The 57,671-nt window shown below is 37.9% G+C and carries 43 protein-coding genes, 2 tRNA genes, 2 rRNA genes and 9 pseudogenes (1 of these 56 running past the window's edge); 21 read left to right on the forward strand and 35 right to left on the reverse strand.

Annotation, left to right across the window (positions count from 1 at the left end; all coding sequences use genetic code 11):
* Window positions 1-206 precede the first annotated feature (206 nt).
* From AAEU33_RS00005 to AAEU33_RS00060, 12 genes are all read right to left on the reverse strand, one after another.
* A 23S ribosomal RNA gene (locus AAEU33_RS00005) occupies window positions 207-2,926 on the reverse strand.
* A 154-nt stretch (window positions 2,927-3,080) separates the two neighbouring features.
* A tRNA-Ala gene (locus AAEU33_RS00010) sits at window positions 3,081-3,157 on the reverse strand.
* A gap of 85 nt (window positions 3,158-3,242) precedes the next feature.
* Window positions 3,243-3,316: transfer RNA gene (locus AAEU33_RS00015), tRNA-Ile, on the reverse strand.
* Window positions 3,317-3,529: 213 nt separating this feature from the next.
* Window positions 3,530-5,029, reverse strand: a 16S ribosomal RNA gene (locus AAEU33_RS00020).
* The 16S and 23S rRNA genes sit together here with 2 tRNA genes alongside, the layout of an rRNA operon.
* Before the next feature lie 638 nt (window positions 5,030-5,667).
* Complete coding sequence (locus AAEU33_RS00025) at window positions 5,668-6,348, reverse strand: metallophosphoesterase (RefSeq protein WP_345990301.1); 681 nt, start codon at window positions 6,346-6,348, stop codon at window positions 5,668-5,670.
* Between the two features lie 41 nt (window positions 6,349-6,389).
* The gene (locus tag AAEU33_RS00030; protein ID WP_345990303.1) at window positions 6,390-6,518 is read right to left on the reverse strand and encodes a hypothetical protein; all 129 of its coding nucleotides are present in this window, start codon (window positions 6,516-6,518) and stop codon (window positions 6,390-6,392) included.
* A gap of 270 nt (window positions 6,519-6,788) precedes the next feature.
* Window positions 6,789-6,995, reverse strand: a complete 207-nt coding sequence (locus AAEU33_RS00035) for a hypothetical protein (RefSeq protein WP_345990305.1) — start codon at window positions 6,993-6,995, stop codon at window positions 6,789-6,791.
* Window positions 6,973-7,419, reverse strand: a complete 447-nt coding sequence (locus tag AAEU33_RS00040) for an insulinase family protein (protein ID WP_345990307.1) — start codon at window positions 7,417-7,419, stop codon at window positions 6,973-6,975. The genes AAEU33_RS00035 and AAEU33_RS00040 overlap by 23 nt, the downstream gene beginning before the upstream one ends.
* A complete protein-coding gene (locus AAEU33_RS00045) occupies window positions 7,416-7,928 on the reverse strand; it encodes a hypothetical protein (protein WP_345990309.1) in 513 nt (170 codons plus the stop codon). Before AAEU33_RS00045 ends, AAEU33_RS00040 begins: the two co-directional genes overlap by 4 nt.
* 318 nt (window positions 7,929-8,246) lie before the next feature.
* Window positions 8,247-9,008 (reverse strand): insulinase family protein, encoded by a 762-nt coding sequence (locus AAEU33_RS00050; protein ID WP_345990311.1) that lies wholly within the window; start codon window positions 9,006-9,008, stop codon window positions 8,247-8,249.
* Between the two features lie 118 nt (window positions 9,009-9,126).
* The gene (locus AAEU33_RS00055) at window positions 9,127-9,528 is read right to left on the reverse strand and encodes an insulinase family protein (protein ID WP_345990313.1); all 402 of its coding nucleotides are present in this window, start codon (window positions 9,526-9,528) and stop codon (window positions 9,127-9,129) included.
* Window positions 9,515-9,664, reverse strand: a complete 150-nt coding sequence (locus tag AAEU33_RS00060; RefSeq protein ID WP_345990315.1) for a hypothetical protein — start codon at window positions 9,662-9,664, stop codon at window positions 9,515-9,517. The genes AAEU33_RS00055 and AAEU33_RS00060 overlap by 14 nt, the downstream gene beginning before the upstream one ends.
* A gap of 270 nt (window positions 9,665-9,934) precedes the next feature.
* Here AAEU33_RS00060 and AAEU33_RS00065 point away from each other — a divergent pair.
* The 14 genes and pseudogenes from AAEU33_RS00065 (at window position 9,935) to AAEU33_RS00130 (ending at window position 27,609) form a co-directional block, all read left to right on the forward strand.
* Window positions 9,935-11,255: pseudogene (locus tag AAEU33_RS00065) on the forward strand (sigma-54 dependent transcriptional regulator).
* Between the two features lie 440 nt (window positions 11,256-11,695).
* Window positions 11,696-13,386, forward strand: a pseudogene (kdpA, locus tag AAEU33_RS00070) (potassium-transporting ATPase subunit KdpA).
* A gap of 178 nt (window positions 13,387-13,564) precedes the next feature.
* Window positions 13,565-15,603 (forward strand): annotated as a pseudogene (gene kdpB, locus AAEU33_RS00075) (potassium-transporting ATPase subunit KdpB).
* A gap of 61 nt (window positions 15,604-15,664) precedes the next feature.
* Window positions 15,665-16,167: pseudogene (locus AAEU33_RS00080) on the forward strand (potassium-transporting ATPase subunit C).
* Window positions 16,168-17,022: 855 nt separating this feature from the next.
* Complete coding sequence (locus AAEU33_RS00085) at window positions 17,023-17,769, forward strand: outer membrane beta-barrel protein (protein WP_345990317.1); 747 nt, start codon at window positions 17,023-17,025, stop codon at window positions 17,767-17,769.
* Between the two features lie 26 nt (window positions 17,770-17,795).
* Window positions 17,796-18,880: pseudogene (locus AAEU33_RS00090) on the forward strand (porin).
* A gap of 56 nt (window positions 18,881-18,936) precedes the next feature.
* A pseudogene (locus tag AAEU33_RS00095) lies at window positions 18,937-20,044 on the forward strand (sensor protein KdpD).
* Between the two features lie 5 nt (window positions 20,045-20,049).
* On the forward strand, window positions 20,050-21,765 hold the full coding sequence (locus AAEU33_RS00100) for an ATP-binding protein (protein WP_345990319.1): 1,716 nt from the start codon (window positions 20,050-20,052) through the stop codon (window positions 21,763-21,765).
* 636 nt (window positions 21,766-22,401) lie between these two features.
* Window positions 22,402-22,800, forward strand: coding sequence for a DUF6597 domain-containing transcriptional factor (locus AAEU33_RS00105; RefSeq protein WP_345990246.1), 399 nt, complete (start codon window positions 22,402-22,404; stop codon window positions 22,798-22,800).
* 83 nt (window positions 22,801-22,883) lie between these two features.
* Entirely contained in the window at window positions 22,884-23,162 is a 279-nt protein-coding gene (locus AAEU33_RS00110; RefSeq protein ID WP_345990248.1) for a hypothetical protein, read from the forward strand.
* Window positions 23,163-23,186: 24 nt separating this feature from the next.
* Entirely contained in the window at window positions 23,187-24,335 is a 1,149-nt protein-coding gene (locus tag AAEU33_RS00115; RefSeq protein ID WP_345990321.1) for an NAD(P)/FAD-dependent oxidoreductase, read from the forward strand.
* A gap of 147 nt (window positions 24,336-24,482) precedes the next feature.
* Window positions 24,483-25,791: pseudogene (locus AAEU33_RS00120) on the forward strand (DUF389 domain-containing protein).
* A 961-nt stretch (window positions 25,792-26,752) separates the two neighbouring features.
* Window positions 26,753-27,310 carry a YdeI/OmpD-associated family protein gene (locus AAEU33_RS00125; RefSeq protein ID WP_345990257.1) on the forward strand — a complete coding sequence of 186 codons (558 nt, stop codon included), beginning with the start codon at window positions 26,753-26,755 and terminating at the stop codon, window positions 27,308-27,310.
* 2 nt (window positions 27,311-27,312) lie between these two features.
* Window positions 27,313-27,609 carry a hypothetical protein gene (locus AAEU33_RS00130; RefSeq protein WP_345990323.1) on the forward strand — a complete coding sequence of 99 codons (297 nt, stop codon included), beginning with the start codon at window positions 27,313-27,315 and terminating at the stop codon, window positions 27,607-27,609.
* A 39-nt stretch (window positions 27,610-27,648) separates the two neighbouring features.
* Here the strand turns inward: AAEU33_RS00130 and AAEU33_RS00135 are convergent, their stop codons facing one another.
* Window positions 27,649-27,825, reverse strand: a complete 177-nt coding sequence (locus tag AAEU33_RS00135; RefSeq protein ID WP_345990325.1) for a hypothetical protein — start codon at window positions 27,823-27,825, stop codon at window positions 27,649-27,651.
* A gap of 170 nt (window positions 27,826-27,995) precedes the next feature.
* On the opposite strand from AAEU33_RS00135, the gene AAEU33_RS00140 reads away from it, so the two are divergent.
* Complete coding sequence (locus AAEU33_RS00140; RefSeq protein WP_172284130.1) at window positions 27,996-28,343, forward strand: hypothetical protein; 348 nt, start codon at window positions 27,996-27,998, stop codon at window positions 28,341-28,343.
* 11 nt (window positions 28,344-28,354) lie between these two features.
* A complete protein-coding gene (locus AAEU33_RS00145; RefSeq protein ID WP_345990327.1) occupies window positions 28,355-28,984 on the forward strand; it encodes a hypothetical protein in 630 nt (209 codons plus the stop codon).
* A gap of 54 nt (window positions 28,985-29,038) precedes the next feature.
* Here AAEU33_RS00145 and AAEU33_RS00150 read toward each other — a convergent pair whose 3' ends face one another.
* From AAEU33_RS00150 to AAEU33_RS00160, 3 genes are all read right to left on the reverse strand, one after another.
* Entirely contained in the window at window positions 29,039-29,602 is a 564-nt protein-coding gene (locus tag AAEU33_RS00150) for an isochorismatase family cysteine hydrolase (RefSeq protein ID WP_345990263.1), read from the reverse strand.
* 125 nt (window positions 29,603-29,727) lie between these two features.
* The gene (locus tag AAEU33_RS00155; RefSeq protein ID WP_345990329.1) at window positions 29,728-30,876 is read right to left on the reverse strand and encodes an MFS transporter; all 1,149 of its coding nucleotides are present in this window, start codon (window positions 30,874-30,876) and stop codon (window positions 29,728-29,730) included.
* A gap of 90 nt (window positions 30,877-30,966) precedes the next feature.
* Entirely contained in the window at window positions 30,967-31,581 is a 615-nt protein-coding gene (locus AAEU33_RS00160) for a TetR/AcrR family transcriptional regulator (protein WP_345990331.1), read from the reverse strand.
* Between the two features lie 540 nt (window positions 31,582-32,121).
* Here AAEU33_RS00160 and AAEU33_RS00165 point away from each other — a divergent pair.
* The 3 genes and pseudogenes from AAEU33_RS00165 to AAEU33_RS00175 all read left to right on the forward strand — a co-directional run bounded on the left by AAEU33_RS00165 (window position 32,122) and on the right by AAEU33_RS00175 (window position 33,427).
* Complete coding sequence (locus tag AAEU33_RS00165) at window positions 32,122-32,418, forward strand: hypothetical protein (protein WP_345990275.1); 297 nt, start codon at window positions 32,122-32,124, stop codon at window positions 32,416-32,418.
* A gap of 38 nt (window positions 32,419-32,456) precedes the next feature.
* A pseudogene (locus AAEU33_RS00170) lies at window positions 32,457-33,091 on the forward strand (LysE family translocator).
* Between the two features lie 159 nt (window positions 33,092-33,250).
* Window positions 33,251-33,427 (forward strand): hypothetical protein, encoded by a 177-nt coding sequence (locus tag AAEU33_RS00175; protein WP_345990333.1) that lies wholly within the window; start codon window positions 33,251-33,253, stop codon window positions 33,425-33,427.
* Here AAEU33_RS00175 and AAEU33_RS00180 read toward each other — a convergent pair.
* Window positions 33,414-33,704, reverse strand: a complete 291-nt coding sequence (locus AAEU33_RS00180; RefSeq protein WP_345990335.1) for a hypothetical protein — start codon at window positions 33,702-33,704, stop codon at window positions 33,414-33,416. The two genes, AAEU33_RS00175 and AAEU33_RS00180, sit on opposite strands and share 14 nt — an antisense overlap.
* A gap of 159 nt (window positions 33,705-33,863) precedes the next feature.
* Between AAEU33_RS00180 and AAEU33_RS00185 the strand changes: the two genes are divergently transcribed.
* Both AAEU33_RS00185 and AAEU33_RS00190 read left to right on the forward strand, forming a co-directional pair.
* On the forward strand, window positions 33,864-34,283 hold the full coding sequence (locus tag AAEU33_RS00185) for a hypothetical protein (RefSeq protein WP_345990279.1): 420 nt from the start codon (window positions 33,864-33,866) through the stop codon (window positions 34,281-34,283).
* A gap of 227 nt (window positions 34,284-34,510) precedes the next feature.
* Complete coding sequence (locus AAEU33_RS00190; protein WP_345990337.1) at window positions 34,511-34,906, forward strand: hypothetical protein; 396 nt, start codon at window positions 34,511-34,513, stop codon at window positions 34,904-34,906.
* A gap of 291 nt (window positions 34,907-35,197) precedes the next feature.
* Here AAEU33_RS00190 and AAEU33_RS00195 read toward each other — a convergent pair whose 3' ends face one another.
* From AAEU33_RS00195 to AAEU33_RS00280, 18 genes and pseudogenes are all read right to left on the reverse strand, one after another.
* A complete protein-coding gene (locus AAEU33_RS00195; RefSeq protein WP_345990339.1) occupies window positions 35,198-35,989 on the reverse strand; it encodes a hypothetical protein in 792 nt (263 codons plus the stop codon).
* A 2-nt stretch (window positions 35,990-35,991) separates the two neighbouring features.
* Window positions 35,992-38,808 (reverse strand): annotated as a pseudogene (gene polA / locus AAEU33_RS00200) (DNA polymerase I).
* Between the two features lie 83 nt (window positions 38,809-38,891).
* The gene (locus tag AAEU33_RS00205) at window positions 38,892-39,425 is read right to left on the reverse strand and encodes a hypothetical protein (RefSeq protein ID WP_345990341.1); all 534 of its coding nucleotides are present in this window, start codon (window positions 39,423-39,425) and stop codon (window positions 38,892-38,894) included.
* Window positions 39,426-39,434: 9 nt separating this feature from the next.
* Window positions 39,435-41,087: a hypothetical protein gene (locus AAEU33_RS00210; protein ID WP_345990343.1), complete on the reverse strand. Its 1,653-nt coding sequence runs from the start codon at window positions 41,085-41,087 to the stop codon at window positions 39,435-39,437.
* A 48-nt stretch (window positions 41,088-41,135) separates the two neighbouring features.
* Window positions 41,136-41,531 (reverse strand): hypothetical protein, encoded by a 396-nt coding sequence (locus tag AAEU33_RS00215; protein ID WP_306614297.1) that lies wholly within the window; start codon window positions 41,529-41,531, stop codon window positions 41,136-41,138.
* Between the two features lie 169 nt (window positions 41,532-41,700).
* The gene (locus tag AAEU33_RS00220; protein ID WP_345990345.1) at window positions 41,701-41,997 is read right to left on the reverse strand and encodes an Imm70 family immunity protein; all 297 of its coding nucleotides are present in this window, start codon (window positions 41,995-41,997) and stop codon (window positions 41,701-41,703) included.
* A 25-nt stretch (window positions 41,998-42,022) separates the two neighbouring features.
* Window positions 42,023-43,579, reverse strand: a complete 1,557-nt coding sequence (locus tag AAEU33_RS00225) for a hypothetical protein (protein WP_345990347.1) — start codon at window positions 43,577-43,579, stop codon at window positions 42,023-42,025.
* A 1-nt stretch (window position 43,580) separates the two neighbouring features.
* Window positions 43,581-43,838 (reverse strand): hypothetical protein, encoded by a 258-nt coding sequence (locus tag AAEU33_RS00230; protein WP_172284107.1) that lies wholly within the window; start codon window positions 43,836-43,838, stop codon window positions 43,581-43,583.
* Window positions 43,813-44,703, reverse strand: coding sequence for a hypothetical protein (locus AAEU33_RS00235; protein ID WP_345990349.1), 891 nt, complete (start codon window positions 44,701-44,703; stop codon window positions 43,813-43,815). The genes AAEU33_RS00230 and AAEU33_RS00235 overlap by 26 nt, the downstream gene beginning before the upstream one ends.
* Window positions 44,704-44,711: 8 nt before the next feature.
* A complete protein-coding gene (locus AAEU33_RS00240) occupies window positions 44,712-46,877 on the reverse strand; it encodes a phage baseplate assembly protein V (protein ID WP_345990351.1) in 2,166 nt (721 codons plus the stop codon).
* Window positions 46,878-47,125: 248 nt separating this feature from the next.
* A complete protein-coding gene (gene tssD, locus AAEU33_RS00245; RefSeq protein ID WP_172284101.1) occupies window positions 47,126-47,539 on the reverse strand; it encodes a type VI secretion system tube protein TssD in 414 nt (137 codons plus the stop codon).
* Window positions 47,540-47,865: 326 nt separating this feature from the next.
* A complete protein-coding gene (locus AAEU33_RS00250; RefSeq protein ID WP_345990353.1) occupies window positions 47,866-50,199 on the reverse strand; it encodes a TonB-dependent receptor in 2,334 nt (777 codons plus the stop codon).
* Window positions 50,200-50,323: 124 nt separating this feature from the next.
* Window positions 50,324-51,319, reverse strand: a complete 996-nt coding sequence (locus AAEU33_RS00255; RefSeq protein WP_228457051.1) for a DUF2931 family protein — start codon at window positions 51,317-51,319, stop codon at window positions 50,324-50,326.
* 73 nt (window positions 51,320-51,392) lie between these two features.
* Window positions 51,393-52,361 (reverse strand): hypothetical protein, encoded by a 969-nt coding sequence (locus AAEU33_RS00260; RefSeq protein ID WP_345990355.1) that lies wholly within the window; start codon window positions 52,359-52,361, stop codon window positions 51,393-51,395.
* On the reverse strand, window positions 52,354-54,033 hold the full coding sequence (locus AAEU33_RS00265) for a DUF2235 domain-containing protein (RefSeq protein WP_345990357.1): 1,680 nt from the start codon (window positions 54,031-54,033) through the stop codon (window positions 52,354-52,356). Before AAEU33_RS00265 ends, AAEU33_RS00260 begins: the two co-directional genes overlap by 8 nt.
* A 2-nt stretch (window positions 54,034-54,035) precedes the next feature.
* Entirely contained in the window at window positions 54,036-55,973 is a 1,938-nt protein-coding gene (locus AAEU33_RS00270; RefSeq protein ID WP_345990359.1) for a phage baseplate assembly protein V, read from the reverse strand.
* A 51-nt stretch (window positions 55,974-56,024) separates the two neighbouring features.
* On the reverse strand, window positions 56,025-56,873 hold the full coding sequence (locus AAEU33_RS00275) for a lytic transglycosylase domain-containing protein (protein WP_345990361.1): 849 nt from the start codon (window positions 56,871-56,873) through the stop codon (window positions 56,025-56,027).
* A gap of 60 nt (window positions 56,874-56,933) precedes the next feature.
* Window positions 56,934-57,671: the 3' portion of an ATP-dependent Clp protease ATP-binding subunit gene (locus AAEU33_RS00280; protein ID WP_345990363.1), read on the reverse strand. It continues 1,758 nt past the right edge of the window; only the last 738 of its 2,496 coding nucleotides appear in the window; its start codon lies off the right edge, out of view; it ends in the stop codon at window positions 56,934-56,936.

Below are 57,671 nucleotides of genomic sequence, written 5' to 3' on the forward strand. Positions count from 1 at the left end.
AGGTATATAGAGATATCAGAGGATAAATTTCAGATTTCAGACCTGTTATAAAGTCTCTTATCTGATGTCTTTATCCTGACATCTGTTTTATCAGTAATTCATCAAAGGCAAAACCAGTATTGCACTTATAAGGCCTGAGCTATGATTGATGGTTGATAAATGATGATTGATAATCATTCATCGCTTGTGTACTATCATTCATAATGAGCTATAAATCTACGGGTAATTAGTATACTCGGCTATGCTGTTACCAACACCTTATATGGCCTATCAACGTGGTCATCTCCACGACCCTTAAAAGATATCTCATCTTGAGGCAGGTTCGCACTTATATGCTTTCAGTGCTTATCTCTTCCAAACATGGCTACTCAGCGGTGCACCTGGCGGTACAGCGATACACCAGAGGTTTGTTCAATTCGGTCCTCTCGTACTAGAATCAAGCCCTCTCAAACATCTAACGCCACGCAATGAATGAAGACCGAACTGTCTCACGACGTTCTGAACCCAGCTCGCGTGCCACTTTAATGGGCGAACAGCCCAGCAGGACCTTCTCAACCCCAGGATGTGACGAGCCGACATCGAGGTGCGAACCTCCCCGTCGATGTGAGCTCTTGGGGGGCTTCAGCCTGTTATCCACGGAGTACACCTTTTATCCTATGAGCGATGGCCCTTCCAACGGAACCACCGGATCACTATGTCCTGCTTTCGCACCTGATCGACTTGTAGGTCTCCCAGTCAAGCACCCTTATGCCATTACACTCTACGCACGGTTGCCGACGTGCTGAGGTACCTTTGAAAACCTCCGTTACTCTTTTTGGAGGCGACCACCAAGTCAAACTACCCACCACGCAATGTCCTTCCTAAAGGAAGTTAGGCTCAAGTAAGTAAAGGTGGTATTTCAACGTTGACTCCACAAACACTAGCGTGCCTGCTTCATAGTCTCCCACCTATCCTACACATTACTCTCAAAGTCAATACGAAGTTATAGTAAAGGTTCACAGGGTCTTTTCGTCCCATTGCGGGTAATCGGCATCTTCACCGATACTACAATTTCACCGAGCTCGTGGCTGAGACAGTGCCCAGATCGTTACACCATTCGTGCAGGTCGGAACTTACCCGACAAGGAATTTCGCTACCTTAGGACCGTTATAGTTACGGCCGCCGTTTACTGGGGCTTCAGTCAAACGCTTCGCTTACGCTAACGCCCTTCCTTAACCTTCCAGCACCGGGCAGGTGTCAGACCCTATACAGCATCTTTCGATTTAGCAGAGTCCTGTGTTTTTGATAAACAGTCGCCTGGGCCTCTTCACTGCGGCCACCATTGCTGATGGCGTCTCTTCTTCCGAAGTTACGAGACTATTTTGCCTAGTTCCTTAGCCACGACTCACTCGAGCACCTTAGGATTCTCTCCTCGACTACCTGTGTCGGTTTTGGTAGGTTGCTTCACTTCGGCTTTTCTTGGAAGCACTTTCCCTGCAGCAGCTTCGCCCGAAGGCTAGGCCTTGACTATTCCGTCAGTCTCCAGCAGGTACGGCACTCCGTCCCCTTTTTAGTGTGAGCAAGTATGGGAATATTAACCCATTGTCCATCCACTACCCCTTTCGGGTTCGCGTTAGGTCCCGACTAACCCTCAGCTGATTAGCATGGCTGAGGAAACCTTAGTCTTTCGGTGGGGGGTTTCTCGCCCCTTTATCGTTACTTATGCCTACATTTTCTTTTCTGTCCGCTCCACAATACCTCACGATACTGCCGGCGCAAACAGAATGCTCCCCTACCAGATGTACATTGTACAAATCCATAACTTCGGTAATATGTTTATGCCCGATTATTATCCATGCCGGACCGCTCGACTAGTGAGCTGTTACGCACTCTTTAAATGAATGGCTGCTTCAAGCCAACATCCTAGCTGTCAATGCAGTCCAACCGCGTTGCTTCAACTTAACATATATTTGGGGACCTTAGCTGTTGGTCTGGGTTCTTTCCCTCTCGTGGACCTTAGCACCCGTACCCTCACTGCTGATCAACATTTATTGGCATTCGGAGTTTGTCAGGAATTGGTAGGCGGTGAAACCCCGCATCCAATCAGTAGCTCTACCTCTAATAAACTTATAATCAACGCTGCACCTAAATGCATTTCGGGAGTACGAGCTATCTCCAGTTTGATTGGCCTTTCACCCCTACCCACAGGTCATCCGAAGACTTTTCAACGTCAACCGGTTCGGTCCTCCACTCTGTGTTACCAGAGCTTCAACCTGCCCATGGGTAGATCACAAGGTTTCGCGTCTAATCCTACTAACTATACGCCCTATTCAGACTCGCTTTCGCTCCGGCTCCGGACCTGAAGTCCTTAACCTCGCTAGTAAAATTAACTCGTAGGCTCATTATGCAAAAGGCACGCCGTCACCCAACTTGTGGGCTCCGACCGCTTGTAGGCGTACGGTTTCGGGTTCTATTTCACCCTTCTATTCGAAGTGCTTTTCACCTTTCCTTCACAGTACTTGTTCACTATCGGTCTTTCAGGAGTATTTGTGCCTTGGAGGATGGTCCCCCCATATTCAGACAGGATTTCACGTGTCCCGCCCTACTCATTTATCATCTATATATACCTTTCGAATACCGGGCTATCACCGTCTATGGCCGCACTTTCAGTACGTTCTTCTAAATATATAAAGACTTTGGGCTAATCCGCTTTCGCTCGCCACTACTTACGGAATCTCTTCGATTTCTTTTCCTCCAGGTACTTAGATGTTTCAGTTCTCCGGGTTTGCTCCTCTTACGAGGTAATACATCTTCAATGTATTGGGTTGCCCCATTCGGACATCTGCGGATCAATTCGTGTGTGCCAATCCCGCAGCTTTCGCAGCTTACCACGTCCTTCGTCGCCTCTGAAAGCCTAGGCATCCGCCATGCCCTTAACGATTTCTTTCCTATTTTTAGGTTACTCAAGCACTTATAAGTGCTCGGTTTTCTCTTTGTGATGTCTTTACCGTTAATGTCAATGATCGTATTTCTACTTCTGATCTAATTCGCAAATATTGTTTTTGGCTCTATCTGCTTTTTTAAAATTAAACCATCTATGATGGTGGAGAATAAGGGAGTCGAACCCTTGACCTCCTGCGTGCAAGGCAGGCGCTCTAGCCAGCTGAGCTAATTCCCCTCTAGTAGACTTCAGATATCAGATCCTAGATCTCAGACTTAATGTCTCATGTCTTATATCTGATGTCTTCCCGTCTTATAATTAGTAGTCTCGGGCAGGCTCGAACTGCCGACCTCTACATTATCAGTGTAGCGCTCTAACCAGCTGAGCTACGAGACTTTGTTTTAGATGTTAGATTTTAGATATCAGATGTTAGACTAATCTCTAACTTCTAATTTCTAACTTCTTTTCTAAATCTCTTCCCTTTACTAATTTCTAGTGGGTGTTGTATTTTTTTTATATATCAACCAAATAAAAAACTAAAGCTTCTCTTAAGTAAGTACATGATACATTTAAGTACCGTTATTTTGTTTAACGTTCTTCAACGCTCTAAAATGAGATGTTCCATACCTTCCGGTACGGCTACCTTGTTACGACTTAGCCCTAGTTACCTGTTTTACCCTAGGCAGCTCCTGTTACGGTCACCGACTTCAGGTACCCCAGACTTCCATGGCTTGACGGGCGGTGTGTACAAGGCCCGGGAACGTATTCACCGCGCCATGGCTGATGCGCGATTACTAGCGATTCCAGCTTCATAGAGTCGAGTTGCAGACTCCAATCCGAACTGAGACCAGCTTTCGAATTAGCATCCAGTCGCCTGGTAGCAGCCCTCTGTACTGGCCATTGTATTACGTGTGTGGCCCAAGGCGTAAGGGCCGTGATGATTTGACGTCATCCCCACCTTCCTCTCTACTTGCGTAGGCAGTCTCACTAGAGTCCCCAACTGAATGATGGCAACTAGTGACAGGGGTTGCGCTCGTTGCAGGACTTAACCTAACACCTCACGGCACGAGCTGACGACAACCACGCAGCACCTTGAAAAATGTCCGAAAAGCCATTTCTATTCTTTCTAAACCTGTCATTTCCCATTTAAGCCTTGGTAAGGTTCCTCGCGTATCATCGAATTAAACCACATAATCCACCGCTTGTGCGGGCCCCCGTCAATTCCTTTGAGTTTCAAACTTGCGTTCGTACTCCCAGGTGGCTAACTTATCACTTTCGCTTAGTCTCTGAATCCGAAAACCCAAAACGAGTTAGCATCGTTTACGGCGTGGACTACCAGGTATCTAATCCTGTTCGCTCCCCACGCTTTCGTCCATCAGCGTCAGTTAAGGCATGGTAACCTGCCTTCGCAATTGGTGTTCTAAGTAATATCTATGCATTTCACCGCTACCTACTTATTCCAGCTACCTCTACCTTACTCAAGACCCGCAGTATCAATGGCAGTTTCATGAAGGCTATGAGATTTCACCACTGACTTACGAGTCCGCCTACGGACCCTTTAAACCAATAAATCCGGATAACGCTTGCACCCTCCGTATTACCGCGGCTGCTGGCACGGAGTTAGCCGTGCTTATTCGTATAGTACCTTCAGCTACCCTCACGAGGTAGGTTTATCCCTATACAAAAGAAGTTTACAACCCATAGGGCCGTCATCCTTCACGCGGGATGGCTGGATCAGGCTCTCACCCATTGTCCAATATTCCTCACTGCCTCCCGTAGGAGTCTGGTCCGTGTCTCAGTACCAGTGTGGGGATCACCCTCTCAGGCCCCTAAAGATCATTGACTTGGTGAGCCGTTACCTCACCAACTATCTAATCTTGCGCGTGCCCATCTCTATCCACCGGAGTTTTCAATATCTAATGATGCCATCAAATATATTATGGGGTATTAATCTTCCTTTCGAAAGGCTATCCCCTGATAAAGGTAGGTTGCACACGTGTTCCGCACCCGTGTGCCGCTCTCTAGATCCCGAAAGATCTATACCGCTCGGCTTGTACGTGTTAGGCCTCCCGAGCGTTCATCCTGAGCCAGGATCAAACTCTCCATTGTATGTTTGTCTGACTCACTCAAAGTTTTGACGCTTTAGTTTTTCCTTACTTGGTTGTTATATTGTATTTCAATGATCTCTCTTCTTCCGCTTTTCTCTAAAGCTTTTTTTCTGTCGTTATTGCTTTAGATTTGCGAGTGCAAAAGTAATTAATGTTTTTGAACTGACCAAATGTTTTTGAAGAAAATTTTAAAGTTTTTTCTGTAACCTTAATCCCTCTCTAACACTTATCTCAATTTTACTCCGCGCTCCCTTAATTGGGACTGCAAAGATACAAACTTTTCTCAATTTTCAAAATAAATTATTATTTATTTTTTTAAATCTTCGTTTATAATTACCCTCTTCTGCGCTACCTACTATCTCTCGTTTTCAGTGGGGCAAAAGTATAAACTTTAATGATACCGGCCAAGCTTTTGATAAACTTTTTTAACATAATATCCATAACTTATTGACTACCGGAGCCAAAACTTTTAATTGGTATTGAGAAAATTAAAAATAATAAGACAATCCAGATTTCAGAATGTTTATAAAGTACTGTAAACAGAGACTGACTTAAAAAGCCAGTCTCTGTTTACATTATATATATATTAATAATGATGAATTATGTATTCATTCTCAAATGAGCCGTCATCATAAAATTTTAATATAGCATATCCCGGTGGTGTTTCCTGATAATAGAAAGGTTTCGCGGAACGCTTGTCTCCTTCCCCCACCAAAATCCTGACATAGCTCCATTACAGAAATAATATACATCATTATACCATGCTCTGTCGAGGAGATGCTGATGACCACTAAGACAGCCTTTCACTTTATCTTTATGCTTATAAAACAAGTCTTTCAATGCATTATGGTCTTTATGCTGCCCTCCTTCCCAGGATCCTGTAACCGTAAGTATAGGATAATGCGACATAATTAATGCATATTCTCCTGCAGGAATATTTTCTAATTGTTGTTTCAGCCAGTTCATTTGTTCAGGATCCAGGGTAATACCAGAGTTATTGCCATCCAACATTATAAAATGCCATTTCTCTTTTTTAGTACTGTAATAACGCTTAGGCATTTTAAGTTTGGCCGCATAGGGAACTCCATGCATTTCATCTGATTTTTCACCTGCCCACCAGATGTCGTGATTTCCGACGCAACTATACATATCATAGTCTGCAATTTCCTTCATACAGTTATCCCAGGCATTCCACTGGTCATATACTTCCTGACGGGTAGAGTTTTCCCGGTCCACAGCCATAATGGAGTCTCCTGTGTTAAGGAAGAAATCTACTTTCCTGTTTTTAATTTCTTTAAGACATTTTACAAACCTTTCCATTATTTTAGGATCTGCCGGTAAGTGTACGTCTGTAATGTGAGCTACCGTAAACAGCAGTTTTTTTTGTTTATATCTTCCTTCGGAGCTTGTGCCAGCAAGCTAGCTGCAGGTCCTCCCAGAAGTACCCCTGAAACGGCAAGCGGAATATTTGTCAAAAATTTTCTTTTCATAGTCAATGCTTCTCTGATACCAGCATTCTATATAATTTTATCTTCAAAGACAATACAGCAAAAGTTCCATATACAGAATACTAATAATATTCTGGTGGACAAATTGACTCAATATTTACAAATAAGAATTTCTTACATATTATAAAATTGTTAAGCTCCCATTAATTTTTTACTGCAGTGTTCAATAATGCAGAAAAAGCATAGCTTATATTTTTAATCAAAGGTTATGAAATAGAACCCAATTTCTTCGGGGTTTAATATATTAGTATATTATATATTAATATCTAATGTCCAAAAATATCTTTTAAACTGACTCTTTAAAACTCCCATTTTATTGACAGCGTCCATATCAAGATTCTCTTTTTTGCCAAGAATAGCTGTATTAAAACGCAAGGGTTTTATTTCTGTCCGGTAAAATTCTTTTATCCCGTTAAAATCCAACTTTTGAATTTCCTCATATATCTTTTCTGAAATCATGATTAATTCCGATTTTCTTTAATCTTAATGTATTAAAGAAAATGTTCGTTCTGGTAATTCTCGTAGAAGCGATCTGTTTCAGAGCTGTACTTTTTGCATTTTCAAATTGGATGGGCACTTCAGGGAGTTCATTCATCAGTTCAGACATCGTATCTACGGCAATCTGTAGCTTATCAGGCTGTGTCCCAATATATGTCGTTACATAATCCGGGTGTCCGGATTCTGAATTTGCAGCATAAGAAACGTATGCTGAATAGGCTAAGCTCTTTGCTTCCCGGATCTCCTGAAATACAATGGAAGACAATCCCCGTCCAAAATATTCGTTGAAAACGTTAATCTTACCTAAGTTAGCAGTATTGATATTGTGCCCTCTACCTATTTTGCTCATTTCAACCTGTACCATATCATAATTGATGAAATTCACTTTCCCATCGGTTTCAGGCTCGGGATACTTCTTAGGCTCCGAATTTCAAGGCTTGAAACCTCAACATAATTGTCAATATACGTTTTGAAATTCTCCAGATTTTTTCCGTAGAAGAATATCTGATATGGAAACGCGAACATTCTTTTCATTCTGTCCGTAAATATTTCAACTTCACTGTTTTGAAGTTCCTCTTTAGAAATCACATCTGTAAACCTGGAAAATTCGCCCAACTTGGTGTAATTCGTTAGAGCTGTCATAATCCGGTTTTTATCTTTTTTCATCGCTTCACGGTTTTCAAGAACTGTTTCTACAAACTGTTTGTAGATTTCCTGATCCGGCTTTACTTTATACATCCAATGTTGAAGAAGGCTAATTCCTTTTTCAATGTTTTCCTCCAAACCGCTCAATGAAATCGTTAACTGATCATTGGTTGTTTTAAAATCATTACTCACACCAATTTTAAAGAACTCTTTCTTCAGATCTTCAGGAGCATAATCTTCAGTTCCCAAATACTGGAGCAGCTGCGTTGATATTGCCAGATCACGATCATGATCACTTCCAAGTGGGAAAATGAAATAGACCTGTGCTATATCGTTATATTTGTTTTTGACAAAGCTAAGTTTCTTATCCTTAACCTGTCCGGTTATGATCTCTTTATCATAATCAATAAATTCAGGTTGAATATCTTCCGTTTTTTCCGCTAAAATCTGTTTTAAAAATTCCGATTGAGCATCTCTGTTAATCTTAATCGGTGTAATTCCGGGTTTTCAACCCTGATCAGCTTGTCATTAACTCCTTTTTCCTTATTTATCAGAACATAATTGTCCTTAAAAAATCATTGGCAAAATGAATAACATCCTGTTTTGTGAATGAAGCATATACATCCATTTCATTAAGCTCCTCTTCCCAGGTTCTTCCTTTATATAGGTATCATAGAGATTGGTAGCCAAACCATCAGCGGTTTCAAGAGCCTTCATTCTCTGAAGTTTGAAATCATTGATGATGGCAGGAAGCATCCAATCCGGAAATTCTCCTCTTTTGATCAGTTCTATCTGCTCCAAAACCATATCCTTTGCATCTTTCAAAGATTGGGTTTCTTTAGGAACAGCCACAATTGAAAAATATCCATATTGCTTTAATCCTACTGAAAATGCCTGTGCCCATAACATCCGTTGGGTCTGATTAATATTAAGGTCTAGTAATCCGGCTTCTCCCCTGTTACTCATAATATTTGCAGTAATATCTGCCAACATAGCTTCGGGTTCCATAGCTATCCGTTCTCCAGGCCATCTGAACCCTCGGTGGGTCGGACTTTTTACAGTTCTTTCTACAATTCCCCGGAGAGGCTGTTCTACCACCGGAGTTTTCTTTGGTAATTCTTTATAAGGAATCGTTCCGAAATATTGATCTATAAGCTGAATCGTACGTTCATAGTCAAGATCACCAACCATGACCATGGCATAGTTATTAGGAACATAATACTCATCGAAATATTTGTGAATCGCCTTCATGGAAGGATTTTTCAAATGTTCGGCTTTTCCCAGAGTTGTTTGTTGGCCATTGGCATGGGTAGGAAAAAGAGCATCCATCAGTTCATAATTTACTAACCTAGAGTCATTATCCTGCGCCCAAATTCTTCGTATACTGATTCCAGCTCGGTATGAAAAAGGCGTAACACAATTTCTGAAAATCGCTCTTTTTCAACTTTCAGCCATTCTCAAGCTCGTTACTGGGAATGTTGTTTTTATAAACCGTCTCATCAAACCACGTATGCGCATTAGTTCCGTTTGCTCCCAATGATGAGATCACTTTATCATATTCATTCGCTATAGCATATTGACTGGCGTCCTGGGATACCTCATCTATTTTTTTATAGATTTCTTTCTTCTTTTCAGGATCTGCCTCTGCCTTATGTTGTTCGTACAATTCTGAAATCTGATCTAACAAAACCTTTTCTTTTTCCCAGTTTTGGGTTCCGATTCCTGAGGTTCCTTTAAACATCATATGCTCCAGATAATGGGCAAGCCCTGTATTATCAGAAGGGTCATTGTTGCTTCCGGTTCTTACGGGAATATAGGTCTGAATCCTTGGTGAATCAAAATTCTGCAAGAAATACTTTTAATCCGTTTTTAAGGGTATAGATTCTGACTCCGTTTTCATCGTGAGTAATGGTTATATATTCGTAGTTGTTTTTATCAGTATGAATTGTTTCCTTGTATCTTTTGTCCGTCATATGTAAATTCATTTTCATTCATTAAAATAGAATGCTTTACAAATGTAAGGAATACTAAAAGAAAGCATATTACTTTTATAATTATTACATCTATGATGACAATTCAAAAAGTGGAATTGCTGAATTGCCAATTTACCGAATTGAAAAGGCGATTTATTACCCACCAGGATCATATGGTACTTTATCCAATAGTACATTTTACAATAAATAAAATCTCTCACATTCGGTTTGTATCTGTAAGTTTGATTAAGTTTGCATCAGGTTTTACCTAAAATTTATACCATGTCCGGAAATATTCTGATCATCGATGATGAGCTTAAACTTCTCAAACTTTTGGGAATGATTCTTTCTCAGGAAGATTTTAATGTTAAAGAAGCGTCTACTGCCCGTTCTGCCATGACGATGCTTGAGCAATACGAATTTGATGTTGTTTTAAGCGATGTCCGGCTTCCGGATGCATTTGGAGTTGAGCTTGTAAAATCCATTAAAACAAAATATCCGCATCAGGAAGTTATTCTTATGACTGCCTTCGAAATATTACGGATGCTGTTCAGGCAATGAAAAACGGTGCCTACGATTACCTGGTAAAAGGGGATGATAATGATAAAATTATTCCTTTGGTGTATAAAGCACTGGATAAAGTAAAGGATAATAAATCTAAAATTGTCCAGAAGAAGGATTCACAAAAAGGATTTAATCAGATCATCGGTCATTCACCTGCCATCCTGGAGGCTAAAAATTAGCGGAAAGGGTTGCTCTAACGGATGCTACGGTACTTTTAACAGGGGAAACCGGAACAGGAAAGGAAGTCTTTGCCAACGCTATCCATGAAGGAAGTGAGAGAAAGAAAAATAATTTTGTTGCCATCAACTGTTCTGCATTCAGCAAAGAAATTCTTGAAAGCGAACTTTTTGGCCATAAACAAGGTTCATTTACGGGAGCGGTAAAAGACAAAAAGGGTTTGGTAGAAGAAGCTAATGGCGGGACTTTATTTTTAGATGAAATCGGAGAAATGCCTATGGAACTTCAAGCTAAATTACTCCGTGTTCTTGAAACCCATGAATTCATTAAAATGGGTGAAACCAAGGTTTCGAAGTCAGATTTCAGGTTGATCGCTGCCACAAACAGAAACCTGGAAGAAGAAATAAAACAAGGAAACTTTAGAAGATCTGTATTTCAGGTTGAATGTCTTTGAGATTAGCCTTCCTCCTCTTCGTGAAAGGAAGGAAGACTTAAAATTCTTGCAAAGAATTTTATTGATATGTTCTCTCATAAATTGCACCTCAGCGCTGTACAGGTGTCTCCCGAGTACTATAAAACACTGGAAAAAAATGACTGGAAAGGGAACATCCGCGAATTGCGAAATACGGTAGAAAGAAGTTTGATATTAATGAACGAGAATATTCTGAATGCTGAGAGCCTTCCGCACTACTCAGAAAAAGTGACCGGTGATAAGGATTCTTTAAGCATCCGTTCCCTAGAAAAAGAACATATACAAAAAGTTTTACATTATACTAAAGGAAACAAAGCCGAGGCTGCAAGACTTCTGGAAATCGGTATTGCCACATTATACCGCAAGCTGGAAGAATACGGATTACGATAAAAACGAGCCTATCATTTTAATAAAGAGCCTATCATTTTGATAGGCTTTTTTGTTTTCAACACCTTTTCAAAACACCAATAAAACACTGTAATACAAAACATTAAAATAAAAAACAAAAGAATGGATTCTTTTTTGGCATTAAGGATAACATAATAAATATTTTAAAATGACTATTTCAAAAAAAACATTCAAAACACGGCGTCATTCGAAGTTCAGCTTCCTGATCGTGTCTTATGTACTGTTTACCCTTTTAACCTTAATTATGATAAGATGATGTTGATAATTTTATTAGTCCTGAGCGCCATTTTATTTTGGCTATTGTATAAGTCCGTTGAATTTTTGATAAAATATAAAGCTATGTGGAGTTTGTTTTTCTTTCAATACTGGCCTTCGTGTATATCTGCTATGTTCTTATAAAACCAGAAAAATTTTAATCTATCATGAACACAGAAATTTTAGGCATCATAGCGATGTTTGTTATCACATTAGTAATAGGAATATTTTTAGGAAAATATATTGCTAATGTTTATGGCCATAAAAAAACCTTTTTGGATCCTGTTTTCCAGCCCATTGAAAAATTAATTTATAAAATATCCGGAATTAACCCTAACCGTCAAATGACATGGAAGCAAAATATGTTTGCTGTTGAGTATCAATCTGGTTTGGTTGATTATTGGATTTTTCATTTTACTCAATCAATCCTGGCTTCCTTTAAATCCCGACGGAAACCCTAATATGTCTCCCGATCTTGCTTTTAATACGGCAATATCATTTTTAGTCAACTGTAACCTTCAGCATTATTCAGGGGAAACGGGAGTCAGTTATTTAAGCCAGCTGTATTTAATGTTTCTTCAATTTGTAACTGCTGCAACCGGAATGGCTGCTATGGCTGTACTTTTCAAAGCATTTAAAGAAAAGACAACAACAGAATTGGGAAACTTTTTTGATTTTTTTACTAAATCCATGATCAGAATCTGATCCCAATAAGTATTATTGTTGCTCTGATTCTTTCTGCCAACGGAAGTCCGATGACTTTTGAAGGAAAAGATCACATCACTACTCTGGAAGGACAAAAAGTTGATATCTCCAGGGGACCCGCCGCGGCTTTTATTGCCATCAAGCATTTGGGAACGAATGGTGGGGGCTTCTTTGGAACCAATTCGGCACATCCTCTTGAAAATCCTAATTACTTAACTAATATGACAGAAATGGTCACTCAGATGATCATTCCATTCGCTTTGGTATTCGCATTGGGGTTCTATTTAAAAAAGAAAAGACTTTCATGGACGATATTTTCTGTAATGACCATAGGCTTTCTGGCATTGGCCACTCCTACCATCTTAAATGAAATCCATGGAAATCCACTGATCACACAGATGGGTGCCGATCATCAGTTAGGTGCAATGGAGGGCAAAGAAATACGTTTTGGAAGTGCTGCTTCGGGATATTGGAGTATTGCTACAACTGTTATTTCTACAGGCTCAGTCAATGCAATGCATGACAGTATGATGCCTCTTTCAGGAATGAATCAGCTTCTTGCCATGATGATCAACTGTTTTTACGGAGGTTGTGGTGTCGGAATTTTAAACTATTTCATTTTTATTATTCTGGCTGTATTCATTAGTGGATTAATGGTGGGAAGAACACCCGAGTTTTTGGGTAAAAAAATCGAAGCCAAAGAAATGAAAATTGCAATGATTGTGGCTTTATTTCACCCGTTTTTAATTCTTGTGGGAACAGCATTAACGGCTTATTTCCCTGAGTTCGGAGCCAAAACGCTGAATAACCCGGGATTCCATGGCTTCAGTGAAATGCTATATGAATTCACTTCTTCATCTGCCAACAATGGATCAGGGTTTGAAGGATTAGGCGATAATACTCCATGGTGGAATATCTCTACAGGAATCGTACTGCTGCTTTCAAGGTTTATACTATTATCGGTCCTATCGCTATTGCAGGATACCTGGCTCAGAAGAAATATATCCCTGAAAGTGCCGGTACTTTAAAAACAGATACTGCAACTTTCGGATTTATGACTCTCGCGGTGATACTTCTGATAGCAGCATTATCTTTCTTCCCTGCATTGACACTGGGACCTATTGCAGAACAAATCCAGTATTTTTCTAAATAAACGTGAACACTACCAAGTAAAAATCAACAGGACCATTAAGGATCTGAAATCAAGGAAATTCAAACTAGTCTGATATCATAGAAACATTCACTTGAATAATATTATCCATACCTCACCTTATTATTTTAACCACCTTAATGGTTCCTCTTGATTAACAATTATATAATTCTTTTCAACAATGAAAAATCAATCACAAACATTATTTCAAAAAGATTTGGTCAATGAGGCTATCAAACAGTCTTTCGTAAAACTAAATCCGAAAATTATGTTTAAAAATCCAGTGATGTTTCTGGTAGAAGTCGGAACCGTCGTTATGCTCATCGTAAGCTTATTCAGCTTAACGGGTGATAAAACACAGGGTAGCTTCTTATATAATTTTTTAGTATTTATCATTTTATTCTTCACTGTATTGTTTGCCAACTTTGCTGAAGCCATTGCTGAGGCAAGAGGAAAAGCCCAGGCTGATACCCTTCGAAAAACACGTGAAGAAACTCCTGCTAAATTAATTGTTGACAACAAGCCCGGATTTCAGGTAGACACTACATTAAAAATGTCTGCTGAAATGAAGTTGGGAGATATCTTCCTTTGTGAAGCGGGTGATCAGATTCCTATGGATGGTGAAATCATCGAAGGGCTCGCAACAATTGATGAGTCAGCCATTACTGGGGAAAGTGCCCCGGTCATTCGTGAAGCAGGTGGTGATAAAAGCTCTGTAACCGGAGGTACCAAAGTACTTTCAGACCGTATCAAAGTGAAAGTAACCACAAAACCCGGTGAATCTTTTCTTGATAAAATGATTGCCCTTGTTGAGGGTGCATCCAGACAAAAAACACCTAATGAAATCGCATTAACCATACTTTTAGCCGGGTTCACCCTTACTTTTATAATCGTTACCCTTACTTTAAAACCCTTTGCAGACTATGCGCAAACCCCAATTACTATTGCGGCATTTATATCCCTTTTCGTTTGTTTGATCCCGACAACAATTGGAGGTTTGCTTTCTGCAATCGGTATCGCCGGGATGGACCGAGCTTTAAGAGCGAATGTGATTACCAAAAGTGGTAAAGCTGTAGAAACAGCCGGAGATATTGACGTTCTGCTTCTGGATAAAACAGGTACCATCACCATTGGGAACCGTAAAGCAACCCAGTTTCATCCTGCCAATAACATACAACTTGATGAGTTTATTAAAGCGGCAGCTTTAAGTTCTGTAGCGGATGAAACACCGGAAGGAAATCAATTATTGAGCTGAGTGAACTACAGCCTCAGGACCTGATTGTCTCCAGCCCTACTTATATCGATTTTACGGCCGAGACAAGGACGTCAGGGATTGATTTCGAAGATACACGTATCCGAAAAGGAGCTTACGATACGATTAAAAAATTAACTGAAAAAGCAGGAAATATCTTTCCTCAGGAAACTCAGGATGCAACCACTAAAATTTCTGAAAACGGAGGAACTCCGTTGGTGGTGTCGGTTAACGAGAAAGTATGGGGAGTAATTGAACTACAGGATATCATTAAAACAGGAATCCAGGAACGTTTTCAGCGTTTAAGAAAAATGGGTGTAAAAACCGTAATGGTAACCGGAGATAATCCTTTAACGGCCAAGTTTATTGCAGAAAAGGCAGGTGTTGATGATTTTATCGCTGAAGCTAAACCTGAGGATAAAATGAACTACATCAAAAAAGAACAGCAGTCCGGAAAACTGGTTGCGATGATGGGAGATGGAACGAATGATGCACCGGCTTTAGCTCAGGCAGATGTAGGTGTTGCCATGAACAGTGGGACACAAGCAGCGAAAGAAGCGGGAAACATGGTAGATCTTGATAATGACCCTACGAAGCTGATTGAAATTGTAGAGATCGGAAAACAATTATTAATGACCCGTGGAACCCTTACCACTTTCAGTATTGCGAATGACGTTGCTAAATATTTTGCCATCATCCCGGCTTTGTTTATCACTTTTATTCCAGCTCTTCAGAAGTTGAATATCATGAATCTTCATAGCCCTGAATCTGCGATATTATCTGCGATCATTTTCAATGCGGTTATCATTCCTGCACTAATTCCATTGGCATTGAAAGGTGTGACTTATAAACCTATTGGCGCAAGCGCTTTGCTCAGAAGAAATCTTTTGATCTATGGTTTAGGAGGTGTTATTGTTCCATTCATCGGAATAAAACTTATTGATTTATTCATCAGTTTATTCTTTTAAAATTTAAAACAATGAAAATTTATTTTATTTCAGCATTAAAATTAACATTCGTCATGCTGGTTTGTACGGGCTTTTATTTACTTTTTGTATTGATAGGTTCAAAATTACTTCACACAGAAATGCAGAAACCATTACTTATCGGGACCAGAAATTCTATGCTAATATAGGACAGGAGTTCAAGTCGCCAAAATATTTTCACAGCCGTCCATCCGCAGCTAATTATAATGCAGCGGGGAGCGCCGGAAGCAATAAAGGCCCAAGTAATAAGGAGTATCTGGAAACAGTTCAAAAGAGAATCGATACTTTAAAAATGCAGAATCCTGAAATGAAAGATACAGAAGTACCTGTAGAGCTTGTTACCGCCAGTGGAAGCGGGTTGGATCCTGATATTTCAGAAGCAGGAGCTCTTTACCAGATAAAAGAGTGGCAAAAGAAAGAAATCTTTCTGAGGCCAGAATTGAAAGTCTTGTTAAAACAAATACTGAAAAACCCCTATTGGGAATTTTTGGACCTTCAAAAGTCAACGTACTGAAGCTTAACATTGCTTTAGATAAATTACAATAGAAACAGATCTCCTTTACATTAAAATTTAGTAATCAAAAGAGAACCTCAGCTTATAATGAATTCTGTAATCTAAAATTCTAACTAAACGGATATCAAAGTTTCCCATTACGAAAAGATTTCGTTTCTATATCATAAAAATATTCCTACCGTTTACAGAATTCATTTTTTTAACCCCTTTTATAGTGGAAAGCCTTTTCCACCATTACTTCAACACATTATTATCAATATTTATAATGAAATCAAAAACTTTTCATGCAGCGCTTTCTTAGGACTTACTGCTTTGAGCCAAATCAACGGCCAGGAAATAAAAAAAGATTCCCTTCTTGGCAAACCCAAAGATTCATTAATCACAAAAATGGAATCCAGAATTCCTTTTGATGGATATGACCTGACGTGGATCAACGGTCAGAATCGTCAAACCGATTTTCCTTTAACCCTAAAAGACAAAGATGGAGAAACTATACTTACAGGTGTAACCTATGTGGACGCTTATTACAATTATGATTTTAACCGCCCAAAAGATAACACACACACTATTTCCTCAGCTATAGGACGTTCTAATGAAGTGACCATTAATATGGCTAGTATTGGTTTAGAGACCAATTATAAGAATGTAATCGGTCGTTTATGGTTACAGTACGGACAAATGGGCTCTATCGTTCAGGATCTTGATGGAACTGTAAATCACGGTAAAAATACGAGCGTAGGTAATTTAAAATATATCCGTGAAGCAGCAGCAGGTTATCACTTTAATGTAATGCACGGCTTGAATGTGGAAGCCGGAATTTTCATGAGCTATATCGGTTTGGAAAGTTATGTACTGGGAGAAAACTGGAACTACCAGAGAAGTTTGGTGTGCGATTTTACCCCTTTCTATTTTCAGGGAGCAAGAATTCAGGCTTATCCTTCAAAAAATTCAAAACTGAGATCTGGGTTCTCAATGGATGGCAAACTTACAATTCCTGGAATACGGGTCTTGGTTTAGGGGTTTCCAATTATTATCGTCCTACAGAGAATCTACAGCTGGTAGCTAATTTTTATCTTAACGGAAAAGATACAAGAAACAACCCTGGAGTTCGCCGTTTTCACCACGACCACAGTATTGTAGCCAGATACTATAAAAATAAAGAAAGCAAAGGCTTATCACAGGCAGCATTCAGTATCAATAACCATTACGGGTTTCAAAGTGGAGGCGGTATAAAGGCCAGGGACAATTATATGATTGGTACTTCCGTTGCTAACAGACTCTGGTTTCATAATAATAAAATTGCTTTAACTTTAAGAGCGGACGCGGTTTCGAATCCGGGAGCTTATTTAGCGTTTTCACCTTCTCCTGTTGCTCAGAATGATTTCAACGATGCAATTGCATCAGGAGAAAAACTTAAAATGTTTCAGGGAACAGCAACAGTAGATATCATGCCTAATCAGTTTGTGACCTTCAGATTAGAATATGGCTTCAGAAAAAGCAATATCCCCTATTTTGCCGGAAGAGAAGGAACAACCAGTCCGGATGGATGGATAGATACTCCTATAGAATCATGGAGACCGGATCTGAGAAAGTCTGACAGCAGATTTACACTCGCTGTAATGTTCAGATTGTAATAATATCATTTAACTATTAAAATCACATGAAAAAATATATTGTTGTTGGAATACTATTAGGAATTTTTTTTCCGAAAGCACAATCTTCAGATTCAATGAAACTGAGTCCTAAAGTAAAATTTTCTGCTTATGCAGAACTGTTTTACACTTATGATTTCAATGAACCCAGTAATCATCTTCGCCAAAATTTCTTGTATTCCTACAACAGACATAACGAAGTAAATCTTAACTTAGGTTTGATAAAAGCTTCTTATGAAAGTGAACAGCTTCGTGCCAACTTTGCTTTAATGGCAGGAACTTATGCCCAGGATAATATGGCTGCAGAGCAAAATGCACTTCGCTATGTAAATGAAGCTAATATTGGTATTAAAGTTTCAAAAACGAAAAACCTCTGGATTGATGCCGGCATAATGCCATCACATATTGGTTGGGAAAGTGCTATAGGAAAAGATAATATGAATTTAACCAGAAGTTTCGCTGCTGAAAATTCTCCTTATTTTGAAACCGGTGCCAAATTATCTTATACCTCTGACAACGGAAAATGGTTTTTAAGCGGACTCGTATTGAACGGATGGCAGCGTATTGCAAAACCAGAGGGAAACCAAACGATTTCTTTCGGACATCAGGTAACCTATAAACCCAATGATAAAATTACCCTCAACAGCAGTTCTTTTATTGGAAATGATAAAGCAAAAGAGGATAAAAGAATGCGTTATTTCCATGATTTGTATGGAAGTTTTCAATTAACGGAAGCATTTTCAGCAGTGTTGGGGTTTGATATTGGTGCTGAACAGAAATCAAAAGGCAGTGACCAGTATAATGTGTGGTATAGCCCCAACATATTGATGAAATACCAACTGGATAATCGATGGGCTGTTGCAGGAAGACTTGAATATTATAATGATAAAAACGGAGTGATCATAAGCACTAAAACACCTAACGGATTTCAAACGTTCGGATATTCTCTGAACATCGATTATGCTATTTTAAAGAATGTTATATTTCGTACCGAGGCAAGAGGATTTAGCTCTAAAGACGCGATCTTTGCAAAAGGTGACGATATGAAGCAGGGAAATTTTTCATTACAACCAGCCTTTCGGTCTGGTTTTAATAACCCATGAAGCGATATAAAAATTGTTAAAAGTTAAACTCAAAAGAATAAAATCAATGTCATCAGCAATACAATTTTTAGAACTGATCCAGAAATCCAAAAAAGGGAAATTCAAGATCTACATTGGAATGAGTGCAGGTGTGGGAAAAACCTTCCGAATGCTTCAGGAAGCTCATGCCCTGTTACGAAATGGTATTGATGTAAAGATTGGTTATATTGAGACCCACGGTCGGGAAGAAACAGTGGCATTGGTTGATGGCATTCCTGAAATAGCAAGAAGATCTGTCTTCTACAAGGGTAAAAATCTTGAAGAAATGGATCTTCAGGCTATTATTAATGAGCATCCGGAGGTAGTTCTTGTCGATGAGCTGGCTCATACAAATGTTGAAGGTTCAAAAAATAAGAAAAGATGGCAGGACGTCCTTGAAATTCTTGATAATGGGATCAATGTCATCAGCGCAATGAACATCCAGCATATTGAGAGCCTGAACGAAGAGGTAAAAAGATTACCGGTGTGGAGGTTACTGAACGTGTTCCGGATAAAGTTCTAGCCCTTGCTGATGAAGTTGTGAATATAGACCTAACGGCTGATGAGCTTCTCACGCGGTTGAAAGAAGGAAAGATCTATAAAAAAGATAAAATTCAGACAGCACTGAACAATTTCTTTCAAAGCGGACATATTCTTCAGCTCCGGGAACTTTCCTTAAAAGAAGTTGCTACCCACGTTGAACGAAAGGTAGAAACAGAAATTAAAACTGAAAACTTTAAGCCTATAAAATTCCTCGCCTGCATAAGCAGTAATGAGAAAATTGCCAAAAATATTATCCGGAAAACAGCACGTCTGGCAAGTTATTACAACAGTCCGTGGACAGTGTTATATGTACAGAAACCTTCGGAAAATCCGGAAAAAATAGCCCTAAATAAGCAACGATATTTAATTAATAATTTTAATTTAGCACAGGAAATGGGGCTAAAGTAATCAGGATAAAGGAAAACAGCGTTCATAAAGGGATTCTGGATTATGTGATCCAGCATAATATTACAACGGTTTGCATTGGAAAACCACATTCTCATTTCTGGCAAAGAATTTCGGGATATAGCTGGATTTATACCTTAATGAACCGATTGAACGAACGACAGATAGACATTATCATTTTATCTTAAGAGTAATGAAACTTAAAACTAAACTCACATTAGGCGTTGGTCTTTTATTTTTACTGATCGTTTTACTGTCAGTGATCGGTTCTGTGTACATCAATAAACTAAAATCAGACACCGAGAAAATCCTTACAGCCAATTACAACAGCCTTGAGTATTCTAAAAATATGCTGATTGCCCTGGACAGAATGAGCACAGACAGCGTTGTTTCCGTCAGAGATTTTGAAAAAAATAATGCACTACAGGAACATAACCTTTCAGAAATCGGCGAAAAAGAAATCACTCAGAATCTGAAGATCCACTTCAGCAGTTATCTGAAGCAATCTGATTATAAAAAAGAAAAGCTTATCCGTGAAGATTTAGTAAAGATCATGTCTCTGAACATGAAAGGAATTGAGCGTAAAAGTGACATTGCTATTGTTACTGCTGAACGCGCCACATTCTGGATCGTAAGTTTAGGAACCGTATGTTTTCTTATCGCTTTTATCCTCTTGTTTAATTTGCCACAGACTATTGCTGAGCCTATCAACCAACTGACCTTCAGCATCAAGCAGATCGCCAATAAAAATTATAATGAAAGGGTTCATTTTAAAGGAAGCGAAGAATTCAATGATCTGGCCAACTCTTTCAATATCATGGCAGAGAAATTACAGGAATACGAAAGCAGCACCCTTTCCACACAGCTGATGGATAAAAAGCGGATCGAAACATTGGTTAATAATATGCATGACGCTGTCATCGGACTTGATGAAAATCATTACATCTACATGATCAATGATGAAGCTTTAAAAATCACCAACCTTCGTAAGGAAGAAATTATTGGCAAAACAGCTCATGAAGTTGCTGTAAACAATGACCTGATCAGGGAGCTGCTTAAAAATATGGACCATCCTGTAAAAGATCCGATCAAAATTGTCTCTGATAATAAGGAGAACTATTTCGAACAGGAAATTGTTCCCATTAATATTGCCAAAACAGGCGAAAAGGAAAAAAGATATATCGGAAAGGTAATCCTTCTCCGGAATATCACCCCTTTCAAAGAGCTGGATTTTGCAAAAACCAATTTTATAGCAACGATTTCCCATGAATTAAAAACCCCGATTGCGGCTATAAAAATGGGGGTTCAGCTTTTAGGGAATCAGAAATTCGGAGAACTTAATGATCAACAACAGGAATTATTGAAAAGCATCAACGATGACGGGCAAAGACTCCTGGATATTACAGGTGAGCTTTTAAATCTCTCGCAGGTGGAAACCGGAAATATTCGTCTGAATATTAAAAGCTGCTCACCGAAAGAAATTGTTACTACCGCTATTAAAAATGTTGAAAAACTAGCGGAACAAAAGAATATTTCTATCAGCACCGACTTTCTCACAAGTGAAGAAGATCTTGTTTCCGCAGATTTTGATAAAACCGTTTGGGTGATGAATAACTTCCTGAGTAACGCCATTAAACATTCTTTTCAGGACGAAAACATCCGGATACTGGTAGAGAAGTCTGAAGCAATGATCTTATTTAGCATCACAGACACAGGAAGCGGAATTGATGAAAAATACCACCGCCAGATTTTCGACCGCTACTTTCAGGTACCGGGAGAACATCAGAACGGAACCGGCCTAGGGCTGGCCATTTCGAAAAACTTTATCGAAAAACAACATGGTGAAATTGGAGTAAAAAGTGCACCCGACCAAGGAAGTACATTCTATTTTGGGTTGCCGGTGGCTTAGATTAAAATTCTAGAGTGAGATTTCATAAATTTGGATGCTAATTTATTAGCATCCAAATTTATTTTATATTATAATGAAAGAAATCCATTTTTATTCTAATAAGATTAAGAGTTTAATTATACTTATTATATCAGTTGGTTTCTGCTTATTATTTATTCAATCTTATGATAAACTAGAAAATCAGATTTTATATAAAGTCATCATACTTCATTTTGGTTTTCTGCTTTTCCTTTTCAGTTCAATATATTCAATATTGTTATTACTGCGAAGAAAGCCATTACTAAGTATTACTAATTCCGGGATAATAATTCATAATTTATTGAGAAAACCTGTTTCAGTAAAATTTGAAGAAATTTCAAAATTTTCCGTCTCCGATACAAGATACCGGGGACTTAAAACAACTGAATATATTCATATTGTTCTGAAGTATCCTGAAAATGCTTCACATAAAAAATTTCCAATATATTCTAATGCTCAAAATGTAATACAAAGTGATATCCTGAATATTAAAACAAGTAAATTATTAGAAATTTTAAATAAAAAATTGAGTTCCTTTCACTCACAAGAAAATTTTGATTAAAAATTACCCAATCAAATAAAAAAAAAATCATTTTCATATTATAAGTATATTAATTTATGGAACTGACTAATAATCTTATCTATGCTTCTCAACTGCCTGAGCCTTCTCTTAAAGACTTTGTAGAAAGTTTCTGGATGTTGGATAATCCGTCAGAAACAAAAGAAACTATTCTTTTACCTGACGGAAGGATAGATATTATATTGTCACAGTCCTCCACAATGCCTTTTCATATTGTTCTTTTAGGCATTGGAACACATCCTGAGGAAATTGTAATTGCTGAAAAATCCAAAACCTTTGCAATTAGTTTTAATTTACTGGCAACCGAATATATACTTCACGAAACTGTTTCTGATATTTTAGATTATTCTAAGAACCTGCCTGAGAATTTCTGGGGTTTCACTGTGGATGATATGAACGATTTTAATCAGTTCTGTAAAAAGCAACAGAGAAAATAGCATCTGAACTTTCTCTGCGGAAAATTGATGAGCGGAAACGGAAGCTGTTTGACCTTGTCTACTCTGCCAACGGAGATATTTCTGTGAAAGAACTTTCTGAAAAGGTGATATGGAGTGAACGGCAGATCAACCGTTATTTTAATCAGCAATACGGTATTTCCTTAAAGTCCTATTGTGGAATTCTCAGATTCAGAGCCTCTTTTACACATATTAAAGAAGGAAAACTTTTTCCCGAACAAAACTTTAGTGACCAGTCTCATTTTATAAAAGAGATTAAAAGGCTTTCCGGATTTCTCCCCAAAGAACTCAGCCAAAATAAAAACGACCGATTTATACAATTTTCTGTTCTTCCTGGGAAGTAATTTTGCGTCATAATTTAATAGATTATGATAGTACAAAATAAAAAAATAGCCATTATTGGTGGTGGTCCCGGCGGGCTTACTTTGGCAAATCTCCTGCAGATCAACAAAGCTGAAGTTCAAGTTTATGAGCGTGATGAGCATAAAGATGTCCGTGTACAGGGAGCAACTTTGGATCTGCATGAAGAATCAGGACTGGAAGCTTTAAAAAGAGCCGGGTTAATGGATGCTTTTATCGCTCACTACCGTCCAGATGCGGGAAAATTAAAAATTTTAGACAAAGACCTTACAGTTTATCTCAATGAACATGACTCAGTGAATTCACATAGTGAAGACCGTCCTGAAATCGATAGGGCTCCATTAAGAAAAATTCTGTTGGAAGCACTTACTCCGGGAACCGTGGTTTGGGATAGTCAGTTTTTATCTATGGAAAAACAAGGTGATGGCTGGAGGCTTTATTTTAAAAACGGGAAATCGTATGATGCAGACATCGTTATTGCCGCTGACGGAGCCAACTCCAGAATACGACCTTATATTACAGATATTCAGCCTGTTTATTCAGGAATAACTATGGTTGAGGGAAATATTTACCACGCAGCTATTAATGCTCCAAAGCTCTGGAAGCTTGTAGAAGGGGGTAAAATTTTTGCGTTGGATGAAGAAAAAACATTATTGTTCAGCACCAAAGGAGATGGTACGCTCACTTTTTATACAGGATGTAAAGTCGATGAAAATTGGGTCAGGGAATCCGGAATCGATTTTAGTAACCGAGAGCAGATCTTCGAATGGTTCAGAAAAGAATTTGGAACATGGAATGAGACCTGGCAGGAATTGTTTATGAGTGAGGATTCATCATTTGTTGTACGTCCTCAGTACCACTACCCGCTTGATCAAAAATGGGAAACACTTCCTAACCTGACCATGCTGGGGGATGCTGCCCACAGGATGCCACCTTATGCCGGAGAGGGAGTAAATATGGCGATGCAGGATGCATATGAGCTTGCAGAATGCCTCACTAGCAACAAGTATGACACCGTTCAGGATGCTTTATCTCATTATGAAAACCAAATGCTAAAAAGAGCTTCAGAAATTACCCGGGTTACTTTGGATAATACGGTGCTGATGCATGAACCTAAAGCTATAGAAAAACTAATGAAGATGTTTAATGGGGATTAAAACAGCTCTGTGAAGGCCATAACAGAGAAATCATAGATTGTGTTTTATACTCATATTTATTTTTTGGAATTATATCCTAAACATTTATATTTGCGAAAAAGTGAAGTAATGAGATTTTATTCTTCACCCTTATAACACACAACAAAAATGAGAAAAACGATTTCCAATTTTTTAAATCTCCATAACGGAGAAGAAAATCCTGCTATTGTTCTTGAAAATGTGACCAATAATGTATCCTTCAGGGGGCTAATTTATGGATTCTGGCTTGTGCTATACTTATTGCGTCAGTAGGATTAAATGTAAACTCAACGGCTGTAATTATAGGAGCCATGTTGATTTCCCACTTATGGGACCTATTGTAGGAGCAGGTTTTGCTTTGGCTACGTTTAATTTCAGTCTTTTAAAGAAATCCATGAAAAATCTGCTGATCGCCACGGTGGTCAGCTTAACAGTTTCAAGCTTATATTTTTATTTAAGTCCGTTCAAAGATATTCAGTCTGAACTGCTGGCTAGGACTTCGCCTAATATTTATGATGTCCTGATTGCTTTTTTCGGTGGAATTGTGGGAGCGATATCCATCACAAGAATTGAAAAGGAAACCCCATTCCGGAGTGGCCATCGCAACAGCGTTAATGCCTCCATTGTGTACTGCAGGATTCGGTATTGCAACGGCAAACTGGTCTTTTGTGGCAGGGGCATTCTACCTGTATACCATCAACTGTTTCTTTATTTGTATTTCTACCTTCCTGATTATAAAATCTCTCAAATATCAGGCTGTAGAAACCACCAATAAAGCGTTTGAAAAAAGAATACGTTATGGCATTTCGATCCTGATCATTATTATGATTGTTCCGAGTTGTTATTTGGCTTATAACCTTTTAAACCAAAAAAAATACAACCAGAATGTAGAGAACTTCATCAATGAAGAATTTTCAAAAAAAGGATATACTGTAATCTATAAAAAAGTGGATTATAATGCCAATCCCAAATCTATTGAGCTTGCTTTTTTATCTACAAAATTCGACAGTACGGAAATAAAGAAATTTAATACTTCATTAGAGGATTTTGGAATAAAAAACACCAATCTCGTTATTAAACAAAACACCAGCGATCTTAAAAAGAGATCTTAAGCGAAATCAATCTTCAAAAAACCAATATTACAGAAAAGGATCTTCAGGTGAATGAATTAAAGAATGAACTGAACCTCTATAAAATGGATAATCCTGAACTGGTAAAAGAAGTAAAGATCCTCTTCCCGGAGGTTCAGGAGATGGCTATCGGAAAACTCCAAAATTATTTTACTACGGATTCAACAAGTCTGGAAACTGCTTTTATTTATCAGTCGGAAACCAAGATAGATGAAGAAAAATTAAAAACATGGTTAGTTAACCGACTTAAGACCAATAATATTATTGTATTCAACACCCGGAAAGATCCTGTAAAGAAAAAGAATTGAGACACACCAGCCTTGTCCGGTAGGAATAAAAGCAGATGAAATTTCATCTGCTTTTATTTTTCTCTGTAATTTGTGTAAATTCGGATTTGAATTTTAACTGATATCTGATGAAAATGCAAAGAAATAAATATCTTCTTCTCAATTATATATTTGTAGTCTGTCTGCTCATTTTGTTCCTGAATGATCATTTTTTTAAATATGAATTCGCAAACTTCTTACAGGCAAACTCTCGGATGTTGTTGGAATTATCATCCTGCCTTTACTCCTGTCTTATATTTTTCCGAGACTTAAAATTCATTCCATATGGATTGGTGCTTTACTCTTTCTATTCTGGAAATCCGGTTATTCCGAAGGGGCGATCAATTGGTATAATCAATATGCATTGATTCCTGTAACAAGAGTTGTTGATTATTCTGATCTGCTGGCTTTGCTGTTCTTGCCCATCCCATATTTCATCATTCAAAGAGCTGACAACTTACACAGGATCAAAATACCATCTCTTCATCCAACTTTTATTTTAATTCCTTCATTGTTTGTTTTGATGGCTACTTCTCCCCGCCAAGCTTCAGCTATACCGTAAGCCGTGGTAATCTGCAATGTTCAAAATGCCATATTACAGTTAATTATTCACAGGAAGAAATTGTAGACAAACTTAAAAATAACAATATTATTTTCGACACCATCTTCCCAATGAGTGAAAGAATGTTGGAAAGATATCCGGTTTCCGTAAAAATGACATTCGCTTTTATAAAATCAAAAAGTTAGTTATTGACCGGGATACATTACGAGATCTTGATTTTGCTACGCGAAGTATTAACAGTCATAGAACCAAATTTTATTTTAACGGGATGCAGGTCAGCGAAAATATTTCTACCCCTGAACTTATGAGGAAAGCCAGAAAATATTACCGGAAAATAGTATTCAGGGAATTGAAAACATCTTTAAAAAGTAAAAGTAACGGATGGAAATACAATTTTTTTCAACACCACAGGATTTTCGGGAATGGCTGGAAAAGAACCACGAAACAAAAACAGAACTGTTGGTAGGATTTTATAAAATAGGGACAAAGAAACCCTCTATGACCTGGTCGGAATCTGTAGACCAGGCTTTATGCTATGGCTGGATTGATGGAGTAAGAAAAAGTGTAGACGTCGAAAAATATACCATCCGCTTTACTCCCAGAAAACCGACAAGCATCTGGAGTGCGATCAATATAAAAAAGGTTGAAGATCTGACTCAAGCAGGATTAATGAAAACAGCGGGTCTCAAAGCATTTGCATTGAGAAAACAGGAAAAAACAGCAATATATTCCCATGAAAATGCTCTGGCCGAATTAAGTCCTGCCTTTGAAAAACAATTCAAATCGAATAAAAAAGCCTGGGATTTTTTTAGTAATCAAGCACCATCATATAAGAAAGTCATGCTGCACTGGATCATGTCTGCCAAACAGGAGAAAACCAGGATATCCAGATTGGAGAAAACAATCCGTGAAAGTGAACAACAAAAACGAGTTTTATAATTATGGAAAAAAATTTCACATTAACAGGTGGTGCAAGGATTGGTCTTGCCAATGCCACTTATCCATTTGCTGACCTGTATGTTGATGCAGATATACTAAAGATTAATGCTTCCCTGGTAGGCAATCTCGTTTTCCAACCTCAGGATATTATCTCTATAAAGCCGTACACTTCAATTCCTCTAATCGGACAGGGAATCAAAATTTATCATCGCGTTGAGAAGTACAATTCAAATGTTATTTTCTGGACCTTTAGAGATCCTGCAGGAATAATCAATGAAATAGAAAAACCGGATTTTTAGCAGCTAAAGCAAATGCTGCACCTCCAAAGAATTATACAATTATTGAACAGCAAATGCAGGGTGGATTTCTTTAAAACCTTTAGTCCCTATATTGCTGATTATTGCGTGGAATGCACTTTTCCTGTATGATTTTCTTCCCCATTCCGGAAATAAAAACCCCTTACAAACATTTCCCGGGCCGGGAGTATGCTCTGCTCTGGGACTGGTCTTTATCACAGCATTACTCTCATTAATATCAAACGGCTTCAGAAGATTGATCTTAAAAAAGGAAGGAGTTTTGAAGATATTAAGAAATTTTCCATTTTTATTTTAGGTATTACAGGTTTTATGCTGATCGTTTTTCTGGCTATAGGAACCGTGAACTAATATACAGTATCTGAGAACCTATGAAACCAACCATTTTTGATAACGAACAATACCGGATTTACATTCCTTTCCGAAAATCCATAGACTTCGAAAGCAAGCTCTGCGAAGCTAATATTGAATACTGGACTGATTCTGAAATGCAAACTGCTTCCGGTGATATCAGATTTTACTTCAATAAAAAAGATGCTGCCAGAATTGAAAAAATATTAAAGGAAAATAAGATTCAGTCAGCTGATGATTTTAAAGTTCCTTCTGATTATCCTGCATATCAAAAGCTTTATTTTAGGGCTATTGTTCTTGCTATAGCACTTTTTGTGATTGGATTTATTATTTTAAAAGTTTATCAAATTTTATTTAAAGACCGCTGATCAAATATTTAATGATGAGAAATAAACTGATCTTTGCTAACATCTTTGTATTACTTCTTTTGTTTACCACATATATTTATGGTATTTGCGTTATTAATGATTCATTCGATTTTAATTTCATTGAACTGGTCAAAATAAGCCAAATACAATATCTGCTCTTTGCAGTGGTTTTTATTGCATTGGTGTCCTGGATGATCAGTACGTTACAAATTAAAAATTTAAACGCTGCCAATAAATTCTTATTGGTTTTTGTTATCATAAATAGTCTCCTGTTTTCATACCTGGCCTTTGAATCTGTAAGAGCTTTCATGATAAACCGGAAAGCAGTTGCCCAAGCTGAGAAAGAATGTATGATCCGTGCCGAAAAAGATATTAAAAATGATCATATCACATACAGATATGCGGGCGGACTCGCAGTTCCATTATACAATGAAAAAACCATACGCAGTATAGATAGTATCCGTGAAAAATACGGAATTTCATATCAGGATACAGGTTGTACAGTGGATCCTATATCAGTAAAAGGCGAAAAAAAATATAAAGAAACAGTGCAACCCTACTTGGATAAAAGAAATGGAAAAGGCTGGGAAAAGAGAATGAAGAAAGAAGTGGAAAATATAAAGAAAACTCCATTAAAATAAATGAGAACTAAGAAAAAATCAAAACTCCGGATTATTATCCGGAGTTTTAATTTTTTATCCTATCCAATTACCCAAACTGACCACCTCGGCCTGAATAGGAAATACTTTAGCAGTAAGTACCTGATGAACTTCAGAATCCCTGTCTGCACAACAATCTTCAATCACCGTCAATTCATAATCCTTATCTGCAGCTTCCCGTAAAGTAGATAATACTACTCCCGAAGTACTGATGCCGGTCAGTATAAGATGTCGGATCTCCTTTCCTCTTAATACAACTTCCAGATCACTTCCTGTAAATGCACTGAACCGTTTTTTTGTTACGATCACTTCATCTTTTTCAGGTAGGACTTCCTGGTGAATCTCCTGCCATTGTGCTGCAAATTCCGGAGTCCACATTTCTTTGTTTCCAAATCTGGAAAAAGTTTTGTTATGTTCACTGATCTCAGGAGCTCCGGGTCTGAAAGCAATCACGACGTAAATAACCGAGATCCCGTTTGACCTCGCATGAGAAATGGCTTTGGAAATATTGCTGACTAATGGCTTCGGATCGTCAATATTCTGTAAAATAGAATTTTGCATATCCATTACCAGCAAAGCGCTTTTGTTTGTTTCTTGCATTTTTTTTAATATTAAATTGTTTCACGAGTGAATTCTCTTTTTCCGGAGAGGATACTTTATTTTTTCAGGAATTGTAAATAACCTATAGAAACATATTGCTATCAGGATTGCGAGTATTCCTTGAATCAGGAGTGTATTACTACTTCTATATGCTCTGAAGCATATCCTGTGACTAAACTTCCCAACGGAAGCATTCCAAAAATAGCCGTTAATAAAATACTGATCGCCCTCCCTTTCATATGAGGTGCCGCTTCGGACTGCACGATAATATTACAGCTGGTCAGTTGCATCACACTTCCAAATCCTGTAAAGACCACAAACAGCATTGCCCAGTAAAAATTTGTTGACTGCGAAAACAGAATAAGCCCCAAACCAAGGGCTGCTGTACTCAGAATAAGATAGAACCTGAGTTTATCATTTCTTTTGAGTGAGGCCAGTAAAATGGTTCCTGAAACAGCTCCTAAGCCTATAAATCCTGAAATATATCCAAAAGTGGATGCACTTCCTTTAAAAGTAATTTTAGCAACCTCAGGAATTAAAGTATCGTAAGGTAAAACCAGTAAACCCATCAGGGAAAGCATAAGAATTACCAAGCCGATTCTGGACTCATTTTTGAGATAAACCCACCCCTCTCTGAATTCTGAGAGTATTTTTTTATGGGTTGTTTTCTTTTCATACGCCGGCAACTTCATCATCGAAAAACAGACAATTACAATCATAAAACCAATTGCATTAAGTACAAAACAAAAACCGACATTCCAATGCTCTAATACAAAACCCGCAACTGCAGGACCTAATACCTTGCTGATACTTGACGTTGCGGAGCTGAGAGAAAGTGCACTTGGAACATCACTTTCCTCCATCACTACCTGGCTGATCATTGTTTGTCTTGCCGGAACATCAAAAGCATTGATTATTCCCAACACCACACTTAAAGCCAGAATTTGCCAGACAACAATATGATGGGTTAAAAATAAGACCGCCAGTAATGATGTTTGCAATACTGCCGCAATCTGTGTCCATCGTATGATCGTACTCCTGTTGAACCGGTCTGCTGCAACTCCGCCAGCAAAAGAAAAAAGGAATGAAGGAAATTGCTCAGCAAACACTGTAACTCCCAACATAAACGAAGAATGGGTAAGCGAATAGATGAGCCATACAATAGCTGTTCGCTGCATCCATGTTCCGAACTGTGATATGGAACGTCCTGCAAAATAATATTTGAAATTGTCACTTTTAAAAGCCCTGAATGTGCTTACACTGCTGATATTCATTATGTATAATATCTTATTTAAATTACTAATACAACTCTAATCTAACTATTTGACAAAAATCATCAAAACGTCAAATTTTAAATAAAAAAATCATGCTTTTATCTTCTCAACAATCATTTGAGCAAACATTTCTGCGCCATCTTCCCATTGATCCTTATAATTCTCACTAACTGATTCACGCCGGATCCCACGAATGCTGCTCAGTAAAACAAACAAGAGAACATCTAGAGCTCTGGAATCAGGTTCTTTAATTTCACCTGCTGTTACAGCATTGCGAATTACTTTTTTTAGCAAAGCAGTCTCAGAACGCATCATCCTCTGATGAATTTCCCATATAATATCAGAATATTTAGAGCGTTCCTCGCTATCCATACGTGCTTCAATAGCTGTTATAAAGTTTCTGGTCTTTTTAAAACCCTTTACTTTAGCAAAACAAAAAGCCCGGATGCGCGATTCTAAAGTTTCTTCTTTATAAATCATCTTTTCCAGCTCATCCTTCACTTCATCTACTAAGGAAATCATAACTGCCTCAAAAAGCTCATCCCTGTTTTTGAAATAATAATAAAGAGCACTTCTGGTCTTTCCCACAGCTTTAGCTACATCATCCATCGTCACCTTTTTAATGCCATACCTTTGATACAGATCCTGTGCGGTCTGTAAAATCTGGCTTTTTAAAATTTCTTCCTGGGAAAGTGGTTGACTCATCTGGTTAATTTTCTGTATAGAAATATTTGACAAATTTACAAATTTTGTCGAAATGAAAAATATTATTTTCTTTTTTTTTTACTACTTTTACTTGTAAGATGATAGTAATCAATACACGTAGATAGTTAGGTATATCCGTTATTATATTAACCAAAATAATTAAAATATAGTTTGATATGGAAAAATGAACTCCAATTACAGAAAATGAAATTAATGAGAAAATCAATAAAAGCCAATTTGAATTAATTGGTGAATTAAAGAATTTCTGGCAACTTATAAAAGTAGAGCCACACAAGTGGAATGAAAAAGAATATGGTAAAGAAGGAAATGGTTTTTGGGTAGTTGCCATATCAGGGAAAAAGTCATCTATTATAATGATATCGAAGAGGGATTCAATATTTCGAATTACAAAAAATATGGTGAAATTGAAGAGTACTTCTGTAATCAGGACGAATTAAAATATGCAGTAATGAGACTTTACGAACTTATTAAACCTAAGTGATATTTCGGAGCGGACAGGCAAGATAAATAAATTATTCTATGAGAATAAACCACTATACTTTCTGGATTTTTAAAGAAGAACTTTCTAATTTGCTAAGTTTTTTTCTTAGTAAAGAAATTAATTTAGCAACTTGCTTTGATAAGGAACAAATTAAATATGAACTTCACCAAACAGATGAAAATCAGAGTATTTGGTTTACATTAATTACAAACAATGATCTAAATATCAAAGCTACTATAGACTCGGATGATAAGAATATCATCCTCTTTCATATTGAATATAAAGACAATTTCATTACAAAAATCGACCAATTAAAAGAATATCTATCACTTTAAATTAATAAACACCTAAATCTCTATCTTTGTGAAAAATTATGATTCCTATCCATGATCTTTTATTTTTCGCTCTGGCAGCGCTTATTCTGGTCATAAGTCCCGGGCCTAACATGATCTATTTGATTTCAAGATCCATTACACAGGGAAAAAAGCCGGACTGATTTCTCTTGCCGGTGTGGTCTGTGGCTTTTTATTTCATATTGTCATGGTTTCTTTTGGACTTACCGCTGTATTATTTGCTGTTCCATATGCCTATATTATTTTAAAAACATTGGGAACAGTATATCTTTTATACCTTGCTTATCAGGCTATCAAACCCAACAGTAAGAACATCTTTGAAGTGGATCAGGACATGACCATAGACAGTCCCAGAAAACTCTTTACCGTTGGTTTTTTAACGAATGTTCTTAATCCAAAGGTTGCTGTTTTTTACCTTTCCTTTTTCCCACAGTTTATAAAGCCTCAATATGGCTCTATTTTTACACAAAGCATTGAACTTGGGATGATACAGGCCTTCACAAGTTTCACCATCAATTTCATCATTGTTCTGACCGCAGCAAAAGTAGCTTCCTTTTTTGCTAAAAATCCTATCTGGGTGCGAATACAAAAATGGTTTATGGCCAGTGTACTGGTTTTTCTCGCCGTGAAAATGGCACTTTCAAAAGCTAAATAGATTCAGAATTCTAATAAAAAAATTAACCGTAATAATGGCAGCCTTAACAATAGTTTAAGGCTTTTTCTTATTTAAAAAAATAGCGAAAAAGGGTAATTGAAATTGAATGGGGATTATTCCAACTTTGTTTAGAGATAAAACTAACCAAAACAAAGAGCCATGAAAAATTATTTATCAAAAACTTTAAGCCTATTCAGCGTCTTACTTTTTCTAGGCAGCTGTACTCCGCTAAAAACCGCATTGAATAAAAAATTTCCGCCTGTTTCTACCATCGACCAGCAATATACCTCGGTTGAAAAAAACCTTTCTGAGCTTACTGATTTCAGCCCCATATAGGAGTAAATATAGATAGGGATATCATTCTGCAATATTTACCTCCTGAGATCAAAAAAGCAGCGGAAGCGATAAATGATGAGAACATCCTGGTACAAAATGTAACTCCAAAACTATCCTTTGATAAACAGGGAATATTTGTAGAAGCTGATTTTTCAGTCAGGTTTCCTAAATATAGTATAGAAGCCACCGGGAATTTCAAAGGGGTTACTGCTGTTTCTACCAAATCAGATTCTTTATACCTGAGAAGTGCTTTAACTTCTTTAAAAATTGAAAGCATTAAATTTTTGAAACATCCCAAAATATCACAAAAGGTATTGGCAAAATTGCTTTCCCCATTCTTAAAAATTATATCGACAATGTAAACGGGCAAATTTTTAAAAAGCCAACAATTATTAATATTGGCTGGGGACAATCTTATCAGCTTAGCCTAAAGGAAATGTTTAAAAATCCGGACACTGAAATTATCGCTGACTCCATAAGAATATCACGGTTTGTAAAAAAATCATCGGTAAGAATACAATCCACAGGTATTTCGATAATGGCTGAATTAACAAAAGAAAAGCCTTTAATTAATGACTTAATAAGTATTTCTCAAAGCAAACCTAGAAATGAAGCTGAATTATCTAAACTGTTCAAATCATTTAGTGAAAGGTATGACAATTTATGGCTAAGCGTTTTTGAACCTATTGATGCAAAATCTTCAGTAACGGCTAATGTAAGTAAAGCAGAGATTTCATCGATTTTCAACGAAGCCTTTTCCACTCCTATTATTTTAAAACAGAATTTCATTATTCCTCAGACTTCATTCAATGAGAAGCTGGAAGTAAAAGAGGTGATATCAACTGCCAGAAAGTAAGGACCAATTTTAAATATCCAGATTTCAACGGCCCAAGCTGTAACTGGAGCTGCTCCAGATGGGATCCGATATGTCACAGTACAAGGGCTGCATGCAGAGTACGGAGAGAGGCGCAAAGAGTCATTTGGCAGACTGCCCGTGAAACGGCTCGTATTGCTCATCAGGTTGAAAATGAAGCCAAAGTAGCAGCCTGTAACGTCTGGCGGGAAACCCTGGATTTCTTAGCTTTGGGAAGATTTAAAGGAGAAATATCCGGTAACGGAAAAGCGTTTGTTCATTTTCAATCCCTCCGTTTTAATCCGGATCTTTCAGAAATGAGCATGCAATACTATGGTAATGTCGATGCTACTCTGCAGTCCAATCTTGAGTTAAAGCCTGTGGACCTTGGACATATTTTCTTTTGCTTTTCCGATTATGATAAAAGAGTATCAAGTGATATTGACATTAGTATACCAGAGTCCGTATCAAAAATATCTATCACCTCAGCACGTGAAGGAGAAAACCTTCTTTTACATATCAAGCCCGATGATATATTATATAATGCATCTATACAACCAAGTCCACTTCATAGTCTTCTTTGGATCCTAAATTTCAGATACAATGTCCTATCAGTGTTTTATTAACCTTAGGGCAAATAGGTATAGCTGCCGGAGAGTTTCTTAACTTGGTTAAATTAGCCCCTGAACAAAAACTACTGCTTCTTGGACAAACAAATGGAAGTTATAGCATCGACAGTTTTCAAATTCCATTCAAACCCATTGAGTTTAAAATCAATGGTATACAAAAAAAATCGTCTGTATTCTGGAATAGTAAATCGATACAGTTTGCTTATTTAAAACTATTACCATATTAATAAAATCCCAATCCCAATAAAAAAAGCTGAACTTTGTTCAGCTTTTTTTATACTTTTTCTGTTAGAATTCTGAATACTTCTCTTCAACAAAACTCCTTATAATAAGGGCCGTTTCAGGATATATGCCAAAATTTTCTTTTATATCTTTCAAACTGCTATTCGAAAACGTTTTGAAAAAAACACAGGCATTAAAATAAGAACCTATTTTTGAAGGATGGGACTCATCATCCCACATATTGAAATACGGATACTTTTTCTCAAATACATATTCCATAGCGGAGTGTTTTGTTTTGACAATCTGGGTTTCCTTTGCGATCAAAGAATATTGATTTTCAAGATATTTCTTTTGTTCATCTCTATTTTGAAATTCTTTAGAACAATATTTTTCACTTTGATCTTCACCTTTTGTACTGTATAACATTTTGGGATAACAGTTCTTAAATGGATATTTCTGTTTATCCACCCAGGTCGAAAACAAATAAAACTTTGCTTTACCACTGATATCATATTTCTGAAGTGTTTTTATACTTGGCAAAATATTCTTTTCCACTTCTTCAGGAACATAATATCCTAAAGTTCCATGTTGTACGACTACATCATCCCAGGCATTTTCAGCAAATCTGATTTTCGCAACTCCAGCATTTATCTGATGTTGCAATTGTGCACCCGGAAAAGTGACCTGGATAATCTTATAACTATGATCAGTCTCTTCATTCAGCATTTTTTCCAGCATTTTCGGCATATCGTAATAATATGTGAGACTGTTTCCAATGAATAGTATTTTCTTTTCCTGCGAAAACACAAGCACTTCCAGTCCAAGAAAAATAGAGAGAAGAAACTTTTTTGTAGACATTTTTAATGGGCTTCCAGCCAGTTGTTCCCTACTCCAACCTCAACCAATAAAGGAACCTGCGTTTCGATGGCACTTTCCATTTCGGTTTTGATAAGTTTTGTAGCAACTTCAATTTCTTCGATCGGTGATTCAAATACCAATTCGTCATGTACCTGCAGCAGCATTTTAGTTTGAAGATTTTGTTCATCCAGTTGCTTGTCAATTTTGATCATTGCCATTTTTACAACATCTGCCGCGCTTCCCTGAACAGGAGCATTGACGGCATTCCGCTCTGCATGGCCACGTACAACAAAGTTATTGGAGTTGATATCTTTTAAATGACGTTTTCTTCCTAAAATAGTTTCTACATATCCTAGCTCGCGCGCTTTTTTAACCTGCTCAGCCATATACTCTTTCAGTTTCGGATAGGTCTCAAAATAAGCTTCGATCATCTGTTTGGCTTCTGATCTGGATAGCCCTGTTTGTTCTGCTAGTGCGAAAGCGCCCTGACCGTAAATGATTCCGAAGTTAACTGTTTTAGCCTGCCCTCTTTGTGTTTTGGATACTTCTTCCAAAGGAATTTTAAAGAGTTTCGCAGCTGTAGAAGCGTGGATATCTTCACCGTCCTGGAACGCTTTGATCATATTATTTTCACCTGAAATCTCAGCAATCAGACGTAATTCGATCTGAGAATAATCGGCTGAGATGATTTTCTTCCCGGAAACAAATGCACCACGAATCTGTTGTCCTCTCAATGTTCTGATCGGAATATTCTGCAAATTCGGATTTACACTTGCCAGACGTCCGGTTGCAGCAGTTGTCTGCGAGAAATTGGTATGTACACGCTCATCTTTATCAATCTGGGATGGTAAGGCATCTACATATGTTGATTTCAGTTTCTGATAGGTTCTGTATTCCAGGATATGCTGAATGATCTCATGCTTTGAAGAAAGTTTTTGAAGAACATCTTCTGAAGTAGCATATTGCCCTGTTTTAGTTTTTTTAGCTTTCGGATCAAGCTGCATCTTTTCAAATAATATTTCTCCTAATTGCTTAGGAGAGTTCATATTGAATTCCTCCCCTGAAAACTCGAAAATCTTAGATTCAAGCTGTTTCAGATCGTTTTCAAGGTCAATACTTTCCTGAGCCAACCATTTTTCATCAAGAGAAATCCCCGCCAGTTCCATTTTTGCAAGAACGACCATTAATGGCATTTCTATTTTAAAAAACAGGTCTTCAAGGTTTTCTTTTTTCAATTGCGGAGCAAAAAGCTCATATAATTGGAACGTTACATCTGCGTCTTCCGCAGCATAGTCCGTTTGTGTCCTTAAATCTGCGTCTCTGAAAGTTCCCTGCTTCTTACCTTTTTTACCAATAATGGTTTCTATGGAAACAGGTTTATAATTTAAATATACTTCTGAAAGGTAATCCATTCCGTGTCTTCCGTCCGGATTCAGAAGATAATGAGCAATCATAGTATCGAACATTGCACCTTTTACAGTAATGCCGTATTGCTTTAATATCTTGTAATCGAATTTCAGATTATGGGCTACCTTAAGAAGATCTTCCTTTTCAAAAAAAGGTCTGAAAATTTCTAATGTTTGCAGCACTTCTCCTTGATCTTCTGACAAAGGTATGTAATAAGCCAATCCTTTCTTATACGAGAAACTCATTCCTACCAACTCAGCTTCCAACTCATTTAAAGAAGTTGTTTCGGTATCAAAACATACTACCCTTTGCTGTAATAAATTGTTAACAAGGATTTTTTGGGCTTTAGGATTATCTATAAACTGGTATAAATGTTCGTTGTGTTCTATTGTTGATTTTGTAGAAGTCGCCTGATCCAATTCCTCATAAGTAGCAAACAGATCAAGCTGTGTAACCTGACCCTTTACCTGAGTTCCGGCAGGAGTCTGTGTAACCTCAACCTCACTTACCACAACAGTTTCTGTAGGAGCAAAAGCACGGTAAAGATTTTCATATAATCTCCTGAATTCGATCTCGTCAAAAACCTGTTTTACTTTTTCAAAATCGGGAGTTTCAAGATCGTATTGTTCCTGATGGAATTCGATAGGAGCATCACAGATAATGGTGGCTAATTTTTTGGATAAAATTCCTCTTTCTGCCGACGCTTCTACTTTTTCTTTCAATTTCCCTTTTAACTGATGGGTATTGGCTAAAAGATTTTCGATACTTCCGTATTCTTTCAGGAATTTCATCGCAGTTTTTTCTCCTACTCCTTCTAATCCCGGAATATTATCTACGGCATCCCCCATCATCGCCAGGAAGTCAATGACCTGTTTCGGATCATCGATTTCATATTTAGCTTTTACTTCTTCTACACCAAGAATTTCTATATCTCCTCCCTTTAAACCTGGTTTATAGATCTTGATTTTATCGGTAACCAATTGGGCAAAGTCTTTGTCCGGTGTTACCATAAAAGTAGTATATCCTTCTTTTTCTGCTTTGCAGGCAATGGTACCGATTACGTCATCCGCTTCATATCCTTCAACCCCTAAGTAAGGAATATGCATTGCCTCCAAAATCCTGTGAATGTACGGAACGGCAATCTTGATCGCCTCAGGGTTTCACTTCTGTTCGCCTTATAATCTGCAAAATCATCTGTTCTTACACTGGCTTGTCCTACATCAAACACCACTGCCAAATGCGTAGGTCTTTCTTCTGATCAATTCGATCAGAGAGTTTGTAAAACCAAAAATAGCCGAAGTATCAATTCCCGTACTCGTTAACCTTGGATTTCTGATCAATGCGTAATATCCTCTGAAAATCATCGCATAAGCATCGATGAGAAATAACCTTTTATCTTGAGTTGCGTCCATATTTTCTATAATGAACAAATATAAGAAAATAGGAATATTTATGTTCTACAATTAAAGATGAGATTTTTAATTTTAAAGTTCCATCAAATAAAAGAAGACCTTTTCAGGTCTTCTTTATTTTTACTATAATTAAGATGCGGATTATCAGGTTTAAATTCATAATTAAACAATTCTTCTTTGGAAAGGCTTAACAATTCCCGTAAATAATCCGGCAAAAATTCTCCGAATTTATCCTGGTAAGAAGTTGTTTCCTGAAATGTCCCATCAATAAGTTCAATAGATTTCAGATACTCATTATTAAAAACGATGCTTGCATTTACAATATTTCCATCTTCATCATATTCTTTTGAAACACCATACATTACATTGCCTTTGTTTTCATTAGCCTGCTCCAGATTTCCGTCAGAATCATAGATGTATTCGATCCCATTTTTGTAGCCATTCTTATATTGGGCTTCAGATTCTATAGCATCTTTGAATTTTACATATATTTCTCCCGTAAAGGGTTCTTTACATTCTTTATCTAAAAAATATACAGCAAATCCGTTACTATCATTTTTAGTATACAAACGATCATCAGTATCTTCTAATCTCAGCTCTGCATTTTTGTCAATCATATAAGTTTATTATTTATGTCCATGAGTGTTTATTCCATCTGTCAGGAAACCACAATGAGGGCATCTTACCTTAGGAGGAGGTGTTCCATTATTATTTTTAATTGCATTATTCTGTAAATCCCTATTGTGAAGATCCATTTCCCGGATTGAATTTTCATCTACCGGAAGACCGGCTTCCCTTCTTGCTTTTAAAGCCTGATCGTAAGCTCTTATTTCAGAGTGAGCTGCTAATCGGTTGTCTGCAGTTTCAGGAAGTTTTATTTCACCACTTTTAATTTTGGCTTCGTACTCTGCTACTTTTTGTTTGATAAGAGGATCTGCACCACCCAATTCAGGAGGATCACTCAACCATTTTTCATAAGCATTCTTGCCTGTTACGTTATTTTTAAAGTTTTGTCCAAAAAAGGTTTTACCTGTTGCAGGATCATATACGCCTGATAAACATGGTCCCCTTTCTTTAGCACTTTGAGTTTCTACAATTTCTTTAGCCTTCGCCTCTGTATCAGCAATTAATTTATCACTAGGTTTTTGGGGTGTACTTTCATAAGCATCACCTTTTTTATTTTCTCCGGAATTGTTTTGCCCTTCATCACCTTGTCCTTTATTTCCGTTAGGTCCATCTTCCTCTGCCGCTTGCTGTTTCTCGTCTTTTGGTGGTTCTTCGTCCTTTGGCTGACCTTCATCTTTTGGTTTTCCTTCTTCTTTATTAGCGGTATTTCCGTCATTATCAGAAGGAGTATTTCCATCCTTATCACCACCGCTGTTTGATTCTTTTAGTGGCGGAGCAGGTTCTTTCACTTTAATATTAAGCAAATATAGGAAAAGAAGATAATCGGACGGATGGGCCTGTCCGGTAAAAATACGTTTTCCCATGCCTATTTCAGGAATTCCTCCATTGACTAAAGCAGCTCCGGCATCACCGGCATCCTGAACATTTCCATAAGCATGCTCATTAGCCAGCGCATTTAATCCGAACAATGCACGACTGCCTCCCCAAATTCCGGTAAAACTTCCGGCAACGTTTGAGAGGACACTGGAAAAAGTTGGCGCTGCTACGGCTAGTGATCCGCCTGCCAGTCCCGAGACCAGAAATCCTCCAGCCCCTACCGCCGCACCACCAAGGGCACAGCCTGCAAGCTGAGTAACATAATTAAAGCTACCCAAAGCTAAAGCATGGGTCCAGCTTTTGATTTCAGGAGCAAATTTCACCACTCCACCTATAGAACAGGTCATGGTACGGTCTCCTGTAATACCTGGAGTTCCTGTAAGTATTAGATTACTCTTACTTCCATCCCATGTTCTTGCCGTGGCATTTTTTTGCCCACACTTCAATGCTCCGTCTACGGCTGCAATAACTCCTCCTGCAACCCCAGCAGCTGCGCCGATGGCCATCATTCCGATAAGACCTATAGCAGCAACTCCTCCCGTGCCAACGATCAATGCAACTACTACCACTACAGCCACAGCAGTTAAAAGTGCGGCCCAAAGCATATTTTTTGTACAGCCGAAATCTATCCAGCTGCTTGTAGCGGTATCCGCTACAGTGATGTAGACTTCTCCGGAGCTTTTTTTATTGCTTTTTCTGGTTCCCTGTAGTTGTGCAGGCATTGCGCCGCTGGAGCACATCCAGAAGTCTTTTTCTGTAATAATCTTATTTCCCATATCTGGTTTTTAGGATTTATATTTTATATGGGGGTTGTATATTTTAAATTAAAAAATAAGGCAGTTCCTTACATTTCCCAGAAACACTCTTTTATTAAGAAATTTCATTTTATTATCTTCTATTTTATAAACCAGGCCAAAAGAATACCCTGAACCTTCATCAACATTATATACCTGAGAAACAATAGCATCAAAACTACCGTCTTTAAGAGTAATCTTATTACTGTAGATTAAAACCACCGTCTCTTCATCAATGCTTTCTATTTCTTCTTCTGCCATTTCAATAGCTTCATCCAAAGAGTCCGCAATCATCTTTTTAATATTTTTTTCGCCAAAATAAATAAATGGAGAAAACCGCACGCCATTCTGAATATTTTCAATCGCAATCTCTTCTCCTTTTTCTACTTCAGCTTGTAAGTCTTTTTCTAAATCTTCAAATTCCATGAATCTTCATTTCTCTTGGTAAGCTTTGTTTTTTAATATACTTCTAGTATGGATTACATACTATGGATATTAATATCTTTATTAACACTTTTTGCAGCATCAAAGGCTTTATAGAAGACATTAAAAAGATCTTCACCATCATTGGTATAAAAATAATTGGACAGATCGGTTATTCTTTCGGCAATATTATCTCCCAAGGTGGTTGTTTCGACAGATCCTCAATATCCCACACTACCATAGATGGTGAATATTCTTCCAATTCTTTTTGGATCGTTTTTAATTCATTAATTGCTTCATCTACCTTATCTGCGGGTAAAGTTTTATAATACAATTCATTCATTAGCAATGGAAATCTACTGCCCCATTTATTATTTTCCAGATTATAAGCAATTGTAGAAAAAAAAGAATGTAAAAAATCACCCGTGCCTATCTTATAAAATATAGGTCCTACCTTTAATCCTGTCATTATTTATTTTTTATAAATATATTAATTATTGAATAAAAATTACCTCCAGATTCGGACAACTCTTTTGAATACTAGATTCTAACTGAACTAATGCCTCAGGAGACATATTTTGACCTCTAACATCAATTACTGCTGTCTGTCTTGTTCCTGGTGGAAGATTTTGTAATCTGTCTGTATATTGTCTGTTAAGCTCATTCGTTAAATTTCTTCGACCCGTATTAGATGTGACATCATAATTTTTCACCTCAACACTATGTCCTGTATTATATAAATCAGGCCTTGTACTTCCTTCCGTTCCATACGGCACTTCTTTGCCATCAATGAAACTTTTTTGAGTATCATAACCAGGATACATTTGTTCCGCATCAATTTCACTTTTTCTCCAGCTTGGTCGATTTGTATTATTTGGGTTATTAGGATTAGGTTCGGTTGGTTCTGCAACCTGGGCATTAGGATCCTTAACGAATTTATGAGTTTGAGAATCTTTTAATCTTCCATTGCTATCTCTATAGGTACCAGGCGGATCACCAGGCTGACTACTTTCATAAGAATTTGCTTCCCCGCCTTCATTGGGTTTTGTTGTTGTTTCTCCTTGTCCTTTGCTTCCATTAGCTCCTTCTTCTTCAGGCGTTTTGTTTCCTTCTTCTTTAGAAGTATTATTTCCATCTTTATCGCCTCCACTATTTTGCTCTTTAATGGGTGGTGCAGGTTCCTTCACTTTTATATTTAATAAATATAAAAACAGAAGATAGTCAGAAGGATGAGCCTGTCCTGTAAAAATACGCTGTCCCATACCAATTTCCGGAATTCCTCCATTGACTAAAACAGCTCCGGCGTCCCCGGCATCCTGAACATTTCCATAAGCATGCTCGTTAGCCAGCGCATTCAATCCGAACAATGCACGGCTGCCTCCCCAAATTCCGGTAAAACTTCCGGCAACGTTTGAGAGAACACTGGAAAAGGTTGGCGCTGCTACGGCTAGTGATCCGCCTGCCAATCCTGATGCAAGAAATCCTCCAGCTCCTACCGCCGCACCACCAAGGGCACAGCCTGCAAGCTGAGTAACATAATTAAAGCTACCCAAAGCTAAAGCATGGGTCCAGCTTTTGATTTCAGGGGCAAATTTTACCACTCCACCTATAGAACAGGTCATGGTACGGTCTCCTGTAATACCTGGAGTGCCTGTAAGAAGAAGATTATTTTTACTGGCATCCCATGTTCTTGCCGTCGCATTTTTTTGCCCACACTTCAATGCTCCGTCTACGGCTGCAATAACTCCTCCTGCAACCCCAGCAGCTGCGCCTATAGCCATCATTCCGATAAGACCTATAGCAGCAACTCCTCCCGTGCCAACGATCAATGCAACTACTACCACTACAGCCACAGCAGTTAAAAGTGCGGCCCAAAGCATATTCTTTGTACAGCCAAAATCTATCCAGCTGCTTGTAGCGGTATCCGCAACAGTAATGTAGACTTCTCCTGAGCTTTTTTTATTGCTTTTTCTGGTTCCCTGCAATTGTGCAGGCATCGCACCACTGGAGCACATCCAAAAATCTTTTTCTGTAATAATCTTATGTCCCATATTACAGTCTTTTTAAGGTTTGTTTTCGAGTATGGGCTTTTATCCTGTTTCTATCATCGATCCGCTGATGCTCAATTCCGTAAACGGTTTTTCTGATAAATTTCTCCTGATCTTTTTCATATTCTTTAGCCATAAAGATGAAAAAGCTTTTAATACAGTTTTTCCTGTCGAATTTTAAATTAAATCCGAGGCGGTAATTTCTTATAGAAATGCTCTTTATATAAGACTTTACATCAGGAAGTCGCTGTATTGTATTCATCTGACATTTTATATTTAAGAATTTCGTCGCTATAAAATGTATATTTCAATTTTGCATAAAGATTTTCAGGATCGGCAATTTCTTCTCTCGTAAGGGAAGCTTCTATGATTCTTCCTGTAGATTTTTCCGTTCTGTAAATCCCTTTTTCGTTGAGTGAGGTTTCCAGTTTGGAAACATCGATCTGATTGGAAAACTGAATATACGCCCGGTTATAAAATCCTATGTTCAATAAAATGGATGGTTCTCCGGAAAGTTCTACAATCATTTCATCGGAAGACAGTAATGGATTACTGCTATTCTTCAGGTCAAAACTCCAGTGTACATTGGCTGAATTAAAAAGGTTTAATGCATTTTCCTTGTAATTTCCCGGGATTTTCCGTCCATAGATTTTATTAAAATACATCAGGAAAAATTCATTATTCTGAATGCCTTCTATCAGCTTCTTTTCATCTTGGAAGATGTTATCATTTAAGATAATCGCATTTTTAATTTCAGGATTATTTTCTGCTATCTTTTCCATTTCAGCCTTGGTCTGCTGCCACTTTGAACGAATGACATTCATATTGGAAACTTCCACTACTTTGCCTTCATTATTTATGGTCAGATACAATTCATTATACAACCTGGAAAACGCATTCGTAAGTGCTGCCACCTCTTTAATTAGAGGATTATTGGCTTCCAGAAGAATATGGTCCAGAACAATTATTTTTACTTTAATATGATCCTCTGCTACCTGTAGAACGGTGAAATCCCATCTTAACTGAGAACGGGAAATCATGTGTACATTTACCGCTTTAATATCTGAATCTATTATAAGTGTATATTGTTCAGAAAATTTATCTTTTATGTTGAATGATTCACTCATAGATCTGTTTAATTAATAAATGCGTCCCCACCATCGATTTTGGTCTGTCCGCCACCGAGATGATTGGCAGGAGATGAAAGATCAATTCCTTTGGTACCTACAACTCCGATTCCTTCTCCACTGATTCCAATGATCTTTCCGCTGAGGATAATTGTTCCGTCAGCTTTTAATGTAATTGAACTGGCACCTGTCTTGATCGTTACATTTGTGTCGCACTCTAAAGATATATTTCCGGCATTATCCATTGAAAATACAGAATTGGCACCACCGCCATCTTTACTTCCGACATTGATGACATTTTTGCTGCCTGTATTTACTGTATTGTTATTACCTACTTTTACTGTCTTATTGTTATTGGCATTGGTCGTTGCATTACCGGCACCATCAAACTTCATATTCGCTCCTCCCTGATCCGTTAAAAAAACAGAACCTGCTCCGTCATCCAGTTCCAGTTTATTACCACTTCTGCTGCTTAAGCTTTTAATATTATTTCCTGCGCCACCGCCACCGCCAACACCTCCGTGAAACATACCTCCCATAACAAAAGGACGGTCCGGATGCTGATGAACGAAATTAACCACAACCTGATCGCCGACTTCAGGGATGGCCATAAATCCACGATTTTTACTTACTTTTTCACTTCCTCCACCATCGGGAGTCATCACTCTGATAAATTCCGTGGTTGCAGATCCGTTTTGCCAGTCAAACTGTACCTGTACACGACCCTGGTTTAAGGGATCGGTATTGGAGATCACTTTGGCAAACTGGGGTTCTGCTTTAGGGGTTTCAAACTCCGGCCGTGGAATAAATCCTGTATCAGATGCAATCGCATCAAATGTTCCTGTATAATATCCTCTTGCATCTACCTCGTGAATCATATCTATGATCATGAGTTTCGTGAAATAAGAGGTTTCATTACTGTCTGTTTTCCGCATCTCAATATCGGCAGTACATCCTGGATACAGGAAAGGAACAGTAGTGGTTCCTGAAGTAATGAAAACACTGGATGCTTTACTTCCCGCAGTACCTTTTTGGGATGCGTCAATGTCCATAAATGATGAAGCCTTAATCGGAGCTACTCTCAGAGATGGCGTTGTAAATGTTTTTTCTGAAATTTCGTATGCACGCTTGGCAATATCTGAAGTATGGGTAATTTTTGAATTACCGGTGGTTAGTTTTTCATTTTTACTGCTGTTATACCCATAAAAAGTAGGATTAACATGCTGAGCCTTCATTCTTATTTTTATATCCTGAACGCTGCTGCCATAAGTAAGCTTGATTGGTTTTTCCTGAGGCGGCAATTTTCCGAAATGAAGAACTTCACCGTCATAATAGAATTGCTCACCATAGGCTTCGGCAATTCTTGCAAGATAATTATAATGGGTTTCCTCATATTGGGAGCTGTAAGAGACATTTCCATGTTGTGAATCAACCCGGAAGTCAAACTTATTTTGTCCTAATCCTTCTTTTATAACCTGATCTGCGATGCTATTTAAACTTATTTCTTTACCTCCTCCAAAGCTCTGGATATGAGGAGCCGCATCAAGCAGAACGGTAGGGCTTGATCCCGTAAGTACTACATTTCCAAGGCTGCCCTTCTCCTGGCTAAAACCTACTTCGGTAATAACCCCTACAAAACTTCTCTCAGGCCCATCTTCAACGTCTTTGTATTTAAATACGACAGTGATTCTTTTTCCAAGGAAATTTTGGGCTTCTTCAAGGTTATGGTTTTCCGGATTTCCCAGTGTATCATGAGCAAGCATTAAATCGAATTCATGATGTTTTGTAGCACTCTGTTTAAGCTTAAAGTGTTTAAAGTGTTTTACAATTTTTCCTTCAATAATAATATCAAGTTTCACCACCCTATTGATACCCATGATTTGGCTTTGAGGGAGCGCATTCGCATTATGTATTTTGGAAGTAGGTTGCTTGGACCATACTTTATCTTCTATAACAGAAGGAGCTGTAGGCTGTACAACCTGGTTCATAAAAAGGCCGGAGGCATTTTGTGCCATGCCTGAATAAGCCTGAGCCTGGGATAGCTTTTGGGTTACTTTCTGAACTTTCGGATTTGCTTTTTCCTGTATTTTTTCACTACCCTTTTGTATTGCCTGTGTTTTCACTGTATCTCCCAGTTGTTCTGCAGGACCTTTTATATTTTTGGGCGCCGACATTTTCGGCGATTGACCATCCTTAAACATAATCTTACTATTTGAATTGATTAGCTGATGTTGTGAAATAAAATCATCTTATGATCAGATAATTTTCTATATTCCCTCTAAACCAAAAATCATAAACACCTAATTAATAGATATATATGATATTTTTATAGAGTTATGGATCTCAAAACGAAAAAACAGAATAGTCAACTCTGGTGAGTAAACTATTCTGTACCAATTTTATTTTTACTAGGATGGTTTAATTAATTGCTGCTTCCACCTGGCCAGATACCTTCATAGATACCGTTACCATAATGGATTTTTTCTGCACTTACGATGAAGCTGATCAGCATACTGTTGTCATCCACAGCATCAAAGTCTACTTCGTGCTGAATTACATATCCGTTCTCCCATGTCAAAGTAATTAATGTTCCTTCTTCGTGAGATTTATTGAAAGTAACTTCACCTGTTGTAGGCTTGTATTTCCCGTTAAGTAAGCTTTCTAAGATGTCAGATTTTTCTGTAGCTTCGATCGTTAATTTGATGATTGCGTTGGAAGGGTCAGAAGCTACACGTCCTGAAACGTCTGTAGATCTTGATACGCTGTAATTAAGCTTTAATAATTTCTGACCTTCGCCTCCGTTGAATTTTAAGATTCCTCTTGAATTTGCTGCCATGATTTGTAAATTTTAATCGTTAATATTTTGTGATGTGGTGTTCAATTGTATAGCAAATATAGATTGCTTATTCTTAATCTGAAACTTTTTGATCACCTATCTGAGTTTTTGTAGTAATTCTACGATTTGGTGTAGTAATTCTACGACAATAGAAATAAATTATACTTTAAAATACTTATAATCAATTTATTGCATTTAAAATCCAGTCAATATATCTAATTATTTTTAACACCCATCCGAGAAATATTAACAAAAAATTAATAAAATTTAGAAGGTGTTAACATAAGATTAGATTCAAAAAAAGCTGTGAAAATCACAGCTTAAATTTAAAATTTATATGCAATACTCCCGAGGACTTGGGTCGGATTTTGTGGAGTTAATCTTACCGACCATGTTTTTTCATTGGTCAGGTTATTCACTTTTATTCCTGCTCTGAAATTTTTATGATCATAAAAGACTGTAGCATCTAAAGTAGTATATGCCGGGATAATAACTTTAGCTGTTGTCGTATTGGTCTGGAAAGAATGATTTCCCTTATTTCCTCCAAAACCCACTCCGAGTCCTTTTAATTCTCCTGCCATGATTTGATAGCTCATCCATAAATTGTAAAGATTGGATGGTCCGGATAAAGCAGGACGCAACCCATTGATTTTTTCTTCTGCTTTGGTCATTTTACTGTCATTATAGGCATAGCCTGCAATAATATTGAATCCACGAAAAGGGTTTGCAGTAAATTCTACCTCTACTCCTTTACTTCTCTGCCCTCCGTCTTGTAAAGAATACAGATTATTAACAGGATCAGGTCGCACCATATTCTTTACATCAATATCATAATAGCTCACTGTTCCTACCAGCTTATGTCCAAAAAGGTCTCCCTTTATTCCTATTTCTTTCTGGTTTGCTTGTTCCGGTTTGAAAGTGTTTCCGTTGATATCTGATCCTCCTTTATTGGTAAATCCATTCATATAGTTTCCGAAAATGGATACTTTGTCTTTTACCACCTGGTAAACCAAACCGAATTTTGGGGAAAAATTAGTCTGCCAGTAATCACCTGAGTTTACATTTTTAGCAATATCGGTAACTCCAAGATTTTGATATCGGTCTGCCCTAAGACTTACCATAGCCAGAAATCTGTCGGTAATATTGAAGACGTCGGATGCATAAATAGCATAGCTGTTGTCTCCATTTTTTTCGATCCTTGGGGTTCCTGAAGCAGCAAGGTTATCTATCGTAGATTGATTGGCTGAATAGGGCGTATTGCTGGTAAAATCAAATGGAGCACCTGTCACCGTTACCCTGTCGAAACTATTCGCATTGTTGTAATAGTCCAGCCCAATGATCAATCTGTTTCTATGTCCTGAAATCTGAAAATCCCCAATAAAATTTTGTTGAATATTGGTCGCAATGAAATTGGTATTTCCCTTCATCACCTGTAAGCTTGCTTTTGTATCAGAAGTCCCATTGATGGCAGTAATGTATCCGTCTATGGTCGATCTTGCACGTGAGAAAACGGTTTGAGATGTCCAGTGATCAGAAATCTTATAGTTCATTTGTGCAAAAATATTCATCATTTCTGTTTCATAAGCAATATCATTGCTTCCAAATAACCGGTTATAAGGAAATCCCATATCAGCAATAGATTGTACTTTATTGCTTTTCAGGTAAGGATTAAACCTCACAACAGAGGTAGCCTTCTCGTGGCCATATTCGATGTCAAATAAAAGAGAAAGCCTGTCATTGATCTGATAGGAAATAGAGGGTGCCATTGAGATCGCATTACTAAATCCAAGATCCTGAAAGCTTTTCTGGTACGTCGCCGCACCATTTAACCGGAAAAGAATAGTCTTATCCTTATTCACTGGCGTATTAATATCTGCAGTAAACCTGTTGTAGTTCCAGCTTCCTGCCGTATAGGACACTTCTCCTCCGAAACCATTATACGGCTTTTTGGTTACCCTGTTAAATAAACCTCCATATGTCGACAGATTTGAGCCAAATAAGGTTGCCGAAGGTCCTTTAATAGCTTCAATTTTCTCAAGATTTGCCGGATCAATGGTGGTGTAGGCAAAACCTGAGATCCCGTTTCTTACCATAGGCTCCGTGGTAAATCCACGGGAAAGGAATGTAACACGTCCCTGATTGGCAAGCATTGGAATTCCGGAACCCGGAATATTTTTTGAGATACTTCCCAGATTAACTGCAATCTGTTCCTGAATTAACTCTTTTGGAACACTGATGTAAACCTGCGGGGTCTCGATATTTTTCAAGGGAAGCTTGGAAATATAAGGACTTTCCTTTTTAGAAAACTTATTGGTGAGCGTAGATAAAGTAATTTCCTGAATAACGGAAATATTTTCTTTCTCCAGCTGATAATTGACCACTGCCGGTTCATTCTGCTTTACATGTACTCCTACAATTTTCTCACTGGAGCCAATAACCTGTATTTTAAGGTGGTAATCTCCTTCCGGCAATTCATTAAAACTGAAGTTACCATTCTGATCAGTTAGGGTATGCTTATGAGTCTCTATCAGCTCTATGGTCGCTTCGGAGAGATTATCTCCATTATACTGTTTGAGAGTCCCGGAGATAGATCCTGAATTTTGGGCAAAAGCCCAACCCAAGCCCCCGAGAAAAAAGGCAACAATAACGGCACGTTTCATTTAGTCAATTTTTCAGCCGCAAATGTAAGTTTTATTTATACTAAGTAAAAATAAGAATAGATAACATTGATTAAAATCATGTCCCTGTTTCAAAAAGAAAAACCTTCTTTTATTTCTCTATTGATTATTTATAAGAATCGTGAAACTCTTTTTCGGTCTTGAAAATCCTTATGCTATCAGCCGGAAAAGGCTCCCCATTCAGAGAGATCTGAAATCCGCTGTTATCAGGAGCTATTGTTAGTTCAAGATTTCCCTTGCTTCCTGTTTTCCTGAAGGCTTCATTTGCTTTTTCCCAACTAAAAAAAGCACGCCCCAGGTATTGTTGTCCTTTTCCTGTTTCCCAGGTAAAGTTCAATTCTTTAGGTATTGCCCTTTCTTTGATCTGAATGTTATTAATCCATGGACGAAGCATCACTTCTGTTTCACCATTGTAAAAATCCAGGTTCATATCAAATAAGCGGAGTCCTTTATTCTGGGAGGTAATCAAAGGTTTCCAGGAATACTTTGTTCTGTAATTATCCCATGTAACGGGTGATGCATCAGGATTAAAATCCCTTTTTTTAACCTCTTCTCTGGTCATGCTCCATTTCGCAAACAGCTTTTTCTCAAGCTCTTTATCATTTTTTACTACATCGGCCTGAAACCTGCCTAATTCTATTTGAACAGCACGAAAACGAAGCCATACAACTACCATTCCCTTGGGAGCAAAACCAAAAACCAAAGTTGAAAAGCTATTGTAAGGATTCTGTGCACTTCCAAAAGTTTCATTTCGTCCCAGGTTTTTATATTCCTGAAGTTCTTCGGTGTAAAGAGGAGCTTCACTTTGTGCATAAGCCCGTTCCATATAGTCTTTAATTTTATCTTCCGGAAAGTCCGCTTTCAGATGGTAAAAAGTATCTTCATACCCTGCATAGTAAGTAATATCAGCTCCAATCGGAGTTCCATGCTGCTCGGTCCATCCTTTTCCGGATGTCCCCCATTCACCTGATGTTCCGCCATAAGGCAAGCTGGCAGGAATGCCTTCGAGGGTTATGATCTTATCATCAACGAACTCTATTCTATATGGATTGGCTGGAGCACATATTTCTACCTGAAACTGGGGTATTTCTTTTTCTTTCATTTTCTGACAGCTTATATTTTGGGCAAAAATTGCCAATAAAAACAATATCTTAATCAATCTCATATCAATTTCATTATTTTTGAGAAGCGGGTTGTACAGGAAGCGGGGGATCAGAATCATTGCTTTCTTCCCTTATCAGTCCCGGATCCTTCAAACATTTTGCGACCAGGAAGTTTTGGGGATCATCTCTGTATTTCAGTTCTTTAGCCGGCTTCTGTTTTATTTTAACATATGGATAAATGATCCTGAGATGCTGATCGTTTGTACTATTCTTTTTTTCGTATTGATTTTTATTTTTGTTAAAAGAATAAGTTCCGAGGTCTATTTTATCCTGAACAACATGATAATCTTCATTCAAATATATCTTATCCTGATCGAAAATTGAATATATTTTGTCGAATTTCGCCAGTATATTTTCCGGTTTTTCTTCTTCAATATCAGTAGTATTTCCCAACTTAAGCGGTGAGCGGCGCACGAGGTTACTATCTTTAATGTGTCCCTCCTTAATCGTAATGATGCCATTAAGTTCAGAAATATCCTGTTCTTTTTCCAGAAAGAATAACACCAGATCGTTGCTCATATTGTCCAGCGGAAATACATTTACAACATCAGCGTTATTTTTTACGATCAGATCCTGTACTTTATTTTGAAACGGAATGAAGTAACCAGTTTGTCCGCAATCTTCGGTAAGGCGGACAGGACGCAGAATATCTGATTCTGTACTCATGTATATCTTGTTCCGGATGATCTGCTGATCGGTAATAATCAATCGGTTTTCACCAGAAGTTTTCCTACTATATAAGAGGTATTCTGATTTTTGATGGATAGGATTAAAAATCAAAGCATTATTTTGTATTGACGCTCTTCCAATAGCAACCGTGGACGCTCCTATCGCAACAAACCGGTTATCAGGAAAAATATACAGATAAATCTGCTTTTCTCCAAAATAATATTGTCCGGTTATGTCTGGCGTTTTCTGACCATAATTATAATTAAAAATGAGTACTAAAAATAAATAGATCAATCTTTTCAGCTTATCCATCCTGTATATTCCTTTTTCTGTATTTCGCTTCCAATGCGCCTCTTTCCTTAGGAGCATTATCATTAGGTCTTGTATCTAACCCAATCTGATTGGTCTTAGCAGACCAATGAAGGTACTGATTTCTAAGTATTTTCAGATCTTCTTTATCGATATGCCCTAAATAGGAAATAGCTTTAATATCCTTTATATAACGGGAAGATAAAGAGGTATCCCCTGAATTATATGCTTCTATATATTTATTCCGGACATCATTGCATGCATTCATATATGTGGATAACTGCGAATAGATCTTCTTCATAAAGCTGTCATTTATTTTATGATTTTTTTCGATGACATCTTCCAGATACTTAATATCATTATTTCTGGAATAATGAAACATTTGGTTTAAGGGAATTTTATCATACAAATTGGAAAGCTTCCTTGTTCCTACCAAACCGTAATATTGTGCTCCTTTATTCCACCACCGGTCATAATTGACGTCTTTTTGGTAAAAATATTTAATTTTCAATTGGTCTTCATGATACCAACCTTCTTCTACAACAATTTTTTTAAATGCTTCACACTCTTTATGCGTTTCTACATTCTGATAAGGATCATAAGGATCACAATACAACACGGAAATTTCTTCTCCAATGCCGTAGGACCCTCCAATATCGGAGTGAACTCCCGGAAGGGTAAATTCCAGACCATACAATCCTGTACTATTGATGTTCGTAAGGTCAAAATTATCCCTATACTCATCATCAGAAGCCAACTGCAGGGCAAACTGTACTTTCCCTCTTCCAATGGTATCCAGCCCCAGCTGTTTGGTATCATTATCAATACCAAAGCCCCCTCTGTGATTAAGTCCATAGGACGCTACCGTATCGTATAGCCCGGCGAATCTGAACCTGATCTCTTTAATCTCCAGTCCCTGCGCCAGGAGACAAGCTCCAAAATAACCATGTTGATTTATAAATGCATCTTTGGATCCATCTTTATCACTGATGGTCAGATATCCGTCTTTGATGTCTTCAGGTGGAAAAACCTGCAGGACTTTTCCAAAGTTAGAGTAAGAGACATAAGCTTTTGAGTTGGCTACATGTACAAAATGTCTTGCCGCCGCTGCTCCGCGGCTAAACCCGAACACATTTACAGTAAGAATATTGATCGGCCTAATGTTATTTTTTAATTTATCTACAATCGCCTGTGCTCCTTTTAAACATCCTTTAGCCACCTTGGCGACTACTCCTGTGCTTCCGGTACCTTGTGCAACTCCTTTCAGGATACTATCGCTTTCTTTATCTTCTGTTCCGATCCCCTCAATGTACCACGACACCTGGTTATCCGCATTGGGATCTATAGCGTCATATCCTTTCGCTACGTTCGTAAATTCATTGTTGTAGCTATCATCCTTATCGCTGCTGGCTTCCTTAAAACCTCCACCCAGCATGGTATTGGTTTTATTATTCTGGGTTCCGTCAAAAAAAAGATTCAAGCTGATATCAATCGAATTTACAGGCTTATCATTGGGGTTTACTTTTTGTGCCTGTCCATAGCTTACCCCGGAATCCTTGCCTTTCTGCTCTACCGAAACCGAACTGTTATGTTCTATGCCTTCCTTGGCGTAGGTTAAATAATTCCCTCCGGTTCTCGTAGTCGTCTTACCTTCTACAAAATACTCGATGCTCATGACTAGTGATTTTTAGATTTCTCACCACTATTGTTTTGAACTTCTTTTTCAGCGTGATGTTCTACTTTTCCTTCACTATTGACCTCAACTCCTTTTAAGCTGGTCAGCTTGTGTTCTTTTTCTCCGTATACCTCCATGTCCCCTTTCACATAATGGCTCATTTTTCCAATGACATTGGTTGTAAAATCCGCCCCGGTAGTCACATATTTCATAGACCCTACGCTTTCCGTATTATTGAGCATTATTTTATCCATTTTGTTCATCCCGACATAGGTATTCATATTTTCTCCAACATTAATATTCATATTCCGGCAGTTCAATGTCATGGTTTCAGGAGCTGTGATTGTGATGTTACTTCCGGTGGTGTCCAAATGGATCTTATTTCCCGATTTATCCGTAATAATGATGCTTTCATCTTCCGTAAAAATAATACGGTGCCCACTTCTTGTCTGAATGGATTTTACACGGTTATCTACTCCTCCTCCTAAACCTACACCACCATGAAACATTCCCCCCATTACAAACGGGCGGTCAGGATGGCTGTGAACAAAATTGACCATCACCTGGTCTCCTACTTCCGGTATGGCTACGTAGCCTCTGTTTTGAGTAATCTGATCCGTTCCCCCTGCATCAGGAGTCATTACGCGGATAAAATGGGTAATATCATTAGTCTGCCAGTCAAATCTTACTTGTACCCGTCCCTGGTTTTCAGGATCGGCATTGGAAATTACGGTGGCAATCTGTGGTTCTGCTTTCGGAATTTTAAAATCCGGTTTTGGTAAAAATCCGGTGTCCGATGCAATGCCTTCAAAGCTTCCCTGATAATGACCGATTGTATCGATCTCGTGGGTGGTTTCGGTGATCATAATCCTGGTGAAATAATCACTTTCATTGGTATCAGGCTTACGCATCTGCACATCTACAATACATCCCGGATGTAAAAAAGGAACCGTAGTTTTTCCGGAAATGGAAAAAACACTTACCGCTTCACTCCCCGCAGCACTTTTCTGGGAATATTCCACATCAAGGTGTGTTGACGCTTTTACAGGTGCTACCTGCAGAGCCGGTGTTTTGAAGATTTTATCATTATGGGCATACGCTGTTTTGGCAAGATCACTTACATGCTGAATCGGTGTTTCACCGGAAGTAAGCTTTTCATTTCTACTGCTGTTGTATCCATAAAACTGAGGCTTTGTATGAACTGCTTTCAGTTCTACTTTTACATCATTGGCATTACTCCCGTAGGTAAGTTTGATCGGTTTATTTTGAGCAGGAAGCTTTCCAAAGTGCAAGACTTCTCCATCATAGAAAAATTGTTCACCGTAAGCTTCCGCCATTCTCGCCAGATAGTTATAATGGGTTTCATCATACTGGCTGCTATAAACAATCTGGGAATAATCATTAGTATCTATCCTGATATCAAACCGGCTTTTATCGATGCCCTGCTTAATCACTTCCTCTGCAATAATCCCCATATTAACGGCCTGGTCACCTCCAAAACTTTGAATATGCGGAGCACCGTCCAAAAGGATGGTAGGGCTATATCCTGTTAAAACAATGTTCCCAAGGCTCATTTGCTCCTGGCTGAATCCCACTCCTGTAATTACTCCCACAAACGTTCTTTCGGGGCTGTTTTCTATGTCTTTGTAAGAAATCACAGCTGTAAGACGCTTACCCAAAAATTTATTGGCTTCTTCCAAAGTATGTGTTTGTCTTCCTCCAAGTGCATCGTGCGCTAAAGTAAGCGTAAACTCGTGGTGACGTTGTGCACTTTGCTTCAAAGTGAAATGCTTATAGTATCTGATCACATTTCCTTCGATCACAAGAGACAATTTTACGAGACGGTTGATCCCCGTATGATGGCTCTCCGAAACGCGATCAGCATTTTGTGAAGGACGAAAAGAAGGATTTTGGGATATGTTGGGTGATTTTGTTTTCATATAAACTGCATTTGGATCGTTAAACATTATTATTAAACCTTAATCATTACTTTATTTCTTCCTGACAGAGCGGCTCAGTATTTTATTCTTTTTTAAAAGAAAATCAGGCATGAGATCTACCGGCAGATAGAATATGCTTTCGCCGCTTTGCTTGAGCTCATCCATGATTCCCGGATTCCAGGTAAGTATTTTATCTACATCTACATCCAGTTCTTCGGCTATAATACTTAAGTCAAACCCGGCATTGATATCTGTTTCAGCTAAATTAGGTGCGGTATATTGGCCTGTTCTGTTTTCAAATATCATATTCATGCGTGAATTGTTATAATCATTCAGTACGCTTTGTAATTCACCTGTGGCATAGCAGGCATTTAAATATTTTTTAACATGGTTTATTGTTTCTCCGGGAAGATATTTACTAAAAATATGATATTGCGAAGATCCCGCAGCATCCATTGCTCTTGAAATATTACCCTCGCCACAGTTATAAGCAGCAACTACAGTTACCCAGTTGTTGTATTTTTTGTATAGCTTCCCCAGGGAAATCACTGCTGTTTTGGTACTTCTGTATAAATCTGAACGGCTTTGCTCAGAAAGACCGTATTGATTGGCATGTGCCGTCATAAACTGCCATACACCTACCGCGCCGGCACCGGAAATTTGTTTCCGGTCAAAACCGGATTCAATCAGGGCTAAATTTCTAAGATGCCTTGGTAACCCTTTTTGAGAAAGTGAATATTCTATAAATTCTACGATCTCTTTGTTCGAACTGATGATACTTTTATATCTTCTCACACTGTTTTCGGAAGTATCAGAAGCTGAAAGAAACTGCCCATTTACAAAATGAGAAGAAATCAGCAACAACATTCCGGCTACAATATGTTTGAAATTAAATTTCATTGTACTAATAACTATTTTAAATTAAAAATAAAAACATTTTAAAATGGATTTATCTTAACACTATGCCACACTCCATGTCAATTTATCCTCTTCAGCATTCCAGCCTACATGGATTGTCTGCCCGGATTTTACTTCTTCACGAACGATCATTTTGGAAATAGGTCTGGCCAGCTGTGCACGGATAACACCTGAGATCTGCCTTGCTCCATATTTACTGCTAAAGCCTCCAAGTGCAAGATTTTTTACAGCCTCGTCACTTATTGTAAGCGTCATACCCAGTCTGGTTAATGAAGTATGGAGTGATTTCAGCTGAATATTAAAGATCCTTTCTGCAATAGATTCTGTAATTGGTGCAAAAGGAATAATCTCCGTAATCCTTGCCAAAAATTCCGGTCTGAATCTTCCGGAGTTCGACATGATCTGCATTAATGAAGATGATTCAGGAACCTTACCTTCTTCAAATTGCTTTACAATTTCTTCACTTCCGATGTTGGAAGTAAATAATATAAGGGCGTTACTGAAATCTCCTTCTTTTCCGAGTTTATCATGTACTTTACCCTCATCCATAATCTGAAGGAATACATCAAAAACTGAGTGGTGGGCTTTTTCAATTTCATCAAATAAAACCACTGTGTACGGTTGCTGTCTTATTTTATTAACCAGCATTCCTCCTTCTTCATATCCTACATATCCCGGGGGAGCCCCATAAAGCAGGGCTGCGGAATGTTCTTCTTTAAATTCAGACATATCGAAACGCACCATCGCTTTCTCATCATTAAAAAGAAGTTCTGCCATTGA

The organism is Chryseobacterium sp. Chry.R1 (assembly GCF_039645525.1).
Classification (GTDB): Bacteria; Bacteroidota; Bacteroidia; order Flavobacteriales; family Weeksellaceae; genus Chryseobacterium; species Chryseobacterium proteolyticum.

Coding starts and splice junctions, on each gene's coding strand:
- AAEU33_RS00230 (WP_172284107.1), bottom strand. CDS start 43,838: ATGAATACAATACAGCGACTTCCTGATGTAAAGTCTTATATAAAGAGC.
- AAEU33_RS00260 (WP_345990355.1), bottom strand. CDS start 52,361: ATGGATAAGCTGAAAAGATTGATCTATTTATTTTTAGTACTCATTTTT.
- AAEU33_RS00240 (WP_345990351.1), bottom strand. CDS start 46,877: ATGTCGGCGCCCAAAAATATAAAAGGTCCTGCAGAACAACTGGGAGAT.
- AAEU33_RS00100 (WP_345990319.1), top strand. CDS start 20,050: ATGAAACTTAAAACTAAACTCACATTAGGCGTTGGTCTTTTATTTTTA.
- AAEU33_RS00270 (WP_345990359.1), bottom strand. CDS start 55,973: ATGAAAACAAAATCACCCAACATATCCCAAAATCCTTCTTTTCGTCCT.
- AAEU33_RS00180 (WP_345990335.1), bottom strand. CDS start 33,704: ATGCTTTCAATTTTTAAAGAAGTTAAAGCACTTCTCAGGTATAAAGAA.
- AAEU33_RS00215 (WP_306614297.1), bottom strand. CDS start 41,531: ATGGAATTTGAAGATTTAGAAAAAGACTTACAAGCTGAAGTAGAAAAA.
- AAEU33_RS00185 (WP_345990279.1), top strand. CDS start 33,864: ATGTTTAAAAATCCGGACACTGAAATTATCGCTGACTCCATAAGAATA.
- AAEU33_RS00220 (WP_345990345.1), bottom strand. CDS start 41,997: ATGACAGGATTAAAGGTAGGACCTATATTTTATAAGATAGGCACGGGT.
- AAEU33_RS00105 (WP_345990246.1), top strand. CDS start 22,402: ATGGAACTGACTAATAATCTTATCTATGCTTCTCAACTGCCTGAGCCT.
- AAEU33_RS00030 (WP_345990303.1), bottom strand. CDS start 6,518: ATGAAAAGAAAATTTTTGACAAATATTCCGCTTGCCGTTTCAGGGGTA.
- AAEU33_RS00140 (WP_172284130.1), top strand. CDS start 27,996: ATGAAACCAACCATTTTTGATAACGAACAATACCGGATTTACATTCCT.
- AAEU33_RS00150 (WP_345990263.1), bottom strand. CDS start 29,602: ATGCAAGAAACAAACAAAAGCGCTTTGCTGGTAATGGATATGCAAAAT.
- AAEU33_RS00145 (WP_345990327.1), top strand. CDS start 28,355: ATGATGAGAAATAAACTGATCTTTGCTAACATCTTTGTATTACTTCTT.
- AAEU33_RS00160 (WP_345990331.1), bottom strand. CDS start 31,581: ATGAGTCAACCACTTTCCCAGGAAGAAATTTTAAAAAGCCAGATTTTA.
- AAEU33_RS00175 (WP_345990333.1), top strand. CDS start 33,251: ATGAAAAATTATTTATCAAAAACTTTAAGCCTATTCAGCGTCTTACTT.
- AAEU33_RS00025 (WP_345990301.1), bottom strand. CDS start 6,348: ATGGAAAGGTTTGTAAAATGTCTTAAAGAAATTAAAAACAGGAAAGTA.
- tssD (WP_172284101.1), bottom strand. CDS start 47,539: ATGGCAGCAAATTCAAGAGGAATCTTAAAATTCAACGGAGGCGAAGGT.
- AAEU33_RS00155 (WP_345990329.1), bottom strand. CDS start 30,876: ATGAATATCAGCAGTGTAAGCACATTCAGGGCTTTTAAAAGTGACAAT.
- AAEU33_RS00165 (WP_345990275.1), top strand. CDS start 32,122: ATGAGAATAAACCACTATACTTTCTGGATTTTTAAAGAAGAACTTTCT.
- AAEU33_RS00060 (WP_345990315.1), bottom strand. CDS start 9,664: ATGAATTTACATATGACGGACAAAAGATACAAGGAAACAATTCATACT.
- AAEU33_RS00035 (WP_345990305.1), bottom strand. CDS start 6,995: ATGATTTCAGAAAAGATATATGAGGAAATTCAAAAGTTGGATTTTAAC.
- AAEU33_RS00130 (WP_345990323.1), top strand. CDS start 27,313: ATGGAAAAAAATTTCACATTAACAGGTGGTGCAAGGATTGGTCTTGCC.
- AAEU33_RS00250 (WP_345990353.1), bottom strand. CDS start 50,199: ATGAAACGTGCCGTTATTGTTGCCTTTTTTCTCGGGGGCTTGGGTTGG.
- AAEU33_RS00195 (WP_345990339.1), bottom strand. CDS start 35,989: ATGTCTACAAAAAAGTTTCTTCTCTCTATTTTTCTTGGACTGGAAGTG.
- AAEU33_RS00275 (WP_345990361.1), bottom strand. CDS start 56,873: ATGAAATTTAATTTCAAACATATTGTAGCCGGAATGTTGTTGCTGATT.
- AAEU33_RS00235 (WP_345990349.1), bottom strand. CDS start 44,703: ATGAGTGAATCATTCAACATAAAAGATAAATTTTCTGAACAATATACA.
- AAEU33_RS00265 (WP_345990357.1), bottom strand. CDS start 54,033: ATGAGCATCGAGTATTTTGTAGAAGGTAAGACGACTACGAGAACCGGA.
- AAEU33_RS00050 (WP_345990311.1), bottom strand. CDS start 9,008: ATGGATGCTCTTTTTCCTACCCATGCCAATGGCCAACAAACAACTCTG.
- AAEU33_RS00225 (WP_345990347.1), bottom strand. CDS start 43,579: ATGGGACATAAGATTATTACAGAAAAAGATTTTTGGATGTGCTCCAGT.
- AAEU33_RS00125 (WP_345990257.1), top strand. CDS start 26,753: ATGGAAATACAATTTTTTTCAACACCACAGGATTTTCGGGAATGGCTG.
- AAEU33_RS00210 (WP_345990343.1), bottom strand. CDS start 41,087: ATGGGAAATAAGATTATTACAGAAAAAGACTTCTGGATGTGCTCCAGC.
- AAEU33_RS00115 (WP_345990321.1), top strand. CDS start 23,187: ATGATAGTACAAAATAAAAAAATAGCCATTATTGGTGGTGGTCCCGGC.
- AAEU33_RS00255 (WP_228457051.1), bottom strand. CDS start 51,319: ATGAAAGAAAAAGAAATACCCCAGTTTCAGGTAGAAATATGTGCTCCA.
- AAEU33_RS00205 (WP_345990341.1), bottom strand. CDS start 39,425: ATGATTGACAAAAATGCAGAGCTGAGATTAGAAGATACTGATGATCGT.